This is a genomic window from Roseateles chitinivorans, from assembly GCF_002761755.1.
GTDB classification, from domain to species: domain Bacteria; phylum Pseudomonadota; class Gammaproteobacteria; order Burkholderiales; family Burkholderiaceae_C; genus Roseateles; species Roseateles chitinivorans.
Genome location: NZ_PEOG01000006.1, coordinates 111,454 through 166,448 on the forward strand (window position 1 = coordinate 111,454; position 54,995 = coordinate 166,448).

The following is a 54,995-nucleotide window of genomic DNA, read 5'->3' on the forward strand; positions in this document are numbered from 1 at the left end:
ACCGACCTCCTGCGCCAGTTGTTCACGCGTCGCCAGCGTGGGCAGCACGGTGTCCATCCGCGTCTTCAACGCCTGGACCTGGATCGCCAGATCCGCCACGCCCACACTGCCGCGGTCGCCGCGCAGCCCGTTGTCGATTCCTTGCATCGCCTTCTCCAACATCGCTGACGAGCCCTTGCCCATCCCAGGCGACGACTCTGCCACCGGACGCGACCATCGACTTGCAAACGTCGGGGGAGCCGACGGGGGAGTGAGATCCCCCCTTGCGGAGGATCAACCGGATTCCGCCGCGGTGCCGGATCGGACCCGACGCAGCAGGGACCGGCGCCCCGAGCGTGACGGATGACGCATTCCCCGCCGCGCGTCGCCGCGGTCGTTCAAGTTTCCGACGCCCGCGTCGATATGGAGCGGAAACGCCGCCAAGGGCGTGCCGCGCTCCGTCCGGGCGCGGGCCAATCAACGCACATCGACATCTGTAGGGGACATCCATGATTCATCTCGTCGCCGGCCGATCGATCGGCCAGCGGCTCGGCGTGGTGCTGGGCCTGGTGCTGCTGATCGCTTTCGTGGGCTCGGGCCTGAGTTACCTGGCGCTGGGCCGCGTGGCCGCCGAGACCGACGTGATGTTCAACCAGGACCTGGCCGCCGAGCGCGTCGCCTCCGACTGGTACCGCAACATCACCAACGGCGTGAACCGCACCAGCGCGATCGCCGTCAGCGCCGACCCCAGCCTCGCCCAGTTCTTCGCCGCGACCTCGGCCGAGTCGACCCGGCAGTCGGGCGAGCTGCAGAAGCGGCTCGACGGCTACATGGTCACGCCGGACGAACGCCGGATGTTCGACACGCTCAGCGAGGCGCGCAAGGGCTACCTGAGCTCGCGCGACGCCGTGGCGGCCAGCAAGAAGACCGGCGAGGCCGAGAAGGCGCGCGAGATCTTCGACCGCGACTTCCAACCCGCCGCCACCCGGTTCCAGGAAGCGATCCAGGCCATCGTGCAGCACAAGCGCAGCCTGCTGGACGACGCCGCCCAGCAGGTCGACGCGACCAACCGCCGGGCGCGCACGGCGCTGCTGGTGTTCTCGCTGGTGGCGCTCGGCCTGGGCGTGTGGTTCGCGGTCACCCTGACACGCTCGATCACCCGTCCGCTGCAGGGCGCGGCCGAGGTCGCCGACGCCATCGCCCACTTCAACCTGACCCGGCCGGTGCCGGCCGGCGGCCGTGATGAAACCGGCAAGCTGCTGGGCTCGCTGGGCGGCATGCAGGCGCAGTTGCTGAAGCTGATCGGCGACGTGCGCGGCTCCGCGGAAAGCATCGGCACCGCCAGCGCCGAGATCGCGACCGGCAACCACGACCTCAGCGCGCGCACCGAGCAGACCGCCTCCAACCTGCAGGAGGTCGCGGCCTCGATGACCCAGCTGACCGGCACCGTGCGCCAGACGGCGGACTCGGCGATGACGGCCAACCAGCTGTCGAGCTCGGCGGCGGAAACGGCGCAGCGCGGCGGCTCGGTGATGGGTCAGGTGGTGGCGACGATGGGCGAGATCAGCGAGAGCTCGCGCCGCATCGCCGACATCATCGGCACGATCGACGGCATCGCCTTCCAGACCAACATCCTGGCGCTGAACGCGGCGGTGGAAGCCGCCCGCGCCGGCGAACAGGGTCGCGGCTTCGCGGTGGTGGCGAGCGAGGTGCGCTCGCTGGCGCAGCGCAGCGCCGAGGCCGCCAAGGAGATCAAGACGCTGATCGGCGCCAGCGTGGAGCGGGTGGAGTCCGGCTCGCGCCTGGTCGAGGATGCCGGCGGCGCGATGACCGAGATCGTGGCCAGCGTCCAGCGCGTGGCCGACATCATCGGCGAGATCAGCGCAGCCTCGCGCGAGCAGAGCGACGGCATCAACCAGGTCAACGCGGCCATCGGCCAGCTCGACCAGATGACGCAGCAGAACGCGGCCCTGGTCGAGGAATCGGCCGCCGCGGCTGAGAGCCTGAAGGAGCAGTCGCAGCGGCTGGCCGGCGCGATCTCGGTGTTCCGGCTGCGCTGAGCGCGCGGCTCAGAAGGTCATCGTCCGGACGCCCTGCGCCGTCCCCAGCAGGCACACGCCCGCCTTGTTGCGGGCGAAGACGCCGACGGTGACCACGCCGGGCCACTGGCTGACCTCGGCCTCGAAGGCGGCGGGATCGGTGATCCGCAGGCCCTTGACGTCGAGGATGTGGCAGCTGTTGTCGGTCACGCAGTCCTTGCGCAGCACCGGCTCGGCGCCCATCGCGCGGAAGCGGCGCGCAATCTGCGCGGCGGCCATCGGGATCACCTCGACCGGCACCGGGAACGCGCCCAGGACGTCGACCAGCTTGCTCTCGTCGGCGATGCAGACGAAGGTCTTCGCCAAGTCGGCCACGATCTTCTCGCGCGTCAGCGCCGCGCCGCCGCCCTTGACCATGTGGCCCTGGCGATCGATCTCGTCGGCGCCGTCGATGTAGACCTGCAGCGACTCGACCTCCGATGCGTCCAGCACCGGGATGCCCAGCGCCTTCATGCGCTCGGTGCTGCGTACCGAACTGGACACCGCGCCGGCGATGCGCATGCCGCTGGCGGCCAGCGCATCGATGAACTTGTCCACCGTCGAGCCGGTGCCCACGCCCACCACCGTGTCCGGCGTCACGTACTGCAATGCGGCTTGGCCGACCAGGGTCTTCAATTCGTCTTGGGTCATGGGGATGCGGGGGCTGCGGAGGAAAGCCGCGATTATCGCCGCCGGCCTTCCCCGGAGTCAGGCGGGCGAGGACCTCAGGCCGTAGACCTTGCCGTCGACGAAGAGGTACTCCGCGCGCAGCACCGCGGCGCCCTGCTCACCCGGCGCGGCAAAGCCGATCACCGACAGCGTGGTCCCGGGCTTGATCTCCTGGACCTGCCAGGCCTCGAGCCGCGTCAGCGGCGCGAGCTCCACCTGCCAGCGCCGATCGCGCCGCGTCGGCAATTGCGCCTTCGCCAGCAGCGCGGCGCCGTCCACCGTGGTCGTCTGCTTCGGCAAGGCGCGCTGTTGGAGGTCCTGCGGCAGGGCCTGGCGCTCGGGCAGCTCCAGCTCCAGCTCGGCATGCGGATTGCGCCAGAGCACCTTGATCGCGCGCCCCTCCAGGTACAGCGGGCGGTCCTGATCGAAACTGCTCCAGCCGTGGTGGGCGCGGACGGCGGTGGGGAGCCAAGGCGCGGCCGCGAGCGCGGCCAGCAGTGAACGTCGTTCCATCGAAGCCTCCTTGTGCGACGCGCCGGCGGTGATGCTGTCCGGGCGGGCCCGACCCCGTCGATCGGTGATCGGCCGTCGATGGGCCTCAGACGAAGGCGATCCAGCGCCCGCAGATGATGACAGCGACCCAAATCCCCAACGACAGCAGGCATTGCCAGCGGCCCAGCCGGTCCTGCGCACGCACGCCGCCTCGCCAATGGAACCAGGCCGCATTCAGGCCCGCCAGGGCGATCAGCGCGAGCTTCACCCGCAGCGCCGGATTGACCCACAACTCCTGCGGCTGGGTCGCGAACATCGCCGCGCCGGACACGGCGCACAGCGCGAAGCCCGCCAGCGCCGTGGGAATCGCCAGTCGCGCCAGCGCGGTGGGGTCCAGCTCTCGACGCGCGCTCAGCGCACGCAGTTCAAAGACCAGCAGGCCGCCGAACAGCGCGCCCAGTCCGACCAGGTGCACGACCGACCATGCCGGGTAGGCCCAGGGATGGGCCGCCAGCGCCGTCAGCGTCTCCCACATGGATTCAGCCCGCCGTCCGGTGCGGACCGGGGCAAGGCGTGGCAGGCGGAAGACGCCAGGCCCTCATGCGCTCGCCCCTCGTGCGCTCAGCCCTCATGCGCTTCCCATGCGCTCGTGGGCGGGCGCCGCTCAGGCGCCGCGGCGATCGCGGCGTTGGCGCACCGCGGCGGCCAGCGAGCGCAGCAGCGGCTCGGTCTGGCTCCAGCCCAGGCAGGCGTCGGTGATCGACACGCCGGGCAGCAGGTCCGCCTTGGTCTGGCCCGCGAGCAGGTCCTGGCGGCCCGGCTGCAGGTGCGACTCGATCATCACGCCGGTGATGCGCGCGTCGCCACCGGCGATCTGCGCGCCGACGTCCTGGCCGACGTCGATCTGGCGCTCGTACTTCTTGGACGAGTTGGCATGCGAGAAGTCGATCATCAGCTGCTCGCGCAGCCCCGCCGCCTTCAGCACCTCGGCCGCCGCCTGCACCGAGGCCGCGTCGTAGTTCGGCGCCTTGCCGCCGCGCAGGATCAGGTGGCAGTCGTCGTTGCCGCGGGTTTCGAAGATCGCGGCCAGCCCCATCTTGGTCATGCCCATGAAGGCATGGCTGGCGCGCGCGGCCAGCACCGCGTCGGCGGCGATCTTCACCGAGCCGTCGGTGCCGTTCTTGAAGCCGACCGGGCACGACAGGCCGGAGGCGAGCTGGCGGTGGCTCTGGCTCTCGGTGGTGCGCGCGCCGATCGCGCCCCAGGCGATCAGGTCGGAGATGTACTGCGGCGACAGGAGGTCCAGGAACTCGGTGCCGGCCGGCAGGCCCAGGGCGGTGACATCCAGCAGCAGCTGGCGGGCCAGCCGCAGGCCCTCGTTCATGTGGAAGCTGCCATCCAGGTGCGGGTCGTTGATGTAGCCCTTCCAGCCCACCGTCGTGCGCGGCTTCTCGAAGTACACCCGCATCACAACCAGCAGGTCCTGCCGGAGCTCGTCGCGCAGGTCCTTGAGCAGGCGGGCGTAGTCCATCGCCTGGCCATGGTCGTGGATCGAGCACGGTCCCACGACGCACAGCAGTCGATCGTCGCGGCCGTGCAGCACGTCGCTGATCTCGCGCCGCGCCGTCTCGACCACCTCGAGCGAGGCCTCCGGCAGCGGCAGCTCGTCCAGCAGCAGCGCCGGCGAGATCAGCGGGCGGACCGCGTCGATGCGGGTGTCGTCGGTGCGGGTGGCGTCGCGGGTGGAGTCGGCGGAGCCGACTTCGCGGTCGTGCTGCGGATGGTCGAGGTGCTTCATGGCGGCGGCGGGTGCCCTCTCGGACACGGAAACGCGGAAAACGAAGCGGCGATTATCCGCCCGCCCGCCGCCCTGCCGCGTGCCGAGCCAGCAATTCCGGACATCAGCCGCCACGCTTCATCGACGCCAGCCCCACCGCCGCCGCCGCGACGACGAATCCGGCCAGCGACAGCGCGCCCAGGTGCTCGCCCAGCAGCGCCACGCCCATCAGCGCCGACACGCCGGGGATCAGGTAGAACAGCCGTGCCACCGCCGCCGCCTGGCCGCGCCGGATCATCACGAACATCAGGCTGAACGCGCCGATCGAGTTCACCAGGCCGAGCCACAGCGTCGCGCCGATCAACTCGGCGCTCCAGTCCGGCACGCCGGGCTCGCGCCACCAGGCCAGGGCCGTGACCGTGAGCGCCGAGACCGTCATCTGGATGCCGCTGCCGGTGCGCAGGTCCATGCCGGCGCAGAAGCGCTTCTGGTACAGCGTGCCGGCCACCAGTCCCGCCAGGCCCACCAGCCCCGCGCCGTAGGCCTGCCAGGCGCCGCCGCCCAGCGGCCGATCGGCGATCACCAGCGCCACGCCGGCCAGCCCGCCGAGCATGCCCGTCCATTGGCCCGCGCTCATGCGCTCGGCCAGCCACAGGTGCGCGCCGAGCGCGGTGGCCAGCGGCATCAGGCCGATCAGCAGCGCGGCCACGCCGGTGGGCAGCCCCCATGCGATCGCGCAATAGACGCCAGAGAAGTGCAGCACCTGCATGAGCAAGCCGACGATGCCGAGGTGGATCCAGGCCCGCGGCGTCTTCGGCCAGGGCGCGCCGGTCGCCACCGACACACCGAGCAGAACCGCCGCCGCCAGGCCGAAGCGCAGTGCGAGCAGGGTGAACGGGCCGGCATGCGGCAGCGCCAGCTTGCCGGCCAGGTAACCGGTGCTCCACAGCAGGATGAAGAGCGACGGCAGGCTCAGCGCGACCAGCGCGCCGAGGCGGTCGCTCCGCGCCGCGACGGCTGCTCGGCGGTCCGGCCGGGGGGCGCTCGCCAGCGCGAAACGCCCTGCGGGGCGGGAAAGGAGGCTGGGCATGGATGACGACATGACGGACTCCAGGAGGAACGGATGGACGCACTCTAGAAACGAGCGCCCGTGGACACAATCCGCTGTCACTTCGTTTTAGAGTTTCCATATCGAGAACAATCGGAATCTCACCATGGGACGTCTGGAAGACCTTCAGGCCTTTGCCCGCGTCGTCGACGCGCGCAGCTTCTCGGGCGCGGCCAAGCTGCTGGGCGCGACCAAGTCGGCCGTCAGCAAGCAGGTCGCGCGCTTGGAGCAGCAGCTGGGCACCCGGTTGCTGCACCGGACGACCCGCAGCATCAGCCCCACCGCCGAGGGACGCGGCGTGTACGAGCGCGCACTGCGCCTGCTGGAGGAAGCGCAGGCGCTGGATGCGGAGCTCGCCGGCCAGCGGGAGCAGCCGCGGGGCGTGCTGCGGCTCAGCACCTCCACCGCCTTCGGCAACCTGCAATTCACCGCGCTGCTCACCGAGTTCTGCGCGCGCCATCCGCAGTTGCAGGTCGTGCTGGGGCTCAACGACCGCTATGTCGACCTGGCCGAGGAAGGTTTCGACCTCGTGCTGCGGCTGACCGGCCGCCCGAGCCCCGGCCTGGTGGCGCGCAAGCTGGCGGAGATCCGTTTCGTGCTGTGCGCGTCGCCGGCCTACCTCGCGGCGCAGGGCACGCCCACCTCGGTCGCCGAGCTGGCCGACCACCGCTGCCTGCGCTTCGGCTATCTGCACGCGCCGGAGCGTTGGCGCTTCCGTCACCCGGACCAGGGCGAGGCCGAGGTCGAGATCTCCGGCGCGCTGCGCTTCGAGAGCGGCCTGACCGCCAACAGCAGCGAATCGCTGCGCGTGGCCGCGCTCGCCGGCATGGGGCTGGCGGTGCTGCCGACCTACGCCATCGGCCGCGACCTGCGCGCCGGTCGCCTGATCGCGCTGCTTCCCGATTGGACGCCGCTCGGCGGACCGGCCGAGGCCGACACGCTCTATGCGGTCTATCTGCCCAGCCGCTTTCCCAGTCCCAAGGTCCGGGCGCTGATCGACTTCTGTGTCGAGCGATTGGGGGACGTGCCGCCCTGGGACCGCCCGGAGCCTGCGCTCCAGGCCCCGTGAAACCGGCTCGCCCGACATGCCCGTCCGGGCCGAGGCCCGTTGGAGCTAGGGCGAGTCCCCCATCACCGTTCGCACGCCGGGAGTAGGCGCGACCGGCCCCCGCGAGGACGCGATGAGACAATGCCGCCCCATCATGGCCCTCATCCCCTACGGCTTCGCCCGTCCCTTCCTGTTCGGCCTGGATCCCGAACACGCGCACGAACTGACCCTGGGCAGCATCGCCCGCCTCCAGAACACGCCGGCCCAATGCGCCTGGGCCCAGACGCGGGTGTCGGATCCGGTGACCGTCGCCGGACTGAAGTTCCCCAACCGCATCGGCCTGGCCGCCGGCCTCGACAAGAACGGACGCTGCATCGACGGCCTGGGCGCGATGGGCTTCGGCTTCATCGAGGTGGGCACGGTCACGCCCAAGGCCCAGCCGGGCAACGACAAGCCGCGCATGTTCCGCCTGCCGGCCCGGCAGGCGCTGATCAACCGGCTCGGCTTCAACAACGAGGGGCTGGACGCGTTCATCGCCAACGTGAAGCGCTCGCACAGCTTCCGTCACCACGGCGGTCTGCTGGGGCTGAACATCGGCAAGAACGCCGTCACGCCGATCGAGCGCGCCGTCGACGACTACCTGATCGGCCTGGAAGGCGTGTTCCCGCACGCGGACTACATCACCGTCAACATCTCCAGCCCCAACACGAAGAACCTGCGCCAGCTGCAGAGCGACGAGGCCCTGGATGCGCTGCTCGGTCCGCTGCAGGCGCGCCGCCTGGCGCTGCAGGACGAGAGCGGCCGGCAGGTGCCGCTGTTCGTGAAAATCGCGCCCGACCTGGATGAGGATCAGGTGGCGGTGATCGCCGCGAGCCTGAAGCGCCATGGCATCGACGGCGCGATCGCGACCAACACCACGATCGCCCGCGATGCGGTGCAGGGCCTGCCGCATGCCGGCGAAACCGGCGGCCTGTCGGGGGCGCCGGTCTTCGAGGCCAGCAACCGCGTCATCCGCCTGCTGCGCGCCGCCCTGGGCAGCGGGTATCCGATCATCGGCGTGGGCGGCGTGCTCAGCGGCGAGGATGCGCGCGCCAAGCTGCAGGCCGGCGCCGACCTGGTCCAGCTCTACACCGGCCTGATCTACAAGGGCCCGGCCCTGGTGCCGGAGTGCGCCAGGGCGATGGCGCGGCTCTGACGACGCCCCGCCTCCCTCAAGACGACGAAGCGCTCCCCCGAGGAGCGCTTTTTCATTGGGGGTACAGCCTCTGAGCCGCAGACAAGATGATAATGCCTCGCATTTGCAACAGCCCTTGAGCCTTCGGCATCCATGACCGATACCGCGCCCCCTCCCTCTCGCACCCCGAGCCGGCTCCCGCCGCTGGCGCTGCTGTCGCGCATCGGCGCGGCGATCCTCGGCGGCTATGCGTTCTGCTGGGGCTTCATCGCCGTCGTCCATGCCGGGCTGTACAGCCTGGGCATGCCCTTCCACGACGCCGAGCATCTGGCCGCGATCCTGGCCGTGCTGCTTTACCTGGCGGTCTTCCTGTGGACCTTCGCGGCGCGGCGCACCGGCCTGATCTGGGCGGTGCTGCTGGTCGGCGGCGGCCTGATGACCGGAGCCGCGGCGCTGATCCAGCGTGCGCTGCTGACCTGACGCAAGGAGCGACCATGTTCCAGAACTTCCGGCTCTCGATGGCCTGGCTGCACACCTGGTTCGGCCTGGTGCTGGGCTTCGTGCTGATGGTGGTGTTCTTCTTCGGCGCGCTGTCGGTCTTCGACCGGGAAATCGACCGATGGGCGATCCCGTCGTCGCGCTTCGCGCCGCAGCCGATGCCGTCCTTCGACACCATCCTCAAGCCCGCCTTCGAGCGGATGCAGCCGGACAAGGACGCGGTCGCGCTGCTCGACGGCCGCGTCGACGGCCCGCTGCCCGAGCGCTTCGAGGTGGTGCGCAGCTGGGGCGCCTACACGACGCACCGCGATCCGGTGGTATCGGTGTTCGCCGGCTTCGAGGTGCCGCGGGCGAAGGACCCGGACGAGACCGTCTTCGCCAGCCACGCGCTGGACCCGCGCACCGGTGCGGTGCTGCCGCAGGGGCAGTTGCGCATCGGCAGCGAGTTCTTCTACCCGCTGCATTACAGCCTGCACCTGAGCTGGAAGGACCTGGGCACCTGGATCGTCGGCTTCTCGGCGCTGATGATGCTGGCCGCGCTGGTCAGCGGCGTGGTGATGCACCGCAAGATCTTCCGGGAGTTCTTCACCTTCCGCCGTCACAAGACCGTGCAACGCAGTGCGCTGGACCTGCACAACCTGACCGGCGTGGTCGCCCTGCCCTTCCACTTCTTCTTCGCCTTCACCGGGCTGGTGATCTTCGCGGGCATCTACTTCCCAGTCGCCCACACGCAGCTGCACGACCTGCATGAACTGCACGAGCAGGTCGAGGCGCGCGAGACCGGCCTGCCGCACGAGCGCGCCGGCGTGGCCGCGCCGATGGCCTCGGTGGACGCGATGGTGGCGCAGGCCCAGCGGCGCTGGGAAGCCAAGGGCATGGCCGGCGACGTCGGTTTCGTCTATGTGAGCCATGTGGGCGATGCCAATGCCTACGTCAGCGTCTATCGCGCCGGCACCGACCGCGTCGCCCTGACCGGTGAAGGCGTGCACTTCAAGGCGACCACCGGCGAGCTGCTGCGCGAGGATCCGCCGCGCAGCGCCGTGGACAGCGTCAACGAGTTCCTCACCGGGCTGCATCTGCAGCACTTCCGCCATTGGCTGCTGCGCTGGCTGTATGTGCTGGGCGGGCTGCTGGGTTGCGTCTGCATCGCCACCGGCTTCCTGTTCTTCGTCGAGAAGCGCAAGCAGCAGCATGCGAAGTCCGGCAGCGCGGGCAGCCGCGTCGTCGACGCGCTGGCGGTCACCACGGTCACCGGCATGCTGGTCGCGACGATGGCGATGCTGGTCGCCAACCGGCTGCTGCCGGAGTCGCTCGCCGACAAGGGTGGCTGGGAGCAAACGGTGTTCTGGAGCGCCTGGAGTCTGGCGCTGCTGCATGCCTTCGTCCGCGGGGGCGCGGTCGCGCGGGCGCGGATGAATCCGGCCTGGCGCGAGCAGTGCTGGTTCATCGCCGCAGGCGCGGTGACGGCGGTCGTCGCCAATGCGATCACCACCGGCGACCATCTGGGACGCACCCTCGCGGCCGGCTACTGGCCGGTGGCGGGCGTCGACCTCAGCCTGCTGGCGACCGCCGTCGTGGCGATCCTGGCGGCCGGCCGGCTTGCCCGGCGTGCAAAGGCCTCGGCGACCGGCAGTTCGCCCGCCGTGCTGGCCACCGCGGAGGCGCGCCATGGCTGAGCCGACCCTGCTGCTCACCGGCGCCGCGGTCAGCGCCGTGCTCGGTTTCGGCTGGCTCGCGCTGGCGATGGACACCCATTGGGAACAGGTCCATGGCGACGCCGCGCCACCGCCTTCACTCGCGCGCTCGCTGCGCCTGGCCGGCGCGCTGGCGCTCGCCGCTTCGCTGGGCCTGTGCCTGGCGGCGGATCATCCGACGATGGCGGTACTCGTTTGGCTGATGCTGCTGGCCGGCAGCGCGATGGCGATCGCGGCCACGCTGTCGTGGCGGCCGCAGTGGCTGCGGCCCCTGTGGCCGCGCGGCATCACGGCCCGATAGCCGGGCAGCACCTCGCCGCGATGGCGAGGTAGCCCGCCTTCCAGCGTTCAGCGCATCAGCGCTTCAGCGCTTCAGCACGCTCTTGCACCGCCCAATGAAAAAAGCACCGCGCCGGGACGGCGTGGTGCTTCGATGAGAAGCCTCGATCAGGCGCCGAGGCCGCGTCCCGAAGACGCGGCCCACGCCCTCAGACCCGACGGCGGCGGGCGGCGACGCCCAGGGCGCCGATGCCGGCCAGCATCAGGGCGTAGGTGGCCGGTTCCGGCACCGCGGCCGCCACGGCGTTGACCGTCGTCGACAGCACCGCGATGTTGCCGAAGCCGCTGCCGCCCAGCGTGCCGCTGGCGATCAGCTGGTAGGTGCCCGCGGCCAGATTGGCATAGCGGAAGCCGCCAGCGCTGGCATCCAGGTCGGTCACCGCCGCCAGGCCGGTGCCGTTCAGGCCGGCGAAACTGAAGGTCACCGACTGCAGCGGCAGCGTGAAACCGCTGCCGAAGTCGATCGAGGTCGCGGCGAACACGGTGCCGGTCACATCCGACGCCTGCGTCAGGGTGAAGCTGCCGAGGACCACATCCGAGAAGCTGCCGTTGGACGGCGTGACGAACACCGGATCCAGCGTCGACGCCGCGGCGGCGCCACCGATGAGTGCCGCGGCCAGCGCCACGGCGAGAGACTTGAACTTCATGCTGCGCCCATCCCAAACGAGTTGATTCGTGAGGAAGTTTGCACCGCAGCATGCGTTCGTGTCTTGCACAAAGGCGCGACTTTTGTTGCGGTGCGTCACAGCGGTAAGAAACAGGGGACACGCCTGTCCCCTGCGTGCCCGATCCGGGCATGCCGGCGCACCGCGGCCGGGGCCTGCGTCGGGCGTCAGGCTGCCGTGACCCGCATCGGCTTCTGCATGAGGTCGCAGGCCTTGCCTTTCTTGGCACGCTTGCCGGCATAACCAGCCAGCGCCGCGCCCTTCAGCGGCTCTTCCTTGGCCTTGCCACCACGCGCCGTGCCGCTGACCAGGAGCTGGTTGGTGAAGGCGGCGACGCTCACCAGCGCGTCCTTCGCATCCAGGTCGATCAGCGTCAGGCCGCGCCCGCCCTTGGGCTGGTGCTTGAGCTCGTCGATCGCGAAGGTCAGCAGCCGACCCGCCATCGAGAGGCAGGCCACCTGCACGCCGGCGACCTCGCCGGCAGGCACCACCGCCGGCGGCAGCGGCCGCTCCTCGCCTTCCAGGCTCAGGAAGCCCTTGCCCGCCTTCTGGCGTCCGACCAGGTCGCCCACCTCGGCCACCAAGCCGAAGCCGCCGGTGCCCGCGAGCAGCAACTTCTGCGTCGCCGCGCCGGCGAAGTAATGGGCGATCTGGCTGCCGGATTCCAGCTCGATCAGCGTCGTGATCGGCTGGCCGTCGCCGCGGCCGCCCGGCAGCGCCGACACCGGCACCGAATACGCCCGGCCGTTGCTGCCCAGCACCACCAGCGGATCGACGCTGCGGCACGGGAACACGCCATACAGCGAGTCGCCCGACTTGAAGGCCAGCGCCGCCGGATCGACCTCATGGCCCTTGAGCGCGCGTACCCAGCCCTTCAGGCTGACGACGACCGTCACCGGCTCGTCGACGATGCGGACCTCGGCCACGGCGCGCTTGTCTTCCTGGATCAGCGTGCGGCGCTCGTCGCCGTACTGTTTCGCGTCCGACTCGATCTCCTTGACCACGGTGCGCCGCAGCACCGATGGGTTGGACAGGATCTCCTCGAGCTTGCCGGCCTCCTCGCGCAGGCTCTTGAGCTCCTGCTCGATCTTGATGAACTCCAGGCGCGCCAGTTGGCGCAGCCGGATCTCGAGGATGTCGTCGGCCTGGCGCTCGCTGAGCTTGAAGCGCTCGATCAGCGCCGGCTTGGGCTCGTCCGAGTGACGGATCAGCGCGATGACCTCGTCGATGTGCAGCAGGATCTCGTGCCGACCCTCCAGGATGTGGATGCGGTCGCGGACCTTGTCCAGGCGGTGCTGCGTGCGGCGCGTCACCGTGTTGAGGCGGAAGCCGATCCACTCGGTCAGGATCTTGCGCAGCGTCTTCTGCACCGGACGGCCGTCGTCGCCGACCATGGTCAGGTTCAGCGGCGCCGAGGTCTCCAGGCTGGTGTGCGCCAGCAGCGTGTTGATCAGGTCCTGCTGCTCGATGGTGCGGCTCTTGGGCTCCAGCACCAGGCGCACCGGCGCGTCCTTGTTGGACTCGTCGCGGGCCTTGTCCAGCACCGCCAGCACCGAGGCCTTGAGCTGCAACTGCTCCGGCGTGACCGTCTTCTTGCCGGTCTTGACCTTGGGATTGGTCAGCTCCTCGATCTCCTCGAGCACCTTGGCCGTGCTGACGCCCTGCGGCAGCTCGGTCACGACCAGTTGCCACTGGCCGCGCGCCAGGTCCTCGATCTTCCAGCGCGCGCGCAGCTTCAGGCTGCCGCGGCCGGTGTTGTAGGCGGCGCGGATGTCCTCCGCCGAACTGATCAGCTGGCCGCCGCCCGGGTAGTCGGGCCCCTGGATCGCGCCGTAGAGCTCGTCGTCGCTGGCGTCCGGGCGCTTGAGCAGCAGCACCGCCGCTTCCGCCACCTCGCGCAGGTTGTGGCTGGGCACTTCCGTGGCCATGCCCACCGCGATGCCCGACGCGCCGTTCAGCAGCACGAACGGCAAGCGCGCCGGCAGTTCGCGGGGCTCGTTCTCGGAGCCGTCGTAGTTGGGCTGGAAATCGACGGTGCCCTGGTCGAGCTCGTCCAGCAGCAGCCGCGAGTAGATCGACAGCCGGGCTTCCGTGTACCGCATCGCCGCGGCGTTGTCGCCGTCGCGGCTGCCGAAGTTGCCCTGGCCGTCCACCAGCGGATAGCGCTGGCTGAAATCCTGCGCCATGCGGACCATCGCGTCATAGGCGGCCTGGTCGCCGTGCGGGTGGTATTTGCCGAGCACCTCGCCGACCACGCGGGCGCTCTTGACCGCCTTGGCGCCGGTGGCGCCGGCGAAGCCCAGCCCGAGCCGCTCCATCGTGTAGAGGATGCGGCGCTGCACCGGCTTCTGGCCGTCGCTGTAGGTCGGCAGCGCCCGGCCCTTCACCACCGACAGCGCGTACTCCAGGTAGGCCTGCTGCGCGTACTGCGCCAGCGTCAGCGCGTCGCCCGACGGGGCCTGCCCGCCACCCGGTTGGCCCGGTGTCTCGAAATCAAAGGTCTCTTGCGTCATTGCTCTCATGCCGGCCTGCGCCGGTCGTTCGAATCTTCTCGGGAAATCGTCGGCCGCCGCGCCCGCTCACTCGAGCGGCGCCGCGACCATCGTCAGTTGCCGGGCCCGGGCGCCGAGACTGCGCTGCAGCAGGGCCCAGTACAGCTCGAGCACCAGATGCACATGGGCCTGGGTCTCGTCGATGTCGGGCATCTGGCCGCCGGCCCGCCGCACCGCGCCCTCGCCGGCGTTCCAGGCCGCCAGCGCCGCGTCCAGGCGCCCGAAGCGCCGCGTCAGGTCCGCCAGCATCCGGGCGCCGATCATCACGTTGGTCCGCGGCTCCAGCAGGTGCAGCGGCCGCCGCAGTTCCTCCGCGGTGGCATAGCGCTGCGCCGTGACCGGCGTGATCTGCATCAGCCCGGTCGCGCCGCGCGGCGACACCGCCTCCGGCCGGAAGCCGGATTCGACCGCGATGATGGCCTTCAACAGCTCGGCATCCACGCCGGTCGCGGCCGACGCCTCGCGCAGGTACGGCTGCACCGCCTTGACCTCGGGCGCGATGTCCAGCCAGGTCAGCATGCGCTGGCCGTGGTCGGTCTTGCCCGGCACGCGGCGGATGCCGCTGAGCGGGGACATCACCGGCTGGAAGCGGCCGTCGACCTGCGTCGGCGCGAAGTGCGCGATGCCGTCGGCGTCCACATACCCCCACAGTTCCGCGTGCGCCGGCGTCAGCTTGGCGGCGAAGGCCACGGCCAGGCTCATCGCCAGCCGCGTCCTCAGGACGCGCCCGCGCGACCGAACGGGGCGACCGTGGCTCATGCCGCCTCCAGGCCCTGCGCGACGCGCGCCTCGTACTCGCGCCGCAGCAGCGACATCACGATCAGGTCGTCGAAGCCACCGCCCGCGTTCGGCCCATCGGCTGTCCCCGCGCCGGCTGCCGTCGCCTCGGCCCGCACGCATTCGCGCAGCCGGCCTTCCTCGACATAGCCTTCGCTGCGGTACAGCGCCTGGGCCCGCGTGTTGCGGCCCTTCACGTCCAGCCAGAAGCGGTGCGCGCCCAGTTGCGCGAAGGCCATCTTCTTGAGCAGCCGCACGCACACCCGGCCCACGCCCTGCCCCTTGGGGCCGAGCACGATGCGCTTGAGCTCCACCGAGCGGTTGGGATTGCGGCAGCCCTGCAGGATCACGAAGCCGGCGCGCTCCGCATCCAGCTCGACGATGAAGTGGCGCGCATCCGGGAAGCGGATCGCGCCCTCATGCTGCGTGCGCTCCCAGGGCGTGATGAAGGGCCGGTTGCCCGCGTCCTGCTCCACGCCGACGACGAAGTCCAGGTCGGACAGCATCGTCGGTCGCAGGGTGACGCGGTGGTCCAGCATGGCGGGGATCCTCGAGCCGTCGCGGCGCCCGGCCGGTCAGACGTCCACCTCGATGGCGTCGCCGTGCAGCTCCATCAGCTCGCGCCGCGCCGCCGCCTCGCCCTTGCCCATCAGCTTGTTGATGGCGCCCTCGGTGTCGGCGAAGTCCAGGTCGCCGTACTGCACCTGCAGCAGGCGGCGGGTCTCGGGGTTGAGCGTCGTGTCCCAGAGCTGCTCGGCGTTCATCTCGCCCAGGCCCTTGAAACGGCTGATGCTCCAGCTGCCTTCGCGCGCGCCTTCCTTGCGCAGCTTGTCCAGGATGGCGATCTGCTCGCCCTCGTCCAGCGCATAGAGCTTGGCGGCCGGCTTCTTGCCGCGCGCCGGCGCGTCCACCCGGAACAGCGGCGGCCGCGCCACGTAGACATGGCCGGTGGCGATCAGCTTGGGGAAGTGGCGGAAGAACAGCGTCAGCAGCAGCACCTGGATGTGGGCGCCGTCCACGTCCGCGTCCGACAGGATGCAGATCTTCCCGTAGCGCAGGCCGGACAGGTCCGGCTCGTCGTTCTTGCCGTGCGGGTCGACGCCGATGGCCACCGAGATGTCATGGATCTCGTTGTTGGCGAACAGCCGGTCGCGCTCGACCTCCCAGGCATTGAGCACCTTGCCGCGCAGCGGCAGGATGGCTTGCGTCTCCTTGTCGCGGCCCAGCTTGGCCGAGCCACCGGCGGAGTCGCCCTCGACCAGGAAGAGCTCGTTGTGCAGCAGGTCGGTGCTTTCGCAGTCGGTCAGCTTGCCGGGCAGCACGGCCACGCCGGAACTCTTGCGCTTCTCCACCTTCTGCGCCGCGCGCTGCCGCGTCTGCGCCTGCTTGATGACCAGCTCGGCCAGCTTCTTGCCGTGCTCGACATGCTGGTTCAGCCACAGCTCCAGCGCCGGCTTGACGAAGGCCGACACCAGCCGCAGCGCGTCGCGCGAGTTCAGCCGCTCCTTGGTCTGGCCCTGGAACTGCGGGTCCAGCACCTTGGCCGACAGCACGAAGCTGGCACGGGAGAACACGTCCTCGGCCATCAGCTTCACGCCCTTGGGCGCCAGTGCGTGCATCTCGATGAAGCCCTTGATCGCGCCGAACAGGCCGTCCTTGAGGCCCGATTCATGGGTGCCGCCGGCCACCGTCGGGATCAGGTTCACATAGCTCTCGCGCATGACCTGGCCCTCCTCGGTGAAGGCCACGCACCAGCTGGCGCCCTCGCCCTCGGCGAAGTTCTCGCTCTCGGAGGCGGTGGCGAACTGCTCGCCCTCGAACAGCGGGATCAGCGGGTCCGCCGGCAGCGACTGCATCAGGTAGTCGCGCAGGCCGCCCTTGTAGGTCCAGGTCTGCGTCTCGCCGGTCTTCTCCTGCGTCAGCGTGACCGTGACGCCGGGCATCAGCACCGCCTTGGAGCGCAGCAGGTGCACCAGCTCGCCCTTGGGCAGGTCGGCGCTCTCGAAATACCGAGCGTCGGGCCAGACGCGCACCGTCGTGCCGGTCTTGCGGTCGCCGGCCTTGAGGTCGCCCTTGCGGGTGGCCACCGGCTCGACGACGTCGCCGCCGGAGAAGGCCAGCGTCGCGACCTGGCCTTCGCGATAGACGGTCACCTGCAGCCGCTTGGCCAGCGCGTTCGTGACCGACACGCCGACGCCGTGCAGGCCGCCGGAGAAGCTGTAGGCCCCGCCCGAGCCCTTGTCGAACTTGCCGCCGGCGTGCAGCCGGGTGAAGACGATCTCGACGACGGGCACGCCCTCTTCCGGATGCAGTCCGTAGGGGATGCCGCGGCCATCGTCCTCGATCGTGATCGAGCCGTCGGTGTGCTGGATGACGGCGATGCGCTTGCCATGTCCGGCCAAGGCCTCGTCCGCCGCGTTATCGATGACCTCCTGGATGATGTGCAGGGGGTTGTCGGTGCGGGTGTACATGCCCGGACGCTGCTTGACGGGCTCCAGTCCCTTGAGGACGCGGATCGAGCCTTCGCCGTAGCTGCCTGGGGCGCTGCCGGGTGGGTTGACTGCTTTGGTTGCCATGGGGCGGGATTCTATGCAGCGCCGGTGACGCTCCCTGACGCCGGATGGCAGGGGTCGTTCCCATGGGGGTTTCCCCTCGACGGCGGGGCCCGCGCCGGGGCGACCGCGCGCATGCCGCACGGCCGGCCGGCGGCGGCACGTCCGGTTACCGATCGGACGCCAGCAAGGGGGAGGCGCTGTCGTAGCATCCGCCGCTTCCCGGTGTGTCGGCCCCCGCTTCCGGTGGCCCACCGCTGCCCCGCCGCACTGCCACCGCAATCCGCCGCCCTCCCGGTCCGATGCCCGCCCTGTCCCGCTCCCTTCGCCCTGTCCTGGCCCGCCTGGCGCCGCTCGCCCTGGCCTGGAGCCTGCTGATCGCCGGCGGCGCGGCCCGCGCGGACGACTTCAAGGCCAGTCCCGAGATGGCGATGGAGTTGCGCCATGCCCGCTGGTTCGACGGCGAGAAGCTGCAAAGCGGGACGCTCTATGTCGAGGACGGCCGCTTCGTCGAGAAGCGCCCCCGCAAGGTCAACCGGCTGCTGGAGTTGCGCGGGCAGACCCTGATCGCGCCGCTCGCCGACGCCCACAACCACAACCTGCAAGGCGCCTGGGGCCTGGACAAGTTCGGCCAGGACTACCTGCGCGACGGCGTGTTCTACGCCGCGATGCTGTGCGCCGATCCCGCCGCGATCGATCCGATCCGTGCCCGGATCTCGCAGCCGGAGACGCCGGACGTGCTCTTCGCCACCGCCTGCATCACCTCGTCGGACGGCCAGCCGCTGGCGATGCTGCAGTCGGGCACGCCGCCGATGACGCTGGACCAGATCGTCGACAAGGCGGTGCTGGTCATGGACACGCCCGACGACGTGGCCCGGAAGTGGCCGCTGGTCGCCGGCCGCCACAGCGACCTGGTGAAGGTCATCATGAGTTACCACGACCGTCCGGAGCTGCGCCAGCAACCGGAGCAGCGCGGCCGGCTGGGCGTGACGCCCGAGGTCGTGGCCGAGGTGGTGCGCCGCGCCCATGCCGAGCAGCGGCGCGTCGTGGTGCACATCGAGAGCGCCGCCGACTTTGCCGCGGCGGTGCGTGCCGGCGCCGACTTCATCGCCGAGCTGCCGGGCTACTTCCCACAGCACGGCGAGGCGCCGGAGACCCACCTGATTCCGCCCGAGGTCGCCGCGCTGGCCGCCGAGAAACAGGTGGGCATCGTCACCGCCACCGTCGCGACGCGGCTCTTCCAGCCGGCGCCGGAGTTGCTGGCGCGGATCGAGGCGGTCCAGAAGCAGAACCTGGAGCGCCTGAAGGCGGCCGGCGCGCGGCTGCTGGTGGGCTCGGACCTGTTCACCGGCAACGCGCTCAACGAGTTGCACCACCTGGACCAGCTGGGGGTGCTCGACAAGCCGGCGCTGCTGCGCCTGGCCACCGTGGACACGCCGCGGGCGCTGTTTCCGCAGCGCAAGCTGGGCTGCTTCCGGCCCGGCTGCGAGGCCAGCTTCCTGGTGCTGATCGGCAATCCGCTCGAGGACCTGGAGGCGCTGGACAAGCCGCTGCTGCGCATCAAGCAGGGCCGCGTGCTGACGCAGCTGGAGGACGTGGCCGCCACCGCCGGCGAGGAGGACAACGCCCTGAACGCGGCCCCTGGCAAGAAGAAGGCGACCGGCAAGAAGGCCGGCGCCCGCGGCACGAAGAAGTCGCCCCCCGCCAAGGGCAAGGCCAAGCCGGGCTCGGGCAAGTCGGGCAAGGGCACGACGACCAGCGCGGGCCCGTCCTCGACCGTGCACGCTTGAACGGGACCGGCCGGACCCACCGAGGGATGGACGTCTTTCAGGTGTCAGCGAAGCCGACCTGAAGCCATTACATTGCCCGGATGAGCGCGATCCCGACCTCCCCCACCTCCTCCCGCACGCTGTCGCTGCAGCAGGTATTGATCTGCGGCGCCGCGATCGTCACGCTGTCGATGGGCATCCGGCACGGCTTCGGCTTGTGGCTGACGCCGGTGACGATGGACCGCGGCTGGACCCGGGAAGCCTTCTCGCTGGCGCTGGCCGTCCAGAACATCGCCTGGGGCGCCGCCGGTCCGTTCGCCGGCATGCTGGCCGACCGCTTCGGCGCGCTGCGGGTGCTGGTCGCCGGCGCCTTCCTCTACGCGGCCGGCCTGGCGCTGATGGCGGTCTCGACGACCGCCGCCGGCTTCCTGGGCAGTGCCGGCGTCCTGATCGGGCTGGCGCAGTCCGGCACCACCTACGCGGTCGTCTACGGCGTCATCGGCCGCAACGTCGCCCCGGAGAAGCGCTCCTGGGCGATGGGCGTCGCGGCGGCGGCCGGCTCCTTCGGCCAGTTCCTGATGGTGCCGGTCGAGAACTGGCTGATCGGCTACAGCGGCTGGCAGAACGCGCTGTTCGTGCTGGCGATCGCCGCCTGCCTGATCGTGCCGCTGGCCTTCGGCCTGCGCGAGCCGGCCCGCGACGCCGCCCACGGCGCGCACCACCAGAGCATCGGTCAGGCGCTGCGCGAGGCCTTCGGCTACCGCAGCTTCCAGCTGCTGATGCTGGGCTACTTCGTCTGCGGCTTCCAGGTCGTGTTCATCGGCGTGCACATGCCGAGCTACCTGAAGGACCACGGCCTGACCCCGCAGGTCGCGACCAACGCGCTGGCGCTGATCGGGCTCTTCAACGTCTTCGGCACCTATGCGGCCGGCACGCTGGGGCAGCGGCTGCCCAAGCGCTACCTGCTCTCGGCCATCTACCTGCTGCGCTCGATCGCGATCGTGATCTTCCTGAGCGTGCCGCTGACACCGCTCAGCGTCTACCTCTTCGCCGCCGTGATGGGCGTGCTGTGGCTGTCCACCGTGCCGCCGACCAACGCCATCGTGGCGCAGATCTTCGGCGTGCAGCACATGTCGATGCTGGGCGGCTTCGTGTTCTTCAGCCACCAGATCGGCTCCTTCCTGGGCGTCTGGCTGGGCGGCAAGCTCTACGACGCGACCGGCTCCTATGACGTGGTCTGGTACCTGGCGATCGCGCTGGGCGTGATGGCGATGCTGGCCAACCTGCCGGTGCGCGAGTCCGCGATCGTGCGCCGCCCGATCCCGGCCGCCGCCTGAAGCCGGCATCCGGGAACCCCACCATGACACGGCGCGCGCTCCGTCGGATCCTCGCCGGGCTGGGCGCCGCGGCTGTGCTGGCGGCGGTCTTCCTGGCCTACACGCAGCCTTCGCTGATGCAGCAACTGGGCGATGCGATCTGGGCCTGCTTCTGAGGGATCTGACAAGGAGAACGGAGACAACATGGTGGTGATCATCACGGGCGCCTCGGACGGCATCGGCGCCGAACTGGCGCGCCAATGGGCGCGGCGCGACGGTGCCAAGCTCTCCCTGGTGCTGGCGGCACGCAGCGTCGACAAGCTGGAACTGGTGGCGGCGGAATGCGAGGCGCTCGGCGCCCGCACGCTGGTGCAGCGCTGCGACGTGGAATCCCAGGAGGACTGCCAGGAGCTGGTCCGCGCCACGCTCGGCGCCTTCGGTGCGATCGACGTGCTCGTGAACAACGCCGGCATGTCGGCGCACGCGCTGTTCGACCAGGTCAAGGACCTGGCCTGGTACCAGCGGCTGATGCAGATCAACCTGTGGGGATCGGCCTGGTGCACCCAGGCCGCGCTGCCGGCGCTCAAGGCCAGCAAGGGCCGCATCGTCGCGGTCTCCAGCCTGGCCGGGCTGCTGGGCATTCCCGGCCGCACCGCCTACAGCGCCAGCAAGTTCGCGATGACCGGCTTCTTCGAGGCGCTGCGCACCGAGGTCGCGGCCAGCGGCGTCAGCGTCACCATCGCCTATCCCGGCGTGGTCGACACGCAGATCCGCTACCGCGGCTTCAATGCGCAAGGCCAGGCGTCCGGGCTGAGCAGCCTGGACGAACGCGGCGCGATGTCGGTCCAGGAATGCGCGCGACTGATCCTCGACGGCACCCTGGCCCGCGAGCGCGACATCGTCATGACCGCCAAGGGCAAGCTGGGGCGCTGGCTCAAGCTGCTGGCGCCGGCCATGGTCGACCGCATGGCGCTGAAGGCGCTGAAGAAGGAACAGCGGCCGGCATGAGCGCGACGACTTTCCTCGGCACGCCGTCGCGCCTGGGGGCTGGCGGCGGTCACGGCGCGAACCTGCCCAGCGACTGGGTGCTGCGCTGGTCACAGGCCTGGCGCGACCGCGATGGCCTCACCGCCCTGGACCTGGCCTGCGGCTCCGGCCGACACCTGCGCCTGCTGGCGGGCGACGGCGTCGCCGTCACCGGCGTCGACCGCGACGCGGCAGCCCTGGCTGGGCTGGCCGGGCTCTCCGGCCGCGTCGAACTGATCGAAGCCGACATCGAGCAAGGCCCCTGGCCGCTCGACGCACGCATGTTCGACCTCGTGCTGGTCACCAACTACCTCTGGCGGCCGCTGCTGCCGCGCATCGTCGGGGCCGTCGCGCCCGGCGGCTGGCTGATTTACGAAACCTTTACCGATGGCCAGCAGACGGTTGGCCGCCCCGGGCGGCCCGAGTTCCTGCTGCGGCCCGGCGAGCTCCTGGAGGCGGTCGACGGCCTGCGCGTGGTCGCCTACGAGGATGGCTTCATCGAGGCGGAGCCTGCCGAGCCGACGGCGGGTGGCGTCAACGGTCGTTATGTCCAGCGCGTTGCTGCCGTTCGCGAAAACCGGCCCGCCGCCAGCGCGCCTGCCGCTGGCACCGTCAACGCCCCGCCTGGGGTCTACCCGCGGTACCGGCTGCGCTGAGCGCGGAGCCCCGGAAGCGTCCCGGCGCTTCAGTAGAATCCGCCGATCACGAGGAATCCTCAATGAACGCAATTGTTGGCAGCATCGTCGCGCTGGTCACGCCGATGCATGAAGACGGCCGCATCGACTTCGACGGGCTGCGCAGCCTGATCGACTGGCACATCGACCAGGGCACGGACGTCATCGGCGTCGTCGGCACCACCGGCGAGTCCCCCACCGTCACGATGGAAGAGAACCGCGAGGTCATCCGCGTCGCGGTCGAGCATGTCAAGGGCCGCAAGCCGGTCCTGGCCGGCACCGGTGCCAACGCCACCGCCGAAGCCATCGAGCTGAGCCGCTTCGCCAAGCAGGTCGGTGCCGACGCCACGCTGTCGGTGGTCCCCTACTACAACAAGCCTTCGCAGGAAGGCATCTACCAGCACTTCAAGGCGATCGCGGAAGCGGTCGACATTCCGATGATGCTGTACAACGTGCCCGGCCGGACCGTTGCGGACATGGCGCCGGAGACGGCCATCCGCTGCGCGGCCCTGCCCGGCGTGTTCGGCATCAAGGAGGCCACCGGCAACATCGAGCGCGCCGCCTGGCTGATCAAGCATGCGCCTGCCGGCTTCAGCATCTACTCCGGTGACGACGGCACCGCCATCGCGCTGATGCTGATGGGCGGCCGCGGCTCGGTCAGCGTCACCGCCAACATCGCTCCCAAGGCGATGCACGAGCTGTGCATGGCCGCGATCGAGGGGCGCGTGCGCGAGGCCACCGCGCTGCATTTCCAGCTGCTGCCGCTGCACAAGCAGCTGTTCTGCGAGCCCAGCCCGGCCCCGGCCAAGTGGGCCCTGAACAAGCTGGGCCGCAGCAGCAACCACCTGCGCCTGCCGCTGACCCCGCTGACGCCTGCGGGCCAGCAACTGGTCGAAGGTGCCCTGCGCGAGGCCGGCCTGCTCTAATCACCGCCGACCGGCGCCGCCGGCGGCTCCCCTTTTCTTCAGCGGCCGCGGGCCGCAGCGACCTACCTCGGAGATCTCCAGCGTGACTCGTTCCCTTCCTGAATCCGGCGCTCCCACCCCGGTGCGCGTGGCCTGCCTGATGGCGCTGGCCTCGCTGACGGCGTGCAGCACGTTCGAGAGCATCACCACCAGCGACAAGGTCGACTACCGCACCCAAGCCAAGCAGACCACTGGCCTGGACGTGCCGCCGGACCTCACCCAGCTTCCCAAGGAAAACCGCCCGACCGGTCCGATCAGCGCCGCGCAGATGGCCGCCCAGCCGAACGCGCAGCGCCAGGCCGCAGCCGCCGCTGGCGCGCCGGTGGCGCTGGACAAGGCCGGCAACATCGAGTTCCATCGCCTGGGCAATGCCCGCTGGCTGCACAGCGCGCTGCCGCCGGAACAACTCTGGCCGCAGATCAAGGGCTTCTGGCAGGACCGCGGCTTCACGATCGAATCCGAGGACCAGAGCGTCGGCGTCATGGAGACCAACTGGGCCGAGAACAAGGCCAAGCTGCCGCAGGACTTCATCCGCAAGACGCTGGGCTCGCTGCTGGATTCGCTGTACTCGACCGGCGAGCGCGACAAGTACCGCACCCGCCTGGAACGCAACGAACAGGGCGGCACCGACATCTACGTGACGCACCGCGGGCTGGTCGAGGTCTACACGAACTCGCAGCGTGACGAGACCGGCTGGCAGCCCCGCCCCTCCGATCCGGAACTCGAGGCCGAGATGACCTCGCGCCTCATGCTCAAGCTCGGCGGCAAGGAAGAGGACGCCAAGACCCTGGTCGCGAACGCGCAGCAGCCGGCGGCGACCTTCGCCGAGGCACCGCGCGGCGCCGCCCCGCGTTCGCTGGCGGACGTGCCCGACCAGTTGCAGATCAACGAGGACTTCGACCGCGCCTGGCGCCGCGTCGGCCAATCGCTGGACCGCCACGGCTTCACGATCGAGGACCGCGACCGCAAGCAAGGCCTGTTCTTCCTGCGTTATGCCGATCCGAACCAGGCCGGCAAGGAAGAGCCCAACTTCTTCCAGCGCCTGTTCGGCGCGAAGAGCGCCTCCAGCGCCGTTCGCTATCGCGTGTCGGTCAAATCGGAAGGCAACAAGTCGACCGTCCAGATCCAGGACGACAAGGGCCAGCAACAGACCAACGAATTGGCCAAGCGCATCCTGCAGTTGCTGATGGAAGACGTGCGCTGATCCTGGCGGGCGGACAACCGTACGCCCTCAGTTTGCGGAAAACAAAAACGCCACCCAAGGGTGGCGTTTTTCATGGCGCAATATCCAGTCAAATACCAGCGGTGCGGGCGCTGTTCGCGCCGAATCTTGCGCCAAAAGAAAAAGCCGCAAGGGCGAACCCTTGCGGCTTTCTCAGGACGAGAGATCGTCTTAGTTGCTGGCGGCCGAAGCAGGAGCAGCAGCGTCCGAGGCAGCAGCCGAAGCTTCCACGGCCGGAGCCGAGGCTTCAACGGCGGGAGCCGAAGCTTCCGGAGCGGGGGTCGCCACCGGAGCGGCAGCTTCTTCCTTCTTGCCGCAAGCGGTCAGGGCAACAGCGGCCAGCAGGGAGGCCATCAGAATCGACTTTTTCATACTTGTCCTCAAGTAACTTTTAGACGAACAATCAATTACCGGTAATTAATGAAGTCGTACATGATGACCAGTACGAACTTCAGCAGACCAAGACGCGAGAAACCTCGAGCGCTTCCCTCGCCTAGCCGGCAATTATAGCCACCAGTTTGTAATCGTCTTACAACCCTAGGGTGCTGCTGGCGAACGAATCGGCAGACCGTTGCTCAATTGCGTCAAACCATTCGCGCGCCATGGCTTCTTCGCGGGCATCACGCAGCGCCAGCGACGCCCGCGCCGGCGTCCACAACTTCAAGGTCAGCAATCCGGGTGCCAGCACCAAGCCCTGCGGCACCGGGGTGCTGCGGTCCCCCAGGTCCGCCGGCTCGAAGGCCCGCGCCTGCACCACATGGTCGTGGACTTGGCGCCACTGGACGAAACGCGGATGGACGCGGCGCACCGCTTCATAGTCGAGGGCGGCGAGCAGGCGCAACCGGCGGTGCGGCAGCGCCCAGCGATGCAAGGCATCCAGCAGTTCGGGGTCGGACAACGGCCAGGCGGCGAAGTCCGTGTCGAGCCAGCAGAGGTCGCGTCCGCCCTGCGATGCGGCGAGCAGCAGCCCTTGCCGCAGCAATTGCCGGACTTCCTCGGCGGTTTCCACGAGGCCGGGACGGAGGTTTTCCGGGGTCAAAGGTTCCGGCGACATATCGAACTCCTCAGGCAGTGACGGTGAGCGAGCACAGGGCGGCGACAGCGCGCCCGCTCAGTCGGGAAGGACCCAGCCGTCCTCGGTCCATTGATCGAGCAGATCACGCGCGCCTTCGCTGAGGCGAGCGACCTCGGCCGCGGACAGCGCCCGCCGATCCGCCAGCCGGCGCATCAGCGTGGCATCGCGCCCGCCGGCGCGGAAGGATTGTCCATTGATGAATACATGCGCCACGTCGTACATCATGCGCGTGCGCGGGCTCAACCGGGCGCCCTGCCCTGGCGGCAACGCCTCTCCCGGCTCGAAGAACACCCGCGGCTTGGGCTCGGTCAGCGCCTCGCCCAGCGCACGTTCCAGCGCCAGCGGCTGAGCCACCGCCTTGAGCACCGCTTCGCGCGCGAAGGCGGTCAGCGCCTCGGGGATTCTTCCCGGTTCGCAGGTGGCCGCCTGGCGAGGATCCCCATACATCCGATCGCCGCGCGGCGCTTCGTCGTCGGTCAGTCGCACCAGCAGCTCATTCGCCAGTTCGCCTCGCCAGGGCGCGCGGAAGCCGACCGACGCCGTCATGCAGTCCCCGCCAACGGCCACGCCATCGTGCGCCCAGCCCGGCGGGAGGTACAGCATGTCGCCGGGCTCGAGCACGAAGTCCTGCTCGGGCTCGAAGTCAGCCAGCACCTTCAGCGGCACGTCCTCGCGCAGCGCGCCGGTGGTCGACACGCCCAGACGGCCGATACGCCAATGGCGGCGACCGCTGACCTGGATCAGGAAGACGTCATAGGAATCGAAATGCGGCCCCACCCCGCCGCCCTCGCTGGCGTACGAGAGCATCAGGTCGTCCAGGCGAGCTTCAGGCACGAAACGGAACCGACTGAGCAACTCGTGCGCGGCGTCGACATGCAGGTCCAGGCCTTGCACCAGCAGCGTCCACTGCGGCTTGCTCCAGGCCGGCAACTTGGAAATCGGCCCCTGCCGCAAGGTCCAGCGCTCCCCGGACTGCTGCGTGACCAGGCGGGATTCCACCTCGTCGCTGGCGGCCAACGCAGCCAGGCCAACGCGGTCGATGGGCGGCTGCACACCGGGCAGGGCCTGGCGCACCAGCAGCGGCTGCTTCTGCCAATGGCGCTTCATGAACTGCGCCGGGCTGAGGCCGCCGAGCAGCGGCAATCGGGCGTCGACGTCGGGACCCGCCGAGGCGGCGGCCGGCGCCAGCGGGCGCTTCGAGGAGGGCGTGGGCTTGGAAGTCATGGGCGGGGATTGTCTGAGAGAATCGCGCGATGCAAATCACTGCCCCCTGCGTCGTCTCCTTGACCTGGAGACTGGAGGACGCCCAAGGCCAATCCGTCGAGGTCCTGGACCCGCCGATGGAGTTCTTCTATGGCGGCGAGGACCTGTTCGCGAAGGTCGAGGAAGCGTTGGTCGACAAAACCACTGGCGACGAAGTCAGCGTCGCGCTCGAGCCCGAGGATGCCTTCGGCGACTACGACAGCGATCTCGTCTGCTTCGAGCCGCGCGAGGTCTTCCCCGAGAACGTCGACGTCGGCATGCAGTTCGAGGGCCTGCCTGAAGGCTCGTCGACGCCCGACATGCCGGCGGACCGCATCTACACCGTCACCGAGGTCTATCCGGAGCACGTCGTGCTCGACGGCAACCATCCGCTGGCCGGCGTCGGCCTGCGCATCCATGTGACCGTGTGCGACGTGCGTGCGGCGACCGAGGAGGAGATCGAAGCCGGCACGCTCGGCGACTCTGGCTTCTCCGTGGTCAGCGGACCGGACCCGGACGAGCCGCTCCACTGACATCAATCAGAAGCCCCGCACTGCGGGGCTTCCTGCTTCTGGGCGTCAGAGAGGGCCACCGCCCTCGAGCAAGGGCGGGCGTGCCGGAGCGACCGGCTCGCGTGAACAAAGACGGCGATAGAGGTCGAACACCTTGGCTTCGAGTTCTGCCGGGCTGCTGCAGGCGCGGGCACCGATCAGTCGGGCGCGGTAGTTGTGGATCTGCTCGCGCACCGCCTGCGACCAACTCCGGGTGTGCGGCGACAGATCGAAGGTACTCGTGCGCAGCACTTGCAGCCAGCCGATCAGGACGAGTTCCGGCAGGTCGGCCAGGGCCTCGGTCAACGAGGCCGGTGGCCGGAGTCGGTTCAGGTAGAGCCGGTGAAGCATCAGCAGACGGACCACCAGCGCCGGATCGGCTGCCGCGGCCATCGCCAGCGCGTCGTGCGGCGCACCGAGACGCGCCAGCCGGAACAAGCGCGCGAGGACATCGAGATCGCAGCTGGGCAGCGCCCGTGGAGTCTCCTCCTGCGGCGGCCCGAGCAGATCGCCCTGGAAGAAGCGCACGCCCTGGGCCTTGAGCCGCAGGTAGTCGACCGGCTCGGTCAACCGATCAGCGATGAGCGCGACCCCGGCCTGACGCGCCAGTTCCTGGACCGGCATCCAGGCGCTGGCCGGCGCCAGCGACACATCGAGCTTCAGGAACGCGATCATCGGCAGCCAGGTCAGGCGCGGATCGTCCGGTGAAGCGACACCTGCCAATGCGAACTGGTAGCCACGGGCATGCAGTTGCGCGATGCGGCGGGTGGTCGACTCCTGCACCGGCACATCGGCCGGCAACTGGATCGCACCGAGCGCGCCGCAGAGCACATCGGCGATCGGGCTGAGCAACGCCGTGGCGTCCATGTCCACGAACAGGCAGCCGGGCCGTCGCTGCTGGATCAAGCCACCGTCGAGCAGCGCCTGGCTCAACAGCAGGCTGGTGGCATAGGGACTCGGCGGTGGCGGCGAGCGGCGCGGCCCCTCGTTCCAGCGGAAGCCGAGTTCCAGTCCCATGGGTTCGACCGAGCCGTCGATCACCGCCTGGCGCGCAAAGCGGACGTGTGGCGGTTGGGGAGGCATCAGCCGTTGGGCCAGCGTGACGCCACTGCGAGGAGGACGAGAGGAAGGCATGCCGGGAAATTCATCGACTGGCCCGCGATTCGAGCCGGGACGCCAGTATTTCGAGGATCGCCTCGGCGTTCGATGGCTCAGCCCAGTGGCAATGCTGCCCTGCCCGACTGAGAGCTGTGGCGGACCGACTCGTTTCCCGGCCGTGAATCGGTGCGGGCAAGCAGCGGCAGTCGCAGCAGCGTGCGAGCACCGTGCGGCGCCCGCTCGAAATCGAAGGTAGCGCCAATGCGCCTCGCGCGACGCTGCAGCCCCGCCAAACCAGTGCCGCCGTGCAGGGCCGAGGCGCGACCACTGGTCGCGTCGACCGCTTCGCCCGTCCTTTCGACGGACTGGCCGTTGTCTTCGATCACCACCTCCAGCGACTCCGCCTCGGTGACCGCCATGCGGATCGACAGGCGGCTTGCGCGCGCGTACTTGATGGTGTTGGCCACCGACTCTTCGACGATGCGCATGACCTGCTTCGACAAGTCGGCCAGCAGCACCAGCTCCAGGCCCTCGGGCACTTCGTATTCGACCTGGAAGTCGGCCCGCGTGAGCGCTTCGTCGAGGCTGCTGCAGTAGGTGAAGAGGATGTCCTGGAAGGACCGCTGCTCTCGAACCTGCGTCACCGAGATGATCTCGCGCAGGTCCGTCAGAGCCTCCATCAGGCGCCCCTCGAGTCGTTCGTGGTCGATGGCGCGGTCACGCACGCTGAACAGCGTCGTCACCAGCTTGGAACCGATGCCGTCGTGCAGGTCGCGATAGATGCGGTCGCGCTCGAGCTGCATGGCGGCCTCGTTCTCCATCTCGCGCTGGCGGTTGTGGCTGATCAGCAGTTCGCGCTCGCGTTGCTGCAGGGTCTCGGTCAGGATGCGGTTGTGGTCGCGGATGCGCTTCACGTTGGCCTGGAATTTCGTCAGGAGGATCTGGGCGACGACGAACAGCAGCAGCGGCACGCTCAGGTGGCTGAGGAAGATCGGCGCCACCAGCAAGTGCGTCATCGACCATCCCGCTTCCGGCATCGGGATCGAGATCAGGTGCTGCACCGCGTTGTGATCACGCAGCGCGAACACCTGCGCGAGCACCGATTGGAAAAGCAGCGACATCGCCGTGCGCGAACGTGTGCGGGCGATGTGGAGCGCCAGGCGAGAACAGGCGTACAGGTGAAAGCCCAGCATGGTGGGCAGCCACCAGACATCCAGCCATTCCCGGCCGCGCAGTCCGAGCAGCGGATAGGCGAGCGCGGCGAACGCGGCCGTGCCGAACAGCGCCGCGCGGCCACGCCACCCCAGGGGCTCGCCGACGAAGGCGAAAAGGAAGAGCGTCAGCACCGCGATCACGCCGCCCATGCAGGCGTACTGCGCCCATGTCCACAGCGGCAGCATCCAGGCCGGGACGTAGGGAAGCAGCACGAGCGTGAACAGCACCGACCACAGGACCGTGGTCGCGCCCGCGTGCAGGAACACGGCCCCGTCCCTCCTGCTCGCCAGCCAGGCGCCCAGCATGAACATGCCCGCCAGCAGGCAGAAGACGTTGGACGCATTGGCCAGCGATGAGCCGATGAACAGGGTCAACTCGTGGATGTTGGAGATCGCATCGAGATCGCCGATGTAGACCGGCGCAAACTGAATCTGTGGATCCCAGGTCGTCAACTCGACGGTCAGTTGGTTCCCGTCGGGCCGCAGCAGTCGCCGCGCCAGCGGCACCTGGAGCGGCCGATACCACTTGTGTCGCCCCTGCGCGTTCGACTTCGGCAGGCCCGCGACCCAGACCTTGTTCAGGTAGACGTCCATCCCGTCGAGCGCCTGGCTGATCACGAGACTGGTCCCGGGGATGCGTCTGCCTCCGATCACACTACCGTCGGCATCGATCTCGCAGCAGGCGGTCGGCTGCTCGAGATAGCGGTCCAGGTCGATGTGGAATCTCACCCGCTTGAATCCTCCAGCCTGGCTCACGTCCTGGACATGGGGCAATTCGACCGATTGCGCCTGAGCCAGGAGCCGTCCGGCCAGGCGCGGTGACTCGGGACCGGCATCGCGCGAATCGGGTGCCGCGGCGACGATCTCCAGATCGCGGATGGCGTCGACGCGGTAGACGTGCGTGGCGACGCTGCTGGTGGCGATCACCAGCAGCGCGACGATGAAGAAGGTCAGCCAGAAGAAGACCGTCTTCAGCGAGCCACGGCGGTGGCTATTCATCGATCAGTCCATGCAGCCGCGCCGCGTTGGCCGCCATCGCGCGGGATTTCACGCCCAGCTTGCGATAGACACTGCGCAGGTGCTGATTGACGGTGTGATGCGAGATGCTCAGCCGGCGGCCGATCTCCACGATGGGCAGCCCCTCGATGAGCAGGCGCAGGACCTCCCATTCGCGTTCGCCCATCCCGAGATCCCGCAGCACCTTCTCGCGATCGACCAGGGGGCGCACGTTGTTCTCCAGCATGGAGATCCGCTCCACCACCAGCTGGGCCACCGCGGGACTGAGAGGCGCCTGCCCGTTATGCGCGCTGACGAGCTTCTCCACGAGCGACGGCTGGATCTCGTCCTTGAGCAGGTAGCCTCGGGCGCCCGCGCGCAGGCTGCGCATCACATGCTTGCTGTCGCCAAAGGTGCTCACGACCAGGCTGCGGGATTCCGGACACTTTTCCCGCACCAACTGGATGAGTTCCACCCCATCGGCGTCCGGCAGCCCCAGGTCGATCAGATAGAGATCGGCCCGGTTGGCCAGAATCGCGGCAATCGCTTCGCCGCGATTCCTGGCGACACCGACCACCTCGCAGAAACTGCTATTTGAAATCACGTCCACCAGCCTTTTCATGACAGCCGGATCGTCCTCGATGATCACGACGGCGATACTCATTCCTCAACTCCTTCTCTCGTTATTCCAATGCCGTTGGCGGGCACAGTTTCGCGAGCGACAGGAAACGGGCAATCACCGAAGCAAGTAAACAAAAACTGCTGGGTGACTGGAGTCAGTGGTGATCGACGATTGGCGGTGAATGCTGCTTCCAATCCGGCCCGTGTGGCGCGCAAGCCCGGCACCGTCGGCCCTGCAGCCAGGCTTCGATGGAGGCGGCGGCGCAGGCGATCAGCAGCATCAGTCCGCCGCTGATCAACAGATAACCGATCACAGTAAGTTCAAATGAGGGATTGCCGGGTATCGCTCGCGTGGATTTCTCAGCCAGCAGGCATCCGGCACCAGCCAGGGCCAGGCCCATCGAGATCGCGTACATATTCTTCATGACAGCCGTCCGTCTGGAGATTTCGCCCGGCAGTGTGTCCGAGTACGCCCCGCTTGCTAATAACCCATAAATGCGAGGATCAACCTAAAGTTGCTATTCGGCGAGGGCCATCGTGAGAAAGATCATGATTGGCGAATATTTCTAACGCCGGCCTTCAGCCCACGAGTATCAAAAGATCCCGTCAAGCCCCGAAATACCGTCCTTTGACGGATTCGATGAATTCCCGACCTGCCCAATGAAAACGGGCGCCCGAAGGCGCCCGTCAAGTGGGAAGCAGTCGCGGTCGACGCTCAGCGCAGGAAGCGCCCTCGCGGATCGATGATCGCGATGTCCGCGTAGTTCGTGCCGGTGTGGTCGGTGGCGCTGAAGTTGAGTTCCATGCCGCCCAGGTCGTAGCGCGACATGTTGTTCAGCGCGCGCAGCAGGCCGGCGCGGCTCGCGTCCTTGCCGGCGCGCTTCAGGCCCTCGACCAGCACCTTGGCGCTCGCGAAGCCCTCCATCATGGCCGGCGTGACCAGCCCCCCGCTTTCGGCCGGCTTGGCCTTCACCAGGTCGGTCAGCTCACGGACCATCGCCAGGTTGGTGCTGCGCTCGCTCGGGAACACCTGCGACACGATGACGCCGGCGGCGTTCTGGCCCAGCAGTTGGACGAAGCCGTTGGAAGCGTTGTTCGACAAGGTCGCGCCGAGGATGCGAGAACCCGCCGCCCGCAGCGCGTTGATCGTCTCGGCGGTGATCTGCTGCGAGGCCACCAGCAGCACGACCTGCGGATCGGCGGCGATCAGCTGCTTCACCACGCCGGCGATGTCCGGCTTCTCGCGCTCGTAGGTGAAGTGGGCGACCGGCTTCGTCTTGCGGTCATTGAAGCCGTTCATTGCGCCAGCGACGCCGTCGGCGCCGAAGGTGTCGTTGACCTGCACCAGGGCGATCCGGGTGTTGCCCATCTCGAGCAGCAGCTGGACCGCGCGTTCGGCCTCGCGCTGGTAGGTCGAGCGCACGTTGAAGACGTAGGGATGCACCGGCTTGTGCAGCAGCATGGCGCCGGTCGACGGCGCCACCAGCGGCACCTGCGCCTTCTCCAGCAGCGGCATCACCGCCTGCGTGTGCGGCGTGCCGCGGGTGAGGAAGAGCGCGACCGCGCCCTTGTCGATCAGCGTCTGCGCATTGGCCGCGGCGCGCTTGGGATCGAAGCCGTCGTCCAGCGACTGCAGGTCGATCTTTTGGCCGTTGACGCCGCCGGCGGCGTTGACGTGGTCGATGTAGAGCCTGGCGCCCAGCGTCAGTTCCTTGACGCTGGCGGCGACCTGGCCGGTGAAGCCGGCCGTCTGGCCGATCAGGATGTCCGCGCGGGCCGCGGCGCTCAGTCCAAGGGCCAGCACCGCGGTGGCGGCGGTGGCGACAAGCCGGCTCAGGGGCCGGCTCCGGGAAGGCTTGCTCATGGTGATCTGTCCCGCCAGCGCGCGGTGACGGCCGGCTGTGTCTCCTGCACGCCGGCGGTCAGGTGGACGGCCGGCCCCTCGACGCCGCCACCCCCGCGTTCAGGGGGGATCAGCGCCCGGCGCGCATCTTAGCCACGATGTCCGCGACCCGCCCCTGCAAGGCCTGGGTGTCGAAGGTCAGAACGTTGCGATTCGACAGCACCTGTCGGCCGCCCACCCAGACATCCGTGACATGTTCACGCCCGGCCACGTAAACCAGCTGCGCGTCCGCGTGATAGACCGGCTGGCATTCGATCGAATCCAGCGCCACGGCCACGATGTCGGCCAGCTTGCCGGCCTCGAGCGTGCCCAGGTCGCTGGCCCGGCCCATCGCCTTGGCGGCACGCACCGTGGCCATCTCCAGCGCGGTCCGCGCCGACACCGTCAGCGGATCGCCGGTCACGCCCTTGGCCAGCAGCGCGGCGGCGCGGATCTCGCTGAACATGTCCTGGCGGTTGTTGGAGGCGGCGCCGTCGGTGCCCAGGATGGTGTTGACGCCGGCCGCCTCCAGCGCCTTCACCGGCGCGACGCCGGAGGCCAGCTTCAGGTTGGAGCTCGGGTTGTGGACCAGATGCACGCCCTGCTTCGCGATCAGGTCGATCTCGTCGCCAGTCAGGTGGACCATGTGGACGGCGATCATCTTCGCGTTCAGCAGGCCCAGCTTGTTCAGGCGCGCGAGCGGCCGTTCGCCGTACTGCTTGAGGCTGCCGTCGATCTCGTCCTGCGTCTCGTGGATGTGGCAGTGCATCTGCAGGTCGTACTTCTCGGCCAGCTGGCGCAGCTGGATGAAGGTCTCGTCGGAAACCGTGTACGGCGCATGCGGCGCGCTGGTCCAGTCCAGCAGCTTTTCGCCCTTGAACTGCTCATAGGCAGCCAGGCCCTTCTCGATGTAGTCCTGCGCGTTGGCCGCGTAGCCGGTCGGGAAGTCGATCACGTTGATCGACACGCCGGCGCGGATGCCGCTGTCCACCGCTGCGCGAGCCATCGCGGTGGGGAAGAAATACATGTCGTTGAGGTAGGTCACGCCACCACGCAGCGCCTCGGCCGCGGACAGCAGCGAGCCCTGGTAGGTCCAGTCCTCGCTGACCCACTGGCGCTCCAGCGGCCAGATGTGGTTGTTGAGCCAGTCCATCAGCGCCAGGTCGTCGGCCACGCCGCGCAGCAGCGACATCGCCGAGTGGGTGTGGGCGTTGATCAGGCCGGGGATCAGCACGTGATGCGGCAGCTCGACACGCTCGGCATCGGCGTAACGCTGGAAGGCTTCGTCGCGCGGCAGGACTGCGGCGATGCGCTCGCCCTCGATCGCCAGCGCGTGCTGCTCCAGCACCGGGCTGTCGGGGGTCATGGTGATCAGCCAGCGGGGCAACAGCAGCTTCACGGCTTGGGTCGTCATCAGGTTCTCCTTGGGGCGCGGGTCGGCGCGCCGTGCATTGTCTTGAAACTCGGGGACGCGGCGAAGACCGCCGCCAGCATCAGAAGATCTCGTCGAACAGCGCCAGCACGCGCGGCGCGTCGACCGCGACGCAGACCTGCTGCGACGGATGGCCGCTCCAGGGTGTGCCGCTGCCGTGCTCGTTGCGCCAGTCCTGGATGGTCTGGCCGGTGGCGATGCCCTCCAGCGCGACCCGCACCGGTCCGGCGCGCAGGGTGAAGGCTTCCGGCACCAGCAGCAGGGCCGCGGCGCTCGCGTCGTGCGCATAGATGCCGCCGATGCCGTCGCGCGCATCGTAGAACTGCTGGTAGTGCCGCGTGGCCTGCCAGAGCAGGTCACCGGCGCCGTCTCCGCGGCCGCGCAGCTTCGCGAGGTCGGCCTCGCGCATGATTGCTTCCTGCGTCACGTCCAGGCCGACGATGGTGACCGGCCAGGGCGCGGTGAAGACCTGATCGGCGGCCTCGGGGTCGGCCATGATGTTGGCCTCGGCCACCGGCGTCACGTTGCCGGCATGCCCCTTCAGGCCGAAGGCGCCGCCCATCACGATCACGCGTCGGACCTTGCCGGCGATCGACGGATCGTGCGCCAGCGCCAGCGCCAGGTTGGTGAACGGACCGACGGCCACGAGCGTGATCTCGCCGGGGCGCGCGTCGACGAGGTCGCAGATCAGGCGATGCGCCGGGCGTGGATCCAGCGGGCGGGTCGGCGCGGGCAGGCCGGCGGCCATGCCGCCGAGGCCGTCATCGCCATGCACATGCGCGGCGTCCTTGCGGCGGCGCTTGTCCAGCAGCGGGCCGGCGGCGCCGGCGGCGACCGGGATATCCTGGCGATAGAGCGCGGTCAGGCCCCGCGCGTTGCGGGTGGTGGTCTCGACCGGCGCATTGCCGAAGGTCGTCGTGACGGCCAGCAGCTCGAAGCGCGGATGACGGGCCAGCAGGGCGAGCGCGAGCGCGTCGTCGATGCCGGGGTCGGTGTCGAAGATGACGGGGATGCGGGCGGAAGCCGGGATCGTGCTGTCCATGGGGATACTGCGCTCCAGGGTCAGGGGTTGCCGTCGGCGGAGTGTGCCGGGTTCGCGACGAGCGCGGCGAACTCGGGCAATTCCGGCAGTTCCGAACGGTGGGGCATCGCCTGCTGGACACCGGCTCGGCTCACTGCGAGCGCGGCGGCCGACTGTCCCAGCGCCACCGCGCGCGCCGCGACCAGCCCTTCGGCCAGGCCGACCGCCAGGCCACCGACCAGCGTGTCGCCTGCGCCGACCGTGTCCACCGCGTCGACGCGCGCGGCGACCAGATGCAGGCCCTCGGGATGCGCGTCGCACAGCAGCCAGGCGCCGGCGGCGCCCAGCGTCACCAGCACATGGCGCGGCCCCAGTGTGCGCAGATGGGCCGCGGTGGCGCGCGCGATCGTCAGTTCGTCGGCGTCGCCCGGCAGCGTCACCGCGCGGGCCAACTGCAGCGCCTCGGTCTCGTTGACGATCAGCCAGTCGCTCAAGGCCAGCAAGCCGGCCGGCAGGTCCTGCGCCGGCGCGGCGTTCAGCACCGTCGTCACGCCGGACTCGCGGGCGATCTCGAAAGCGCGCTGGATCGCCGGCACCGGCACCTCCAGTTGGGCAACGACGACCCTGGCCTGGCGCAGCAGCGCCCCGCCCTGCTCCACATCCGCAGGCGCCAGGTCCGCATTGCTGCCGGGCACGACCACGATGGCGTTCTCGCCGCCCTCGCTGGCGACCATGATCACGGCCACGCCGGGCCAGGTCGCATCGTCGCGGCGCACCGCCTGGGTGTGGACGCGTTCGGCCTCCAGGGCCCGCAGCAGGTCCTCGCCATGCTGGCGCAGGCCGACGCGGCCGATCAGCGCGACCTCGGCCCCCAGCCGCGAGGCGGCCACCGCCTGGTTGCCGCCCTTGCCGCCGGGGGTGCCCGCGAAGGCCTGGCCGATCAGGGTCTCGCCCGGCGCGGGCAGCCGCGCGGCGTGGGCCACGAGGTCCATGTTGACGCTGCCGACCACCACGACGGTGGCCGCAGCCTTGGCTGAAGTCATGAAAGCTCCGGAGACGACGGCGCCGCGGTGCTCTCGCGCAGCACGACCTGCGGCACGAGTTGCAGGTCCTTGAACGGCGCCTGGGGATTCTCGATGCGCTCGATCAGCGCGCGGCCGGCCTCCCGGCCGAGCTCGCGGATCGAGCAGCCCACGCTGGTCAGCGCGGGATAGACGTAGCTGCCGAGCTCGATCGCGTCGAATCCCACGACCGAGAGCTGGCGGGGCACGGCCCGGCCCAGCTCGGCGGCGGCGCGCAAGGCGCCCATGCCCATCAGGTCGTTGCAGGTGAAGACGGCGGTGAGCTCCGGCTGGCGCGTCAGCAGCGCCTTGACCGCCTCGTAGCCGCCGGCGGTGCTGAAGTCGCTTTCGGCCAGCCATTCGGGACGCGCGACCAGGCCGCGCTGCTCCATGGCATTGCGCCAGCCGGCGACACGCTCGGTGGTGACCTCGAACTCGCCCGGACCGCTGACGCAGCCGATGCGGCGATGGCCCAGTTCCAGCAGGTGGCGCACCACCTCGAAGGCGCCCAGTTGGTTGTTGACGCTCACGCGGTCGGCGCGCGCGCCGGGCACCAGGCGGTCCACCGTCACCACCGGCACGCTGGCATGGCGGAAGGTGCTGGCCAGCGCCTCGGTGTCGCCGGCCGAGCTCAGCAGCAGGCCGTCGATGCGCTTCTCGAGCAGCGTGCGCAGATAGGACTGCTGGTGCTTGGGATCGTTGTCTGAATTGCAGAGGAAGACCGAATAGCCCGCCTGTCGGCACCATTCCTCGGCGCCGACGACCAGTTCCGCGAAGAACGGATTGCGCACATTGGGGACCAGCACGCCGACGATCTTGGTCTCGCTGCGCCGCAGCGATCGGGCCACCGCGCTGGGCAGATAGCCGATCTCGTCGACCGCCGCCAGGACACGTGCCCTCGCCTCGGCACTGACCGGCCGCGTGTTGTTCAGCACATGCGAGACCGTGGTGAAGGACACCCCCGCCAAAGCGGCCACATCCTTGATGGTGCTCATCGGTAGATTCGGTCCCCTGCTGGTGCCAAACTGGCGTGTTCCGTCAATTGCAAACGTTTGCAGAGCATACCGCAACGTTGATCCAACACGACTCCGGGCGAACCCCGCGCATCAAATATTCAAATGAAAAAGCCCCTGGCCGGGGCTCAGGGGCTTGATGGGGCGAGCCGAAGGATCGGCTCGCCACACGGCGATCAGCGCTGGGCGATCGGCTTGACGTCGCGCTTGGTGGCGCCGACGAACAGCTGACGCGGACGACCGATCTTGTACTCGGGGTCGCCGATCATCTCGTTGAGCTGGGCGATCCAGCCGACGGTGCGGGCCAGGGCGAAGATCGCGGTGAACAGCGGCACCGGGATGCCGATGGCGCGCTGAACGATGCCCGAGTAGAAGTCCACGTTCGGGTACAGCTTGCGGGCGACGAAGTATTCGTCTTCCAGCGCGATCTTCTCCAGCTCCATCGCCAGCTTGAACAGCGGGTCGTCGTGCAGGCCCAGCTCGTTCAGGACTTCGTGGCAGGTCTCGCGCATCAGCTTGGCGCGCGGGTCGTAGTTCTTGTAGACCCGGTGACCGAAGCCCATCAGCTTGACGTTGCTGGACTTGTCCTTCACCTGCTTGATGAAGTCGCCGATCTTGGCCACGCCGCCCATCTGCTGGATGTCGTTCAGCATGTTCAGGCAGGCCTCGTTGGCACCGCCGTGCGCCGGGCCCCACAGGCAGGCCACGCCCGCGGCGATCGCCGCGAACGGGTTGGTGCCCGACGAGCCGCACAGGCGCACCGTCGAGGTCGACGCGTTCTGCTCGTGGTCGGCATGCAGCGTGAAGATGCGGTCCATCGCGCGGACCAGCACTTCGTTCGGCTTGTAGTCCTCGCACGGGGTGGCGAACATCATGCGCATGAAGTTGCCGGCGTACGAGAGGTCGTTCTTCGGATAGATGTAGGGCTGGCCGATCGTGTACTTGTAGGCCATCGCCACCAGCGTCGGCATCTTCGCGATCAGGCGGATCGCGGCGATCTCGCGGTGCTCGGGGTTATTGATGTCGGTGCTGTCGTGATAGAAGGCCGACAGCGCGCCCACCAGGCCGGTCATCACCGCCATCGGATGCGCGTCGCGACGGAAACCGCGCAGGAAGAACTGCATCTGCTCGTTGACCATCGTGTGGTTGGTCACGCGGCTGACGAACTCCTCCTTCTGCGACGGGGTCGGCAGTTCCCCGTACAGCAGCAGGTAGCAGGTCTCGAGGTAGTCGCAGTTCACCGCCAGCTGCTCGATCGGGTAGCCGCGATACAGCAGCTCGCCCTTGTCGCCGTCGATGTAGGTGATCGTGGAATTGCACGACGCCGTCGACAGGAAGCCCGGGTCGTAGGTGAACTTGCCGGTCTGCGCGTAAAGCTTGCGGATGTCGATCACATCCGGACCGATGGTGCCCTTGTAGAGGGGCAGCTCCATTTGCGGGCTGCCGTCGGAGAACGACAGGGTGGCTTTGACGTCAGACGGGGTCATGGGCATTCCTTATGACTTCGGGGGGTTCTAGTTACTGAGGGGTCCGCAGCAGCGCGAGCACCGCATGCACGTCCGGCCGGTCCAGCTCGTCCACCGGCTCCTTGCGGGCCAGCAGCAGGTCGAGCAGGTCGTTGTCGGACAGGTCCATCAACTGCCGCAGGCCTTCCGCATGGAAGACGGTCAGCGCGCCTTCATGACGTTGGAAGAACCGCTCGATGAAAAGGTCATTCTCCAACAGCCCGCGGCGGCAACGCCACTTGAGCTTGGAGAGATCCCTCTCATCGATGAGGGTGTTGGTGTCCGCGGCGTTCATGCGTGTGCGCGCTGATGTCTCTGGGCGGGCCTCAGACGGCGCGGCGCACCATCAGTTCCTTGATCTTGCCGATCGCCTTCGTCGGGTTGAGACCCTTCGGGCAGACGTCGACGCAGTTCATGATGGTGTGGCAGCGGAACAGGCGATACGGGTCCTCGAGGTTGTCGAGGCGCTCCGCGGTCGCCTGGTCGCGGCTATCCGCGATGAAGCGGTAGGCCTGCAGCAGGCCGGCGGGACCGACGAACTTGTCCGGGTTCCACCAGAAACTCGGGCAGCTGGTCGAGCAGCTCGCGCACAGGATGCACTCGTACAGGCCGTTGAGCTCGTCGCGCTCCTCGGGGGACTGCAGGCGCTCCTTCTCGGGCGGCGCTTCCTCGTTCACCAGGAACGGGCGGATCGAGTTGTACTGCTTGAAGAACTGCGTCATGTCCACGATCAGGTCGCGGACGACGGGCAGGCCCGGCAGCGGCTTCAGGACGATGACGTCCGGCAGCGAGCGCAGGTTGGTCAGGCAGGCCAGGCCGTTCTTGCCGTTGATGTTCATCGCGTCCGAGCCGCACACGCCTTCACGGCAGGAACGGCGGAAGGACAGCGACGGATCCACTTCCTTGAGCTTGAGCAGGGCGTCCAGCAGCATGCGTTCATTGCCGGCGAGCTCGAGCTCGATGGTCTGAATGTACGGCTTGGCGTCCTTGTCCGGGTCGTAGCGGTAGATCTTGAAGGTGCGCTTGATCATGGTGTTCTCCGGCGGCCGATCAGAAGGTACGAACCTTCGGCGGAACGCTCTCGACGGTCAGCGGTTGCAGGTTGACCGGCTTGTAGGTCAGGCTGTTGGTCTTGGAGTGCCACAGCGTGTGCTTCATCCACTCCTTGTCGTTGCGGCCGAGCGGGAACTCCGCATCGTCCGGACCACGCTCGTAGTCGTTGACGGTGTGGGCGCCACGGCATTCCTTGCGGGCGGCGGCGGACACGATCGTGGCCTGGGCGGCCTCGATCAGGTTGTCCACTTCCAGCGCCTCGACGCGAGCGGTGTTGAAGACCTTGGACTTGTCCTTCAGCGTGATGTTCTTGACCCGTTCGCGGATGGCGGCGACGGCGGTGACGCCCTCGTCCAGCAGCGCCTGGGTGCGGAACACGCCCGCATGCGACTGCATCGCGGCGCGCAGGTCGTTGGCCACGTTCTGCGCGTACTCGCCACCGGTGTTGGACTCCAGGCGGGCCAGGCGCGCCAGCGTCTGGTCGGCGGCGTCCTTGGGCAGCGGCTTGTGCGCCTTGCCGGCGGCCTTGAAGCCCTTGTGCGCCTCGACGATGTGGTTGCCGGCGGCGCGGCCGAAGACCACCAGGTCCAGCAGCGAGTTCGTGCCCAGGCGGTTGGCGCCGTGGACCGACACGCAGGAGCACTCGCCCACCGCGTACAGGCCGTTCACCACGCTCTTGTTGTCCTCGCCCTTCTGGATGACGACCTGGCCGTGGACGTTGGTCGGGATGCCGCCCATCTGGTAATGGATGGTCGGCACGACCGGGATCGGCTCCTTGGTGATGTCGACATTGGCGAAGTTGTGGCCGATCTCGAACACCGACGGCAGGCGCTTGAGGATGGTGTCGCCGCCCAGGTGGGTCATGTCCAGCACGACGTAGTCCTTGTTGGGACCGCAGCCGCGACCTTCCTTGATCTCCTGGTCCATGCAGCGCGAGACGAAGTCGCGCGGCGCCAGGTCCTTCAGCGTCGGCGCATAGCGCTCCATGAAGCGCTCGCCGTTGGCGTTGCGCAGGATCGCGCCCTCGCCACGGCAGCCTTCGGTCAGCAGCACGCCCGCGCCGGCCACGCCGGTCGGGTGGAACTGCCAGAACTCCATGTCCTGCAGCGGGATGTCGGCACGCGCCGCCATGCCCAGGCCGTCACCGGTGTTGATGAAGGCGTTGGTCGACGCGGCGAAGATGCGGCCGGCACCGCCGGTGGCCAGCAGCACGGTCTTCGCTTCGAGGATGTGGATCTCGCCCGTCTCCATTTCCAGCGCGGTCACGCCGACCACATCGCCCTCGGCGTCGCGGATCAGGTCCAGCGCCATCCACTCGACGAAGAAGTTGGTGCGGGCCTTGACGTTCTGCTGGTACAGCGTGTGCAGCAGCGCGTGGCCGGTGCGGTCCGCCGCGGCGCAGGCGCGCTGCACCGGCTTCTCGCCGTAGTTGGCGGTATGGCCGCCGAACGGACGCTGGTAGATCGTGCCGTCCGGGTTGCGGTCGAACGGCATGCCGAAGTGCTCGAGCTCGTAGACCACCTTCGGCGCTTCACGGCACATGAACTCGATGGCGTCCTGGTCGCCCAGCCAGTCCGAGCCCTTCACCGTGTCGTAGAAGTGGTAATGCCAGTTGTCCTCGGACATGTTGCCCAGGCTGGCGCCGATGCCGCCCTGGGCGGCCACGGTGTGCGAGCGGGTGGGAAAAACCTTGGACAGGACGGCCACGTTCAGGCCGGCGAGCGACAGTTGCAGCGACGCGCGCATGCCGGAGCCGCCGGCTCCGACGATCACGACGTCAAACTTGCGCTTGGGCAGCGAGGTTCCGATTTGCATTTCTTACAGCCTCCAGAGCACTTGGATCGCCCAACCCGCGCAACCCGTCAACCACACCAGCGTGAACACATGCAGCGCCAGCCGCACGCCCACCGGCTTCACGTAATCCATCCAGATGTCGCGCACGCCGACCCAGGCGTGATACGCCAGGGAGACGATCAGCGCGAAGGTCAGGAACTTCATCCACTGCTTGCTGAAGATGCCGGCCCACAGGTCGTAGCCCAGCGGCTGGCTGGTGAACAGCACCTGCGCCAGCAGCACGATGGTGAACAGCGCCATGAGCAGCGCGGTGGCGCGCTGGGCCATCCAGTCGCGCAGGCCGTAATGCGCACCGGTGACGATGCGCTTGCTTCCGTAGGTTGTCATTGTTGATTTGCCTCTTGGGTCAATCGTCGGGATTCATCCCGGTCGCGCGACCCGAGCCGCGCGCCGGCGGCGGGATCAGTACAGGCCGAAGAGCTTGGCGCCGAGCGCGAGCGTCAGCACGATGGCCAGGACCAGCGTCACGACGGCGCTGCTCTTGCCTTGCTGCTTGCTGACGCTGTGCGTGGCATCCATCCACAGGTGGCGCACGCCGGCGATGAAGTGGTGCAGGTAGCCCCAGATCAGGCCCAGTGCCACCAGCTTGATGAACCAGCCCGGCAGGAAGCCGATGCCCGAGACGAAGGCCGCGGTGAAGGTCTCGTACGAGATCTCCGAGGTGAGGCTGGTGTCGAACATCCAGATCACGAACGGCAACAGCAGGAACATCAGCAGGCCGCTGATGCGATGCAGGATCGACACCCAGCCCGCGGCCGGCAGGCGGTACGCCGGAAGGTCGGTGATGTGGATGTTGGTGTAGACCGGTCGATTCTTCTTGGTGGCTTGGGTGGCGTCCGTCATGTCCGACCTTGTAATCAATGTGAAACCCGAAGATTTTATGGCAACGCAACACCCCGTAAGGGCGTCCTGGGCGCATGTCGTTTTCATGCGGTGCCATGAAAACGTCATTGCCGCCACGCGAATGCATCAATTCAGGTCGTTGCGATAGAAGTGATGAGTAGTGTTGTAGAGACCGCGGCGCAACTCCACCGGCTTGTCGCCGTAGGTGAAGGCCAGGCGCTCGACGCTCAGCAGCGGACTGCCGGGCGCCACCTGCAGCAGCGCGGCGGCGTCTTCTTCCGCCGCGACCGCCCGGATCTTTTCCTGCGCGCGAATCATCGGCACGCCGAATTCGGTTTCGAGCAGACCGTAGAACGGCCCGCGATGCTCCAGCAGCCGCTCCGCCGTCAGGCCCTTGAACAGGGCACCGGGCAGCCAGATGTCGTCGAGCACGACCGGCTGGCCGCCGCTGTGCAGCAGGCGACGGATCTCGATGACCGGATCGCCGGCGCGCAGCTGCATCAGCTTGGCGATGAAGGCCGGCGCGCGCTGGCGCTTGCAGTCCAGCAGCTGGCGGCCGAGCGACGCGGCGGCGTCGCCGTCGGGCGTCAGGCGCAGGAAGCGGTATTGCTGCTGCTGTTCCGCATGGGTGGCGACGAAGGTGCCCTTCCCTTGCTTGCGGACCAGCAGGTTGTCGGCGGCGAGTTCATCGACGGCCTTGCGGACCGTGCCCTGGCTGACGCCGAAGCGGGCGGCCAGGTCCATCTCGCTGGGGATGGTCTCCCCCGCCTTCCACTCGCCGGCCTGCAGGCCCTTGAGGATCAGTCCCTTGATCTGGCGATACAGCGGACTGAACGACGGCGCGGCTTCCGCGCGCGCCAGCTCGTTGAGCGGCGTGACGGGGTGAACCGGGGCGGCGGGGGGCGACATGGGGCGCGATTCGAGCACAACTGCGGTGCGAGCGTCCATCCTCCGGGGGGAGTCCGAGGAGATTAGTCTTATATAAGACACAAGAGTGTCAGTTTCACGCAATGGTCACCCGCTAATTTGGCGGCGCCTCCCCCCACCCGTGGGCGAAGAAGACCCTATCGCGATCCGTGCCGCCACTGGGCTGGCCTACACTTGCCGCCGCTGGCGCGGACCGCGCCTCCCGCATCATTCACTCGCACTTCCCGGAGACTTCTGATGAGCAAGAAACCCGTTCGCGTCGCCGTCACCGGCGCCGCCGGCCAGATCGGCTACGCCCTGCTGTTCCGCATCGCCAGCGGCGAGATGCTGGGCAAGGACCAGCCCGTCATCCTGCAACTGCTGGAGATTCCGGACGAGAAGGCCCAGAACGCGCTCAAGGGCGTGATCATGGAACTGGAAGACTGCGCGTTCCCGCTGCTGGCCGGCATCGAAGCCCACAGCGACCCGATGACCGCCTTCAAGGACACCGACTACGCGCTGCTGGTCGGCGCCCGTCCGCGCGGCCCGGGCATGGAGCGTTCGGACCTGCTGGCCGCCAACGCCCAGATCTTCACCGTGCAGGGCAAGGCGCTGAACGCCGTGGCCTCGCGCAATGTGAAGGTGCTGGTGGTCGGCAACCCGGCCAATACCAATGCCTACATCGCGATGAAGTCGGCGCCGGACCTGCCGGCCAAGAACTTCACCGCCATGCTGCGCCTGGACCACAACCGCGCCGCGTCGCAGATCGCCGCCAAGACCGGCAAGCCGGTCGCCGGCATCGAGAAGCTGGCGGTGTGGGGCAACCACTCGCCGACGATGTACGCGGACTACCGCTACGCCACGATCGACGGCCAGTCGGTCAAGGCCCTGATCAACGACGAAGAGTGGAACCGCACGACGTTCCTGCCGACCGTGGGCAAGCGCGGCGCCGCGATCATCGCCGCCCGCGGCCTGTCGTCGGCCGCCTCGGCCGCCAACGCCGCCATCGACCACATGCGCGACTGGGCCCTGGGCACCAACGGCAAGTGGGTCACGATGGGCATTCCGTCGGACGGCTCGTACGGCATCCCCAAGGAAGTCATGTTCGGCTACCCGGTGACCGTCGAGAACGGCGAATACAAGATCGTCCAGGGCCTGGAGATCGACGCCTTCTCGCAGGAGTGCATCAACAAGACGCTGAACGAGCTGCTGGAAGAGCAGAACGGCGTCAAGCACCTGCTGTAAGAGGGGCCACCCCTACCGCCTTCGGCGGGCCCCTTCCGGGGGCGGCCTCGAGCGCCGGCAGTGCCGCCTCGTGCCCGACCCGATGGAGACACGGCTTTGCCGGTCCGCTTTCGAAGGCAGTATCGTTGGGCCGGGTTCCGCAAGGGACCCGGCCCTTCTTCTTTCCTTTTCATCCCGCGCCGCATGACCACGCTCATCCACCCTGCCGACGCCCTCTTCGAAGAAGGCGAGGCGCCCGTCGTCCTGCCGGTCGTCGACCATTACTGCGGCGTCGAGGCCCGCATGATCAAGAGCCTGGAACTGCAGGCGCGGATGGGCCCGGTCTTCGACATCACGCTGGACTGCGAGGACGGCGCGCCCGTCGGCGGCGAGGCGGAGCACATGCTGCTGGTGCTGCACCTGCTCAATGGCTCGCTCAACGCGCACGGCCGCGTCGGCGTGCGCGTGCATCCGTTCCACCACCCGGCCTTCGAGGCGGACGTCGAGGCGGTCATCGCCGGCGGTGGCGAGAAGCTGGCCTTCCTGATGATCCCCAAGCCCGAAAGCATCGCCGACCTGGACGGGGCCATCGCCTTCATCGACGACTGCCTCAAGCGCCACGCGATCCGCAAGCCGCTGCCGCTGCACACGCTGATCGAGACCCATGGCGCACTGCGCGACGTGATGGCGATCGCGGCCCATCCGCGCATCGAGTCGCTGTCGTTCGGCCTGATGGACTTCGTGTCGGCCCACCGCGGCGCGATCCCGCGCTCGGCGATGACGGTCGAGGGCCAGTTCACCCACCCGCTGGTGCAGCGCGCGAAGCTGGCCATCTCGGCGGCCGCGCATGCCTATGCGAAGACGCCGTCCCACTGCGTCGTGACCGAGTTCAAGAGCGAGCGCGCGATCCAGTCCGCGGCCGAGCGGGCCGCCCGTGAGTTCGGCTACACGCGGATGTGGAGCATCCATCCCAACCAGATCCAGCCCATCATCGATGCCTTCGCGCCGAGCGTGGCCGAGATCGACGAGGCGATCGAGATCCTGCAGGCCGCGCAGGCCGCGCAATGGGCGCCGATCCAGCACCGCGACATGCTGCATGACCGCGCCAGCTACCGCCTGTTCTGGCATTTGCTGCAGCGCGCGCATGGCACGGGGCAGAACCTGCCGACGGAAGTCGCGCAGGCCTGGTTCGCGCCGCGGCCGTCGCCGCTCTGACGCACAGGCGCCGCAGCGACCGGCTACTGGCGCGCCGGGCGCAACAATCTGCAATCGCCCATCCGTGCAGCACTTCACGCACCGCGGACGGCGTGGGCGAAAAAGCGGCGTCACGCCTCGAGCCGCGGCCCGCACAACCGGTGAAGACCCTAGCGTCGATCAACGGTTTGACACATTAAATGCCGGTTTTGCGCCGCAGGGCCGCGGTGACAATTGCGCATCGCCGCTTGCCGGCGTCTTGTTTTTTCGGCCACCTGCATCGACTGGTGTTTCCAGGTCCCTCTTCCCCATTCCCAGAATGCGACTGACCGCCCTCCTCCTGTCCGGCGCCGCTGCCGCCGCGCTGACCCTGACCGCCGGCCTCGCCGCCGCCCAGCCCGATCCGAACGCCGGCAGCAAGGCCGCGCCGACCAAGGCCGCGAAGCCCGCCGCCGGCAAGTCGACCGCCAAGAAGCCCGCTGCCAAGACGCCGCCGCCCCCGCCTCCGCTGCCGGAGGCGAACGAGGAGCAACTGGCCGCCGCCCAGCGCGCCTACCTCGGCCTGTACGAGTGCGAGTTCAAGCAATCGGTCACCATCGCCCCCGATGCGAAGCACGCCGGCTACATCAACGTCGCCTTCAAGAAGGACATCTTCACGATGAAGCCGGTGCTGTCGTCGACCGGCGCCCTGCGCCTGGAAGACATCACCGGCCGCACGCTGATGGTCCAGATCGCCAACAAGTCGATGCTGCTGGACGTCAAGGCCGGCCAGCGCCTGGTCGACGAATGCGTCCATCCGGAACAGCGCGCCGCCATCGAGGCCGCCCGTGCCGCGTCGGCGCCCGCCGGCCCGGGCCTGGGCATCGCGCCGAGCGCGAACTGAGCCTCGCGCACCCCAACCAGCCGCCCGCGAGGCGGCTTTTTCACGCCTGTTCGCCCCGCTTCCCCCAGCGCGGACCTCAGGTTTCAGCCCGCGACGCTGGCTTTCGCGACCCGAAAGTACGTACAATTCATGCATACTTTCCGATTCATACCGCGCCGCCACCGTGGCGGATGCGGTCATGAATTCGCCAAGGCCGTCGCCTAATCTCCCAGGATCCCCAGGAGCCCGCATGGAAGCCACCGTCGCCGAACGAGGTCAGATCACCCTGCCCAAGGCCGTCCGCGACGCGCTGGGGCTGACCAAGGGCACCACCCTCAAGGTGGAACTCGACGGGGCCCGCATCATCCTGCGCAAGAACGTCGACGACGCCATCTCCCGCGCCCGCGGCCGCTTCAAGCTGCCGGAAGGCACCTCCACCGACGACGTCATGCGCGACCTCCGCGGCCGCGCGCCGGACGAGTCCACCGACGCCTGAGCCGATGATCGCCGTCGACAGCTCCGTCCTCATCGACCTCCTGGGCGACGCCCCCGGCGCCGATGCCGCCGAGGCCGCGCTGCGCCTGGCGCTGTCCAGCGGCCCGGTCGTGCTCTGCGATGTCGTGCTGTCCGAGGTGACGGCGGGACTGGGCCACGGCTCCGAGGTGATGGACGCGCTCGAGGAGATGGGCCTGAGCTTCCTGGCCATCGACCAGCGCGCGGCGATCCGCGCCGGCGAGATGCAACGCAAGTTCAAGCAACGCCTGGCGGACAAGGGCGCCGGCGCGGCCGCGTCGATGCGGGCGATGCCCGATTTCCTGGTGGGTGCGCACGCGATGCTGCAGTGCGACGGGCTGATCACCCGCGACCAGGGCTTCTTCCGAGACTATTTCAAGGGCCTCAAGGTCATCGTGCCCAGCGCACCCTGACCCTGAGGCCGATTCCCCCGACCCGCTTTTTGACCCAAGCAGAGACCACGAAGACTGGAGTTCGCATGCTGCAAGCCTACCGCCAACACCAAGCCGAACGCGCCGCGCTCGGCATCCCGCCGCTGCCACTCGACGCGAAGCAGGTGGCCGCGCTGATCGAGCTGATCAAGAACCCGCCGGCCGGCGAAGAGGCCTTCCTGCTGGACCTGCTGACCCATCGCGTGCCTCCGGGCGTGGATGACGCCGCCAAGGTCAAGGCCAGCTTCCTGGCCGCCGTCGCGCACGGCGACCTGCCCGTCGGCCTGATCTCCAAGGCCAAGGCCACCGAGCTGCTGGGCACCATGGTGGGCGGCTACAACGTGCATCCGCTGATCGAGCTGCTGGACGACGCCGAAGTGGCGGGCGTCGCGGCCGACGGTCTGAAGAAGACCCTGCTGATGTTCGACTACTTCAACGACGTCGCCGCCAAGGCCAAGGCGGGCAACGCCAAGGCCCGGGAAGTGATGCAGAGCTGGGCCGACGCCGAGTGGTTCACCTCCCGTCCCGAGGTCGAGAAGAAGATCACCGTCACCGTCTTCAAGGTGCCCGGCGAGACCAACACCGACGACCTGTCGCCGGCGCCCGACGCCTGGAGCCGTCCGGACATTCCGCTGCATTACCTGGCGATGCTGAAGAACACCCGTCCGGACGCGGCCTTCAAGCCCGAGGAAGACGGCAAGCGCGGCCCGATGCAGTTCATCGAGGACCTGAAGAAGAAGGGCCATGTCGTGGCCTACGTCGGCGACGTCGTCGGCACCGGCTCGTCGCGCAAGTCGGCGACCAACTCGGTGATCTGGGCCACCGGCCAGGACATCCCGTTCGTCCCGAACAAGCGCTTCGGCGGCGTGACGCTGGGCGGGAAGATCGCGCCGATCTTCTTCAACACGCAGGAAGACTCGGGCTCGCTGCCGATCGAAGTCGACGTCAGCAAGCTCGAGATGGGCGACGTCATCGACGTGCTGCCCTATGACGGCAAGCTGGTGAAGAACGGCGAAACCGTCGCCGAGTTCAAGCTCAAGAGCGACGTCCTGTTCGACGAAGTCCGCGCCGGCGGCCGGATCAACCTGATCATCGGCCGCTCGCTGACCGCCAAGGCGCGCGAGTTCCTGGGCCTGCCCGCCTCGACCCTGTTCCGCCTGCCGCAGGCGCCGGCCGCCTCGACCGCCGGCTTCACGCTGGCGCAGAAGATGGTCGGCCGCGCCGTCGGCCTGCCCGAGGGCCAGGGCGTGCGTCCGGGCACCTACTGCGAACCGAAGATGACGACGGTCGGCTCGCAGGACACCACTGGCCCGATGACCCGCGACGAGCTGAAGGACCTGGCCTGCCTGGGCTTCTCGGCCGACCTGGTGATGCAGTCCTTCTGCCACACCGCCGCCTATCCGAAGCCGGTGGACGTGAAGACGCACCGTGAGCTGCCCGCCTTCATCTCCAACCGCGGCGGCGTGGCCCTGCGTCCGGGCGACGGCGTGATCCACAGCTGGCTGAACCGCCTGCTGCTGCCCGACACCGTCGGCACCGGCGGCGACTCGCACACCCGCTTCCCGATCGGCATCTCCTTCCCGGCCGGTTCGGGCCTGGTGGCCTTCGGCGCGGCGACCGGCGTGATGCCGCTGGATATGCCGGAATCGGTGCTGGTGCGCTTCAAGGGCGAGATGCAGCCCGGCGTGACGCTGCGCGACCTGGTCCATGCGATCCCGCTGTACGCGATCAAGGCCGGTCTGCTGACCGTGGCCAAGGCCGGCAAGAAGAACATCTTCTCGGGCCGCATCCTGGAGATCGAGGGCCTGCCCGACCTCAAGGTGGAACAGGCCTTCGAGCTGTCCGACGCCTCGGCCGAGCGCTCGGCCGCCGGCTGCACGATCAAGCTGAATCCGGAACCGATCAAGGAGTACCTGACCTCCAACATCGTCCTGATGAAGAACATGATCGCCGACGGCTATGCCGACGCGAAGACGCTGCAGCGCCGCATCGAGAAGGTCGAGGCCTGGCTGGCCAAGCCCGAGCTGCTGGAAGCGGACAAGGACGCCGAGTACGCCGCCGTCATCGAGATCGACCTGGCCGAAATCACCGAGCCGATCGTCTGCTGCCCGAACGACCCGGACGATGCGAAGGTGCTGTCCGAAGTCGCCGGCACCAAGATCGACGAGGCCTTCATCGGCTCGTGCATGACCAACATCGGTCACTTCCGCGCGGCGGCCAAGCTGCTGGGCGGCCAGCGCGACATCCCGGTCAAGCTGTGGGTCGCGCCGCCGACCAAGATGGACCAGAGCGAGCTGATCAAGGAAGGCCATTACGCCGCCTTCGGCACGGCCGGTGCGCGCACCGAGATGCCGGGCTGCTCGCTGTGCATGGGCAACCAGGCGCAGGTGCGTGAAGGCGCGACGGTCATCTCGACCTCGACCCGGAACTTCCCGAACCGTCTGGGCAAGAACACGAATGTGTTCCTGGGCTCGGCCGAGCTGTCGGCGATCGCGTCCCGCCTGGGCCGCCTGCCGACCAAGGAGGAGTACCTGAAGGAGATGGGCGTCATCGACGCCGACAAGGCCAGCGTCTACCGCTACATGAACTTCGACCAGATCGAGGAGTACGCGGAAACGGCCAAGTCGGTCGCCTGATCGGCCGGACCGTCGCGGACCCAGGTGCGCGACGGCGCGGGGGGATGTCGAGTCCCCTGCCCCGCCAACAACAAGGGCCCGGAGGTGCGAACCTCCGGGCCCTTGTTCATGGGGAGCCGACGGTGGGACGGGCGCCTCGCGGGCTCCGCTCGATCGGTCGTTCAGCGGTCGCGGGATGCGCTCGGCGGTGCGCCCGCCGGCATGCCGCCGGTCATCCGCCGGTCAGCCGCCGATCAGCCGCCGATCACGCCGCAGGCGATGCGCGCACCGCCACCACCCAGCGGCGCCGGATGGTCGGCATGGTTGTCGCCGCCGGCGTGGACCATCAGCGCATGGCCCTTCACCTCGTCGAGCTTGGTCAGTCGCGGCGACAGCACCGGATTGACCGCCTGCCCGTCCTGCGCGACGAACAGCGGCGGCAGGTCGCCCAGGTGGCCGTCGCCCCAGGGCTCGCCATGGCGCTTGCTGCCCTTGGGATCGAAGTGCCCGCCCGCCCCGCCGGCCGGGGTCACCGTGCCATTGGCCGTGGACGGCGCGCAGGACGGGTTCTCATGCACATGGAAGCCATGGAGGCCGGCCGGCAGCCCCTTGAGCTGCGGATAGAAGGCCAGGCCATACGGCGTCTCCACAATGCGCACCGTGCCCGCCGAGGCGCCGACCCCATCGGGCTGCGCGATGGCGAGGTTCACCGTCAGTTCGGCGGCGTGCGCGGCCGTCAGGGCGGCGCCGGACACGAGCAGGCCCAGGCACAGGGACTTGGCGATTTTCATTCGAGACTCCTCTTCGGGTGGACAGGACAGGCGACGGGGCCGGCGACGGCCCTCGGTCGGAACATCGACCGGTCGACAGCGCGGTGGATGCGCCTGGGGTCGAATGATCGTGCAAGGCGGCGTCGCGCGCACGCGGGCGGCGGGGGATGCCAGGCCGGGCACGCGGGCAGGAAGGAGGAAGGTGCCGCGTCAGAGCGCGTGCCGCAGCGCCTCGGCCCTGGCCAGATGCACCCGCACCCGGCTCTCCAGCCAGTTGTGACGGTGGCTGCCCAGCGGCGGCGCCAGGCGGTCGAGCAACTCCGCATAACTCGCGCTGAGCGCTTCGAAGCCACGATCCAGACGATCCTCGTCGCGCGGGGGAAGGCGCGAGACCACGGTGCCAGGCCCGAGCGCCTCGATCGTCGGTGGCAGGCAGCAGCCCATCACGGCCAGTTGGTGGGTACGACGGAATTCGCCGGCCAGGCCGTCCACCAGCACATCGGGCCGCCGCACGCCGATGCGCCGCAGCTGCTGCTGGGCCCCGGGCGTCGCGCAGGCCTCCTCGACCTGCCGGAGCTGGACCAGCACCCGCACCCAGAGTCCGCGCAGCCGCTGGCAGGCGTCGTCGTCGATCGGGACGCCGCCGTCGGACCGGGCGGCCCGCGCCGCGAGCATGCAGCGCTGGGTCGTCATGGCCAGCGCCGCGTCCAGGCCCGCAGCCCCGGCGCGACCCTCGCTTCGCGGCCCCAGTCCCTGCCGCCCGAGGCGGCCGGCCACCACCTCGCCGCATCCCGGACGAGATCGATGACGGCATCGAGAACGACGTCGATGACCATGGCTGTCTCCTGCGGTCGGTGCCGGCTGGTTGTCGCGTCCCGGCCCGTCGAGGGGCCGGAACCGGCGGCGAGGCTTCCCGCGCCGGCTCTGCCGGCGGGAGCGCCTCGCCGCCCTTCTTGGCGCGTTCATCGCGCCAGTCTCGTCACCCGCCGGTCAGGCGAGATCGAAGCGGTCCAGGTTCATCACCTTCGTCCATGCGGCGACGAAGTCCCGCACGAACTTGCCCTGCGCATCGGCGCTGCCGTAGACCTCGGCCAGCGCACGCAACACCGAGTTCGAGCCGAACACCAGGTCCACCCGGGTGCCGGTCCAGCGCGGCTGTCCGGTCTCGCGGTCGCGGCCTTCGAACACGTCCGGGTCCTGCGCGCTCGCCCGCCACTGCGTCGACATGTCGAGCAGGTGGACGAAGAAGTCGTTGGTGAGCACCCCGGGCCGGTCGGTGAAGACGCCATGCGACACGCCGTCGACATTGGCGCCGAGCACCCGCAGGCCGCCGACCAGCACGGTCATCTCCGGTGCACCGAGCGTCAGCAGCTGCGCCTTGTCGACGAGCAGTTCCTCGGCGGAGACGGTGAAGCGGGCCTTCTGATAGTTGCGGAAGCCATCGGCGACCGGCTCCAGCACCGCGAAGGAAGCGACGTCGGTCTGTTCCTGCGACGCGTCCATCCGGCCAGGCGTGAAGGGCACCGTCACTGCGTGACCGGCTGCCTTCGCGGCCTGCTCGACGGCGGCGGCGCCGGCCAGCACGATCAGGTCGGCCAGCGAAACGCGCTTGCCGCTGCCTGCCTGGTCGGCATTGAAGCCGCGCTGGATCGCCTCCAGCACCGTCAGCACGTCGGCCAGCTGGCTCGGCTGGTTGACCGCCCAATCCTTCTGGGGCGCCAGCCGCAGGCGCGCGCCGTTGGCGCCGCCGCGCTTGTCGGAACCTCGGAAGGTCGAGGCCGAGGCCCAGGCGGTCGACACCAGCTGCGACACGGTGAGGCCCGAGGCCAGCACCCGGGCCTTCAGCGTCGCGATGTCCTGGGCATCGACCAGCGCATGATCCAGCACCGGGATCGGGTCCTGCCACAGCAGCGTTTCCTTCGGCACGTCGGCGCCGAGGTAGCGCGCCCGCGGCCCCATGTCCCGGTGGGTCAGCTTGAACCAGGCCCGCGCGAAGGCATCGGCGAACTGCTCGGGATGCGCCAGGAAGCGACGCGAGATCTGCTCGTAGGCGGGATCGAAGCGCAGCGAGAGGTCGGTCGTCAGCATCGTCGGCGCATGACGTTTGGCGGGATCGTGCGCATCCGGAATGGTGCCGGCGCCCGCGCCGTCCTTGGCCTGCCATTGATGCGCGCCCGCCGGGCTCCTGGTCAGCTCCCACTCGAAGCCGAACAGGTTCTCGAAGAAGTTGTTGCTCCACGCGGTGGGCGTCGTGGTCCAGGTCACTTCCAGGCCGCTGGTGATCGCATCGCCGCCATGGCCCTTGCCGAAAGTGCTCGCCCAGCCCAGGCCCTGGGCGGCGAGGTCGGCGCCTTCGGGCTCCACGCCGACATGGGAGGCCGGACCGGCTCCGTGCGTCTTGCCGAAGGTGTGACCGCCGGCGATCAGCGCGACCGTCTCCTCGTCGTCCATTGCCATGCGGGCGAAGGTCTCGCGGATGTCACGCGCCGCGGCGATCGGGTCCGGGTTGCCGTTGGGACCTTCCGGGTTCACGTAGATCAGGCCCATCTGCACCGCCGCGAGCGGCTTGGCGAGCTCTCGGTCGCCGCTGTAGCGCTGGTCATCCAGCCACTTGGCCTCGGCGCCCCAGTTGATGTGGTCCTCGGGTTCCCACTGGTCGACGCGGCCGCCGGCGAAGCCGAAGGTCTTGAGGCCCATCGATTCCAGCGCGACGTTGCCAGCCAGGATCATCAGGTCGGCCCAGGAGATCTGCTGGCCGTACTTGCGCTTGATCGGCCACAGCAGGCGGCGCGCCTTGTCGAGGTTGCCGTTGTCGGGCCAGCTGTTCAGCGGCGCGAAGCGCTGCTGGCCGCCACCCGCGCCACCGCGGCCGTCGGCCGTGCGGTAGGTGCCGGCGCTGTGCCAGGCCATGCGCACGAACAGCGGGCCGTAGTGGCCGAAGTCGGCCGGCCACCAGGACTGGGAGTCGGTCATTAGCGCATGCAGGTCGCGCTTGAGCGCCTCGAGGTCCAGGGCCTTGAAGGCCTCGGCGTAATCGAAGTCCTCGCCCATCGGATCGGACTTGGCCGAGAGCTGTCGCAGCACCGACAGGTTGAGCTGGTTGGGCCACCAGTCGCGGTTGGTCCGCGCCGCCGGCGCGCTGCCATGACCCGTCACCGGGCACTTGCCTTGTTCACTCATCGCTTCTCCAGTTGTCTTGCTGCCGGCACCGCGTCGCCAAGATGTCGAGCCCTCCTCGACGCGGTGCTTCCTGTCCCCTGGGATCTCAGGGGTGGGGGCGAGTATTTGCTATCGACAACCAATGAGCCATTTGCAATTCCTAATGGCTTGGATAGCGGCAAGCTTGGAAAAGCCGGTCGCGCGATCAGCGCCCGGCAGGCGCGGCGGCCGGGTCGTCTCCCGACGTCCCGCCGCCTCGCCGTGGACCGGTCAGAGTCCCCGGACCATCTCCACATGCGCGATGCCGGCTTCCTCGAAGACCGGCCCGCGGCGCTGGAAACCGGCGCGGGTATAGAACCCCTCGGCGCTGAGCTGCGCATGCAGCAGCACCTCGCGGTAGCCCTGCTCGCGGCCGGCCTGCATCAGCGCGTCCAGCACCTGCCGGCCGACCCGGCTGCCGCGCATCGGCGACAGCACCGCCATCCG

General features: G+C 68.8%; 55 protein-coding genes (2 of these 55 only partly in view). 20 read left to right on the forward strand and 35 right to left on the reverse strand.

All coding sequences use genetic code 11. From position 1 onward, the window contains the following. On the reverse strand, nucleotides 1–147 hold the beginning of the coding sequence (locus CS062_RS01875) for a coiled-coil domain-containing protein (RefSeq protein ID WP_158238643.1). Its footprint begins 423 nt before the window's first position; only the first 147 of its 570 coding nucleotides appear in the window; its start codon is at nucleotides 145–147; its stop codon lies off the left edge, out of view. A gap of 341 nt (nucleotides 148–488) precedes the next feature. On the opposite strand from CS062_RS01875, the gene CS062_RS01880 reads away from it, so the two are divergent. Further along, a complete protein-coding gene (locus CS062_RS01880; protein WP_099859766.1) occupies nucleotides 489–2,039 on the forward strand; it encodes a methyl-accepting chemotaxis protein in 1,551 nt (516 codons plus the stop codon). 9 nt (nucleotides 2,040–2,048) lie between these two features. On the opposite strand, the gene rpiA is transcribed toward CS062_RS01880, so the two are convergent. The 5 genes from rpiA to CS062_RS01905 all read right to left on the reverse strand — a co-directional run bounded on the left by rpiA (nucleotide 2,049) and on the right by CS062_RS01905 (nucleotide 6,097). Continuing rightward, nucleotides 2,049–2,708: a ribose-5-phosphate isomerase RpiA gene (gene rpiA / locus CS062_RS01885; protein WP_099859767.1), complete on the reverse strand. Its 660-nt coding sequence runs from the start codon at nucleotides 2,706–2,708 to the stop codon at nucleotides 2,049–2,051. Nucleotides 2,709–2,765: 57 nt separating this feature from the next. After that, nucleotides 2,766–3,239 (reverse strand): DUF6152 family protein, encoded by a 474-nt coding sequence (locus CS062_RS01890; protein WP_199174148.1) that lies wholly within the window; start codon nucleotides 3,237–3,239, stop codon nucleotides 2,766–2,768. An 85-nt stretch (nucleotides 3,240–3,324) separates the two neighbouring features. Beyond that, on the reverse strand, nucleotides 3,325–3,753 hold the full coding sequence (locus CS062_RS01895) for a hypothetical protein (protein ID WP_099859768.1): 429 nt from the start codon (nucleotides 3,751–3,753) through the stop codon (nucleotides 3,325–3,327). A 129-nt stretch (nucleotides 3,754–3,882) separates the two neighbouring features. After that, entirely contained in the window at nucleotides 3,883–5,016 is a 1,134-nt protein-coding gene (locus CS062_RS01900; protein ID WP_099859769.1) for a 3-deoxy-7-phosphoheptulonate synthase, read from the reverse strand. A gap of 103 nt (nucleotides 5,017–5,119) precedes the next feature. After that, nucleotides 5,120–6,097: a DMT family transporter gene (locus tag CS062_RS01905; protein ID WP_233217863.1), complete on the reverse strand. Its 978-nt coding sequence runs from the start codon at nucleotides 6,095–6,097 to the stop codon at nucleotides 5,120–5,122. Nucleotides 6,098–6,209: 112 nt separating this feature from the next. On the opposite strand from CS062_RS01905, the gene CS062_RS01910 reads away from it, so the two are divergent. The 5 genes from CS062_RS01910 to CS062_RS01930 all read left to right on the forward strand — a co-directional run bounded on the left by CS062_RS01910 (nucleotide 6,210) and on the right by CS062_RS01930 (nucleotide 10,818). Continuing rightward, complete coding sequence (locus CS062_RS01910; protein ID WP_099859771.1) at nucleotides 6,210–7,172, forward strand: LysR family transcriptional regulator; 963 nt, start codon at nucleotides 6,210–6,212, stop codon at nucleotides 7,170–7,172. Between the two features lie 133 nt (nucleotides 7,173–7,305). Further along, nucleotides 7,306–8,346 (forward strand): quinone-dependent dihydroorotate dehydrogenase, encoded by a 1,041-nt coding sequence (locus CS062_RS01915; RefSeq protein WP_099859772.1) that lies wholly within the window; start codon nucleotides 7,306–7,308, stop codon nucleotides 8,344–8,346. 132 nt (nucleotides 8,347–8,478) lie between these two features. After that, on the forward strand, nucleotides 8,479–8,805 hold the full coding sequence (locus CS062_RS01920) for an iron uptake protein (RefSeq protein ID WP_099859773.1): 327 nt from the start codon (nucleotides 8,479–8,481) through the stop codon (nucleotides 8,803–8,805). Nucleotides 8,806–8,819: 14 nt separating this feature from the next. Next, nucleotides 8,820–10,499 (forward strand): PepSY-associated TM helix domain-containing protein, encoded by a 1,680-nt coding sequence (locus CS062_RS01925; RefSeq protein WP_099859774.1) that lies wholly within the window; start codon nucleotides 8,820–8,822, stop codon nucleotides 10,497–10,499. After that, complete coding sequence (locus CS062_RS01930) at nucleotides 10,492–10,818, forward strand: DUF3325 domain-containing protein (protein ID WP_099859775.1); 327 nt, start codon at nucleotides 10,492–10,494, stop codon at nucleotides 10,816–10,818. The genes CS062_RS01925 and CS062_RS01930 overlap by 8 nt, the downstream gene beginning before the upstream one ends. 187 nt (nucleotides 10,819–11,005) lie before the next feature. On the opposite strand, the gene CS062_RS01935 is transcribed toward CS062_RS01930, so the two are convergent. The 5 genes from CS062_RS01935 to parE form a co-directional block, all read right to left on the reverse strand. Further along, nucleotides 11,006–11,503, reverse strand: a complete 498-nt coding sequence (locus CS062_RS01935; protein WP_099859776.1) for an FxDxF family PEP-CTERM protein — start codon at nucleotides 11,501–11,503, stop codon at nucleotides 11,006–11,008. Nucleotides 11,504–11,688: 185 nt separating this feature from the next. Then, nucleotides 11,689–14,034, reverse strand: coding sequence for a DNA topoisomerase IV subunit A (parC, locus tag CS062_RS01940; protein ID WP_099859777.1), 2,346 nt, complete (start codon nucleotides 14,032–14,034; stop codon nucleotides 11,689–11,691). Between the two features lie 66 nt (nucleotides 14,035–14,100). Further along, on the reverse strand, nucleotides 14,101–14,832 hold the full coding sequence (locus CS062_RS01945; RefSeq protein ID WP_233217864.1) for a lytic transglycosylase domain-containing protein: 732 nt from the start codon (nucleotides 14,830–14,832) through the stop codon (nucleotides 14,101–14,103). After that, a complete protein-coding gene (locus tag CS062_RS01950) occupies nucleotides 14,829–15,389 on the reverse strand; it encodes a GNAT family N-acetyltransferase (protein WP_099859779.1) in 561 nt (186 codons plus the stop codon). Before CS062_RS01950 ends, CS062_RS01945 begins: the two co-directional genes overlap by 4 nt. Nucleotides 15,390–15,425: 36 nt before the next feature. Further along, the gene (gene parE, locus CS062_RS01955) at nucleotides 15,426–17,426 is read right to left on the reverse strand and encodes a DNA topoisomerase IV subunit B (protein WP_099859780.1); all 2,001 of its coding nucleotides are present in this window, start codon (nucleotides 17,424–17,426) and stop codon (nucleotides 15,426–15,428) included. Nucleotides 17,427–17,704: 278 nt separating this feature from the next. On the opposite strand from parE, the gene CS062_RS01960 reads away from it, so the two are divergent. The 7 genes from CS062_RS01960 to bamC all read left to right on the forward strand — a co-directional run bounded on the left by CS062_RS01960 (nucleotide 17,705) and on the right by bamC (nucleotide 24,356). Then, nucleotides 17,705–19,192: an amidohydrolase family protein gene (locus CS062_RS01960; protein WP_099859781.1), complete on the forward strand. Its 1,488-nt coding sequence runs from the start codon at nucleotides 17,705–17,707 to the stop codon at nucleotides 19,190–19,192. An 80-nt stretch (nucleotides 19,193–19,272) separates the two neighbouring features. Further along, nucleotides 19,273–20,508 carry an MFS transporter gene (locus CS062_RS01965; protein WP_099859782.1) on the forward strand — a complete coding sequence of 412 codons (1,236 nt, stop codon included), beginning with the start codon at nucleotides 19,273–19,275 and terminating at the stop codon, nucleotides 20,506–20,508. A gap of 23 nt (nucleotides 20,509–20,531) precedes the next feature. Beyond that, a complete protein-coding gene (locus tag CS062_RS27170; protein ID WP_255489482.1) occupies nucleotides 20,532–20,663 on the forward strand; it encodes a hypothetical protein in 132 nt (43 codons plus the stop codon). A gap of 28 nt (nucleotides 20,664–20,691) precedes the next feature. Then, entirely contained in the window at nucleotides 20,692–21,495 is an 804-nt protein-coding gene (locus CS062_RS01970; RefSeq protein WP_099859783.1) for an SDR family oxidoreductase, read from the forward strand. Beyond that, complete coding sequence (locus CS062_RS01975) at nucleotides 21,492–22,169, forward strand: class I SAM-dependent methyltransferase (protein ID WP_099859784.1); 678 nt, start codon at nucleotides 21,492–21,494, stop codon at nucleotides 22,167–22,169. The genes CS062_RS01970 and CS062_RS01975 overlap by 4 nt, the downstream gene beginning before the upstream one ends. A 62-nt stretch (nucleotides 22,170–22,231) precedes the next feature. Next, nucleotides 22,232–23,113 carry a 4-hydroxy-tetrahydrodipicolinate synthase gene (gene dapA / locus CS062_RS01980; RefSeq protein WP_099859785.1) on the forward strand — a complete coding sequence of 294 codons (882 nt, stop codon included), beginning with the start codon at nucleotides 22,232–22,234 and terminating at the stop codon, nucleotides 23,111–23,113. Between the two features lie 82 nt (nucleotides 23,114–23,195). Then, the gene (gene bamC, locus CS062_RS01985) at nucleotides 23,196–24,356 is read left to right on the forward strand and encodes an NlpB/DapX family lipoprotein (protein WP_233217865.1); all 1,161 of its coding nucleotides are present in this window, start codon (nucleotides 23,196–23,198) and stop codon (nucleotides 24,354–24,356) included. Nucleotides 24,357–24,545: 189 nt separating this feature from the next. Here the strand turns inward: bamC and CS062_RS01990 are convergent, their stop codons facing one another. From CS062_RS01990 to CS062_RS02000, 3 genes are all read right to left on the reverse strand, one after another. Further along, nucleotides 24,546–24,746: a hypothetical protein gene (locus CS062_RS01990; protein WP_091724179.1), complete on the reverse strand. Its 201-nt coding sequence runs from the start codon at nucleotides 24,744–24,746 to the stop codon at nucleotides 24,546–24,548. A gap of 157 nt (nucleotides 24,747–24,903) precedes the next feature. After that, nucleotides 24,904–25,428 (reverse strand): hypothetical protein, encoded by a 525-nt coding sequence (locus tag CS062_RS01995; protein ID WP_099859786.1) that lies wholly within the window; start codon nucleotides 25,426–25,428, stop codon nucleotides 24,904–24,906. A 57-nt stretch (nucleotides 25,429–25,485) separates the two neighbouring features. Beyond that, nucleotides 25,486–26,556 (reverse strand): JmjC domain-containing protein, encoded by a 1,071-nt coding sequence (locus CS062_RS02000; RefSeq protein WP_233217872.1) that lies wholly within the window; start codon nucleotides 26,554–26,556, stop codon nucleotides 25,486–25,488. Between the two features lie 146 nt (nucleotides 26,557–26,702). Here CS062_RS02000 and CS062_RS02005 point away from each other — a divergent pair, with 146 nt between their 5' ends. After that, nucleotides 26,703–27,224: an FKBP-type peptidyl-prolyl cis-trans isomerase gene (locus tag CS062_RS02005; RefSeq protein WP_099859788.1), complete on the forward strand. Its 522-nt coding sequence runs from the start codon at nucleotides 26,703–26,705 to the stop codon at nucleotides 27,222–27,224. 45 nt (nucleotides 27,225–27,269) lie between these two features. Here the strand turns inward: CS062_RS02005 and CS062_RS02010 are convergent, their stop codons facing one another. The 16 genes from CS062_RS02010 to CS062_RS02080 all read right to left on the reverse strand — a co-directional run bounded on the left by CS062_RS02010 (nucleotide 27,270) and on the right by CS062_RS02080 (nucleotide 43,744). After that, on the reverse strand, nucleotides 27,270–28,259 hold the full coding sequence (locus tag CS062_RS02010; RefSeq protein WP_099859789.1) for a YuxH family protein: 990 nt from the start codon (nucleotides 28,257–28,259) through the stop codon (nucleotides 27,270–27,272). 194 nt (nucleotides 28,260–28,453) lie between these two features. After that, entirely contained in the window at nucleotides 28,454–30,553 is a 2,100-nt protein-coding gene (locus CS062_RS02015) for an ATP-binding protein (protein WP_099859790.1), read from the reverse strand. Then, nucleotides 30,546–31,214: a response regulator gene (locus CS062_RS02020; RefSeq protein WP_099859791.1), complete on the reverse strand. Its 669-nt coding sequence runs from the start codon at nucleotides 31,212–31,214 to the stop codon at nucleotides 30,546–30,548. Before CS062_RS02020 ends, CS062_RS02015 begins: the two co-directional genes overlap by 8 nt. Nucleotides 31,215–31,326: 112 nt before the next feature. Beyond that, nucleotides 31,327–31,596, reverse strand: a complete 270-nt coding sequence (locus tag CS062_RS25685; protein WP_143742223.1) for a hypothetical protein — start codon at nucleotides 31,594–31,596, stop codon at nucleotides 31,327–31,329. Between the two features lie 290 nt (nucleotides 31,597–31,886). Then, nucleotides 31,887–33,035, reverse strand: coding sequence for an ABC transporter substrate-binding protein (locus CS062_RS02025; RefSeq protein WP_099859792.1), 1,149 nt, complete (start codon nucleotides 33,033–33,035; stop codon nucleotides 31,887–31,889). A gap of 109 nt (nucleotides 33,036–33,144) precedes the next feature. Then, on the reverse strand, nucleotides 33,145–34,467 hold the full coding sequence (locus CS062_RS02030; protein ID WP_099859793.1) for a TRZ/ATZ family hydrolase: 1,323 nt from the start codon (nucleotides 34,465–34,467) through the stop codon (nucleotides 33,145–33,147). Nucleotides 34,468–34,546: 79 nt separating this feature from the next. Beyond that, a complete protein-coding gene (locus CS062_RS02035) occupies nucleotides 34,547–35,527 on the reverse strand; it encodes a nucleoside hydrolase (RefSeq protein WP_099859794.1) in 981 nt (326 codons plus the stop codon). A 20-nt stretch (nucleotides 35,528–35,547) separates the two neighbouring features. Continuing rightward, nucleotides 35,548–36,549: a ribokinase gene (locus CS062_RS02040; protein ID WP_099859795.1), complete on the reverse strand. Its 1,002-nt coding sequence runs from the start codon at nucleotides 36,547–36,549 to the stop codon at nucleotides 35,548–35,550. Next, nucleotides 36,546–37,562, reverse strand: a complete 1,017-nt coding sequence (locus tag CS062_RS02045; protein ID WP_099859796.1) for a LacI family DNA-binding transcriptional regulator — start codon at nucleotides 37,560–37,562, stop codon at nucleotides 36,546–36,548. Before CS062_RS02045 ends, CS062_RS02040 begins: the two co-directional genes overlap by 4 nt. Before the next feature lie 194 nt (nucleotides 37,563–37,756). After that, entirely contained in the window at nucleotides 37,757–39,067 is a 1,311-nt protein-coding gene (gene gltA, locus CS062_RS02050) for a citrate synthase (RefSeq protein ID WP_099859797.1), read from the reverse strand. A 31-nt stretch (nucleotides 39,068–39,098) separates the two neighbouring features. Next, nucleotides 39,099–39,380, reverse strand: coding sequence for an FAD assembly factor SdhE (locus tag CS062_RS02055; protein ID WP_099859798.1), 282 nt, complete (start codon nucleotides 39,378–39,380; stop codon nucleotides 39,099–39,101). A 31-nt stretch (nucleotides 39,381–39,411) separates the two neighbouring features. Then, nucleotides 39,412–40,116: a succinate dehydrogenase iron-sulfur subunit gene (locus CS062_RS02060; RefSeq protein WP_099859799.1), complete on the reverse strand. Its 705-nt coding sequence runs from the start codon at nucleotides 40,114–40,116 to the stop codon at nucleotides 39,412–39,414. 19 nt (nucleotides 40,117–40,135) lie between these two features. Continuing rightward, nucleotides 40,136–41,953, reverse strand: coding sequence for a succinate dehydrogenase flavoprotein subunit (sdhA, locus tag CS062_RS02065; protein ID WP_099859800.1), 1,818 nt, complete (start codon nucleotides 41,951–41,953; stop codon nucleotides 40,136–40,138). 3 nt (nucleotides 41,954–41,956) lie between these two features. After that, entirely contained in the window at nucleotides 41,957–42,319 is a 363-nt protein-coding gene (gene sdhD, locus CS062_RS02070; RefSeq protein WP_099859801.1) for a succinate dehydrogenase, hydrophobic membrane anchor protein, read from the reverse strand. Nucleotides 42,320–42,394: 75 nt separating this feature from the next. Further along, nucleotides 42,395–42,835 carry a succinate dehydrogenase, cytochrome b556 subunit gene (gene sdhC, locus CS062_RS02075; protein WP_099859802.1) on the reverse strand — a complete coding sequence of 147 codons (441 nt, stop codon included), beginning with the start codon at nucleotides 42,833–42,835 and terminating at the stop codon, nucleotides 42,395–42,397. 126 nt (nucleotides 42,836–42,961) lie between these two features. Continuing rightward, a complete protein-coding gene (locus CS062_RS02080) occupies nucleotides 42,962–43,744 on the reverse strand; it encodes a GntR family transcriptional regulator (protein WP_099859803.1) in 783 nt (260 codons plus the stop codon). A gap of 255 nt (nucleotides 43,745–43,999) precedes the next feature. Here CS062_RS02080 and CS062_RS02085 point away from each other — a divergent pair, with 255 nt between their 5' ends. The 6 genes from CS062_RS02085 to acnB all read left to right on the forward strand — a co-directional run bounded on the left by CS062_RS02085 (nucleotide 44,000) and on the right by acnB (nucleotide 50,601). Next, on the forward strand, nucleotides 44,000–44,986 hold the full coding sequence (locus CS062_RS02085; protein ID WP_091724143.1) for a malate dehydrogenase: 987 nt from the start codon (nucleotides 44,000–44,002) through the stop codon (nucleotides 44,984–44,986). Nucleotides 44,987–45,169: 183 nt separating this feature from the next. Next, nucleotides 45,170–46,180, forward strand: a complete 1,011-nt coding sequence (locus CS062_RS02090) for an HpcH/HpaI aldolase/citrate lyase family protein (protein ID WP_099859804.1) — start codon at nucleotides 45,170–45,172, stop codon at nucleotides 46,178–46,180. 298 nt (nucleotides 46,181–46,478) lie between these two features. After that, entirely contained in the window at nucleotides 46,479–47,042 is a 564-nt protein-coding gene (locus tag CS062_RS26080; protein WP_158238644.1) for a hypothetical protein, read from the forward strand. Between the two features lie 229 nt (nucleotides 47,043–47,271). Beyond that, nucleotides 47,272–47,517 carry an AbrB/MazE/SpoVT family DNA-binding domain-containing protein gene (locus CS062_RS02100; RefSeq protein WP_099859805.1) on the forward strand — a complete coding sequence of 82 codons (246 nt, stop codon included), beginning with the start codon at nucleotides 47,272–47,274 and terminating at the stop codon, nucleotides 47,515–47,517. Nucleotides 47,518–47,521: 4 nt separating this feature from the next. Next, nucleotides 47,522–47,947: a type II toxin-antitoxin system VapC family toxin gene (locus CS062_RS02105; RefSeq protein WP_099859806.1), complete on the forward strand. Its 426-nt coding sequence runs from the start codon at nucleotides 47,522–47,524 to the stop codon at nucleotides 47,945–47,947. 65 nt (nucleotides 47,948–48,012) lie between these two features. Beyond that, a complete protein-coding gene (gene acnB, locus CS062_RS02110) occupies nucleotides 48,013–50,601 on the forward strand; it encodes a bifunctional aconitate hydratase 2/2-methylisocitrate dehydratase (RefSeq protein WP_099859807.1) in 2,589 nt (862 codons plus the stop codon). Nucleotides 50,602–50,834: 233 nt separating this feature from the next. On the opposite strand, the gene sodC is transcribed toward acnB, so the two are convergent. The 5 genes from sodC to CS062_RS02130 all read right to left on the reverse strand — a co-directional run. Next, a complete protein-coding gene (gene sodC, locus CS062_RS02115; RefSeq protein ID WP_099859808.1) occupies nucleotides 50,835–51,371 on the reverse strand; it encodes a superoxide dismutase family protein in 537 nt (178 codons plus the stop codon). Nucleotides 51,372–51,560: 189 nt separating this feature from the next. Further along, nucleotides 51,561–52,043 carry a hypothetical protein gene (locus CS062_RS02120; RefSeq protein ID WP_099859809.1) on the reverse strand — a complete coding sequence of 161 codons (483 nt, stop codon included), beginning with the start codon at nucleotides 52,041–52,043 and terminating at the stop codon, nucleotides 51,561–51,563. After that, nucleotides 52,040–52,186, reverse strand: a complete 147-nt coding sequence (locus CS062_RS26085; protein WP_158238645.1) for a hypothetical protein — start codon at nucleotides 52,184–52,186, stop codon at nucleotides 52,040–52,042. The genes CS062_RS02120 and CS062_RS26085 overlap by 4 nt, the downstream gene beginning before the upstream one ends. A gap of 154 nt (nucleotides 52,187–52,340) precedes the next feature. Next, nucleotides 52,341–54,530 (reverse strand): catalase/peroxidase HPI, encoded by a 2,190-nt coding sequence (gene katG / locus CS062_RS02125; protein WP_099859810.1) that lies wholly within the window; start codon nucleotides 54,528–54,530, stop codon nucleotides 52,341–52,343. Between the two features lie 249 nt (nucleotides 54,531–54,779). Beyond that, a protein-coding gene (locus tag CS062_RS02130) for a YbgC/FadM family acyl-CoA thioesterase (RefSeq protein WP_091724128.1) crosses the window boundary here: on the reverse strand, nucleotides 54,780–54,995 show its 3' portion. Its footprint extends 666 nt past the window's final position; 216 of the gene's 882 nt are visible here — the last part of the coding sequence; the start codon falls outside the window, past its right edge; its stop codon occupies nucleotides 54,780–54,782.

Bases quoted from the DNA above. Each gene is read 5' to 3' on its own strand.
- CS062_RS01880 (WP_099859766.1), top strand. From the start codon at position 489: ATGATTCATCTCGTCGCCGGCCGATCGATCGGCCAGCGGCTCGGCGTG.
- rpiA (WP_099859767.1), bottom strand. From the start codon at position 2,708: ATGACCCAAGACGAATTGAAGACCCTGGTCGGCCAAGCCGCATTGCAG.
- CS062_RS01890 (WP_199174148.1), bottom strand. From the start codon at position 3,239: ATGGAACGACGTTCACTGCTGGCCGCGCTCGCGGCCGCGCCTTGGCTC.
- CS062_RS01895 (WP_099859768.1), bottom strand. From the start codon at position 3,753: ATGTGGGAGACGCTGACGGCGCTGGCGGCCCATCCCTGGGCCTACCCG.
- CS062_RS01900 (WP_099859769.1), bottom strand. From the start codon at position 5,016: ATGAAGCACCTCGACCATCCGCAGCACGACCGCGAAGTCGGCTCCGCC.
- CS062_RS01905 (WP_233217863.1), bottom strand. From the start codon at position 6,097: ATGTCGTCATCCATGCCCAGCCTCCTTTCCCGCCCCGCAGGGCGTTTC.
- CS062_RS01910 (WP_099859771.1), top strand. From the start codon at position 6,210: ATGGGACGTCTGGAAGACCTTCAGGCCTTTGCCCGCGTCGTCGACGCG.
- CS062_RS01915 (WP_099859772.1), top strand. From the start codon at position 7,306: ATGGCCCTCATCCCCTACGGCTTCGCCCGTCCCTTCCTGTTCGGCCTG.
- CS062_RS01920 (WP_099859773.1), top strand. From the start codon at position 8,479: ATGACCGATACCGCGCCCCCTCCCTCTCGCACCCCGAGCCGGCTCCCG.
- CS062_RS01925 (WP_099859774.1), top strand. From the start codon at position 8,820: ATGTTCCAGAACTTCCGGCTCTCGATGGCCTGGCTGCACACCTGGTTC.
- CS062_RS01930 (WP_099859775.1), top strand. From the start codon at position 10,492: ATGGCTGAGCCGACCCTGCTGCTCACCGGCGCCGCGGTCAGCGCCGTG.
- CS062_RS01935 (WP_099859776.1), bottom strand. From the start codon at position 11,503: ATGAAGTTCAAGTCTCTCGCCGTGGCGCTGGCCGCGGCACTCATCGGT.
- parC (WP_099859777.1), bottom strand. From the start codon at position 14,034: ATGACGCAAGAGACCTTTGATTTCGAGACACCGGGCCAACCGGGTGGC.
- CS062_RS01945 (WP_233217864.1), bottom strand. From the start codon at position 14,832: ATGAGCCACGGTCGCCCCGTTCGGTCGCGCGGGCGCGTCCTGAGGACG.
- CS062_RS01950 (WP_099859779.1), bottom strand. From the start codon at position 15,389: ATGCTGGACCACCGCGTCACCCTGCGACCGACGATGCTGTCCGACCTG.
- parE (WP_099859780.1), bottom strand. From the start codon at position 17,426: ATGGCAACCAAAGCAGTCAACCCACCCGGCAGCGCCCCAGGCAGCTAC.
- CS062_RS01960 (WP_099859781.1), top strand. From the start codon at position 17,705: ATGCCCGCCCTGTCCCGCTCCCTTCGCCCTGTCCTGGCCCGCCTGGCG.
- CS062_RS01965 (WP_099859782.1), top strand. From the start codon at position 19,273: ATGAGCGCGATCCCGACCTCCCCCACCTCCTCCCGCACGCTGTCGCTG.
- CS062_RS27170 (WP_255489482.1), top strand. From the start codon at position 20,532: ATGACACGGCGCGCGCTCCGTCGGATCCTCGCCGGGCTGGGCGCCGCG.
- CS062_RS01970 (WP_099859783.1), top strand. From the start codon at position 20,692: ATGGTGGTGATCATCACGGGCGCCTCGGACGGCATCGGCGCCGAACTG.
- CS062_RS01975 (WP_099859784.1), top strand. From the start codon at position 21,492: ATGAGCGCGACGACTTTCCTCGGCACGCCGTCGCGCCTGGGGGCTGGC.
- dapA (WP_099859785.1), top strand. From the start codon at position 22,232: ATGAACGCAATTGTTGGCAGCATCGTCGCGCTGGTCACGCCGATGCAT.
- CS062_RS01990 (WP_091724179.1), bottom strand. From the start codon at position 24,746: ATGAAAAAGTCGATTCTGATGGCCTCCCTGCTGGCCGCTGTTGCCCTG.
- CS062_RS01995 (WP_099859786.1), bottom strand. From the start codon at position 25,428: ATGTCGCCGGAACCTTTGACCCCGGAAAACCTCCGTCCCGGCCTCGTG.
- CS062_RS02000 (WP_233217872.1), bottom strand. From the start codon at position 26,556: ATGAAGCGCCATTGGCAGAAGCAGCCGCTGCTGGTGCGCCAGGCCCTG.
- CS062_RS02005 (WP_099859788.1), top strand. From the start codon at position 26,703: ATGCAAATCACTGCCCCCTGCGTCGTCTCCTTGACCTGGAGACTGGAG.
- CS062_RS02010 (WP_099859789.1), bottom strand. From the start codon at position 28,259: ATGGGACTGGAACTCGGCTTCCGCTGGAACGAGGGGCCGCGCCGCTCG.
- CS062_RS02015 (WP_099859790.1), bottom strand. From the start codon at position 30,553: ATGAATAGCCACCGCCGTGGCTCGCTGAAGACGGTCTTCTTCTGGCTG.
- CS062_RS02020 (WP_099859791.1), bottom strand. From the start codon at position 31,214: ATGAGTATCGCCGTCGTGATCATCGAGGACGATCCGGCTGTCATGAAA.
- CS062_RS25685 (WP_143742223.1), bottom strand. From the start codon at position 31,596: ATGAAGAATATGTACGCGATCTCGATGGGCCTGGCCCTGGCTGGTGCC.
- CS062_RS02025 (WP_099859792.1), bottom strand. From the start codon at position 33,035: ATGAGCAAGCCTTCCCGGAGCCGGCCCCTGAGCCGGCTTGTCGCCACC.
- CS062_RS02030 (WP_099859793.1), bottom strand. From the start codon at position 34,467: ATGACGACCCAAGCCGTGAAGCTGCTGTTGCCCCGCTGGCTGATCACC.
- CS062_RS02035 (WP_099859794.1), bottom strand. From the start codon at position 35,527: ATGGACAGCACGATCCCGGCTTCCGCCCGCATCCCCGTCATCTTCGAC.
- CS062_RS02040 (WP_099859795.1), bottom strand. From the start codon at position 36,549: ATGACTTCAGCCAAGGCTGCGGCCACCGTCGTGGTGGTCGGCAGCGTC.
- CS062_RS02045 (WP_099859796.1), bottom strand. From the start codon at position 37,562: ATGAGCACCATCAAGGATGTGGCCGCTTTGGCGGGGGTGTCCTTCACC.
- gltA (WP_099859797.1), bottom strand. From the start codon at position 39,067: ATGACCCCGTCTGACGTCAAAGCCACCCTGTCGTTCTCCGACGGCAGC.
- CS062_RS02055 (WP_099859798.1), bottom strand. From the start codon at position 39,380: ATGAACGCCGCGGACACCAACACCCTCATCGATGAGAGGGATCTCTCC.
- CS062_RS02060 (WP_099859799.1), bottom strand. From the start codon at position 40,116: ATGATCAAGCGCACCTTCAAGATCTACCGCTACGACCCGGACAAGGAC.
- sdhA (WP_099859800.1), bottom strand. From the start codon at position 41,953: ATGCAAATCGGAACCTCGCTGCCCAAGCGCAAGTTTGACGTCGTGATC.
- sdhD (WP_099859801.1), bottom strand. From the start codon at position 42,319: ATGACAACCTACGGAAGCAAGCGCATCGTCACCGGTGCGCATTACGGC.
- sdhC (WP_099859802.1), bottom strand. From the start codon at position 42,835: ATGACGGACGCCACCCAAGCCACCAAGAAGAATCGACCGGTCTACACC.
- CS062_RS02080 (WP_099859803.1), bottom strand. From the start codon at position 43,744: ATGTCGCCCCCCGCCGCCCCGGTTCACCCCGTCACGCCGCTCAACGAG.
- CS062_RS02085 (WP_091724143.1), top strand. From the start codon at position 44,000: ATGAGCAAGAAACCCGTTCGCGTCGCCGTCACCGGCGCCGCCGGCCAG.
- CS062_RS02090 (WP_099859804.1), top strand. From the start codon at position 45,170: ATGACCACGCTCATCCACCCTGCCGACGCCCTCTTCGAAGAAGGCGAG.
- CS062_RS26080 (WP_158238644.1), top strand. From the start codon at position 46,479: ATGCGACTGACCGCCCTCCTCCTGTCCGGCGCCGCTGCCGCCGCGCTG.
- CS062_RS02100 (WP_099859805.1), top strand. From the start codon at position 47,272: ATGGAAGCCACCGTCGCCGAACGAGGTCAGATCACCCTGCCCAAGGCC.
- CS062_RS02105 (WP_099859806.1), top strand. From the start codon at position 47,522: ATGATCGCCGTCGACAGCTCCGTCCTCATCGACCTCCTGGGCGACGCC.
- acnB (WP_099859807.1), top strand. From the start codon at position 48,013: ATGCTGCAAGCCTACCGCCAACACCAAGCCGAACGCGCCGCGCTCGGC.
- sodC (WP_099859808.1), bottom strand. From the start codon at position 51,371: ATGAAAATCGCCAAGTCCCTGTGCCTGGGCCTGCTCGTGTCCGGCGCC.
- CS062_RS02120 (WP_099859809.1), bottom strand. From the start codon at position 52,043: ATGACGACCCAGCGCTGCATGCTCGCGGCGCGGGCCGCCCGGTCCGAC.
- CS062_RS26085 (WP_158238645.1), bottom strand. From the start codon at position 52,186: ATGGTCATCGACGTCGTTCTCGATGCCGTCATCGATCTCGTCCGGGAT.
- katG (WP_099859810.1), bottom strand. From the start codon at position 54,530: ATGAGTGAACAAGGCAAGTGCCCGGTGACGGGTCATGGCAGCGCGCCG.